General features: G+C 72.1%; 45 protein-coding genes (1 of these 45 cut by a window edge). 20 read left to right on the forward strand and 25 right to left on the reverse strand.

The window, feature by feature from the left end; genetic code table 11:
• The 9 genes from SRB5_RS24220 to SRB5_RS24260 all read right to left on the reverse strand — a co-directional run.
• Positions 1–156: the 5' portion of a hypothetical protein gene (locus SRB5_RS24220; RefSeq protein ID WP_153455506.1), read on the reverse strand. The gene continues 510 nt to the left of window position 1, outside the view; only the first 156 of its 666 coding nucleotides appear in the window; it begins with the start codon at positions 154–156; the stop codon falls past the left edge of the window.
• A gap of 68 nt (positions 157–224) precedes the next feature.
• On the reverse strand, positions 225–1733 hold the full coding sequence (locus SRB5_RS24225) for a hypothetical protein (protein ID WP_153455507.1): 1509 nt from the start codon (positions 1731–1733) through the stop codon (positions 225–227).
• A gap of 91 nt (positions 1734–1824) precedes the next feature.
• Positions 1825–2622, reverse strand: coding sequence for a type III pantothenate kinase (locus tag SRB5_RS24230; RefSeq protein ID WP_153455508.1), 798 nt, complete (start codon positions 2620–2622; stop codon positions 1825–1827).
• A complete protein-coding gene (gene nadC, locus SRB5_RS24235) occupies positions 2622–3662 on the reverse strand; it encodes a carboxylating nicotinate-nucleotide diphosphorylase (protein WP_323378386.1) in 1041 nt (346 codons plus the stop codon). The genes SRB5_RS24230 and nadC overlap by 1 nt, the downstream gene beginning before the upstream one ends.
• Complete coding sequence (locus SRB5_RS24240; protein WP_153455509.1) at positions 3659–5476, reverse strand: L-aspartate oxidase; 1818 nt, start codon at positions 5474–5476, stop codon at positions 3659–3661. The genes nadC and SRB5_RS24240 overlap by 4 nt, the downstream gene beginning before the upstream one ends.
• Entirely contained in the window at positions 5473–6456 is a 984-nt protein-coding gene (gene panC / locus SRB5_RS24245; RefSeq protein ID WP_153455510.1) for a pantoate--beta-alanine ligase, read from the reverse strand. Before panC ends, SRB5_RS24240 begins: the two co-directional genes overlap by 4 nt.
• A gap of 2 nt (positions 6457–6458) precedes the next feature.
• Positions 6459–7355: a Rossmann-like and DUF2520 domain-containing protein gene (locus tag SRB5_RS24250; protein ID WP_323378387.1), complete on the reverse strand. Its 897-nt coding sequence runs from the start codon at positions 7353–7355 to the stop codon at positions 6459–6461.
• Positions 7356–7440: 85 nt separating this feature from the next.
• Positions 7441–7950: a hypothetical protein gene (locus tag SRB5_RS24255; RefSeq protein WP_153455512.1), complete on the reverse strand. Its 510-nt coding sequence runs from the start codon at positions 7948–7950 to the stop codon at positions 7441–7443.
• A complete protein-coding gene (locus SRB5_RS24260; protein WP_153455555.1) occupies positions 7947–8147 on the reverse strand; it encodes a helix-turn-helix transcriptional regulator in 201 nt (66 codons plus the stop codon). Before SRB5_RS24260 ends, SRB5_RS24255 begins: the two co-directional genes overlap by 4 nt.
• Before the next feature lie 185 nt (positions 8148–8332).
• On the opposite strand from SRB5_RS24260, the gene SRB5_RS24265 reads away from it, so the two are divergent.
• Positions 8333–9475 carry a threonine aldolase family protein gene (locus tag SRB5_RS24265; protein WP_153455513.1) on the forward strand — a complete coding sequence of 381 codons (1143 nt, stop codon included), beginning with the start codon at positions 8333–8335 and terminating at the stop codon, positions 9473–9475.
• Here SRB5_RS24265 and SRB5_RS24270 read toward each other — a convergent pair.
• Positions 9464–10132, reverse strand: coding sequence for a response regulator (locus SRB5_RS24270; protein WP_153455514.1), 669 nt, complete (start codon positions 10130–10132; stop codon positions 9464–9466). The two genes, SRB5_RS24265 and SRB5_RS24270, sit on opposite strands and share 12 nt — an antisense overlap.
• A gap of 13 nt (positions 10133–10145) precedes the next feature.
• The gene (locus tag SRB5_RS24275) at positions 10146–11378 is read right to left on the reverse strand and encodes a sensor histidine kinase (protein WP_323378389.1); all 1233 of its coding nucleotides are present in this window, start codon (positions 11376–11378) and stop codon (positions 10146–10148) included.
• 113 nt (positions 11379–11491) lie between these two features.
• On the opposite strand from SRB5_RS24275, the gene SRB5_RS24280 reads away from it, so the two are divergent.
• The 9 genes from SRB5_RS24280 (at position 11492) to SRB5_RS24320 (ending at position 18089) form a co-directional block, all read left to right on the forward strand.
• Entirely contained in the window at positions 11492–12472 is a 981-nt protein-coding gene (locus SRB5_RS24280; protein ID WP_153455515.1) for an SAM-dependent methyltransferase, read from the forward strand.
• A 32-nt stretch (positions 12473–12504) separates the two neighbouring features.
• Complete coding sequence (folP, locus tag SRB5_RS24285; RefSeq protein WP_323378403.1) at positions 12505–13341, forward strand: dihydropteroate synthase; 837 nt, start codon at positions 12505–12507, stop codon at positions 13339–13341.
• Between the two features lie 243 nt (positions 13342–13584).
• Complete coding sequence (gene folB, locus SRB5_RS24290; RefSeq protein WP_153455517.1) at positions 13585–13974, forward strand: dihydroneopterin aldolase; 390 nt, start codon at positions 13585–13587, stop codon at positions 13972–13974.
• A 9-nt stretch (positions 13975–13983) separates the two neighbouring features.
• Positions 13984–14577, forward strand: coding sequence for a 2-amino-4-hydroxy-6-hydroxymethyldihydropteridine diphosphokinase (gene folK, locus SRB5_RS24295; RefSeq protein WP_228390418.1), 594 nt, complete (start codon positions 13984–13986; stop codon positions 14575–14577).
• Between the two features lie 26 nt (positions 14578–14603).
• Positions 14604–15086: a DUF3180 domain-containing protein gene (locus SRB5_RS24300; protein WP_323378390.1), complete on the forward strand. Its 483-nt coding sequence runs from the start codon at positions 14604–14606 to the stop codon at positions 15084–15086.
• A gap of 418 nt (positions 15087–15504) precedes the next feature.
• On the forward strand, positions 15505–16650 hold the full coding sequence (locus tag SRB5_RS24305; protein ID WP_153455520.1) for an NADH-quinone oxidoreductase subunit D: 1146 nt from the start codon (positions 15505–15507) through the stop codon (positions 16648–16650).
• Between the two features lie 150 nt (positions 16651–16800).
• The gene (locus SRB5_RS24310) at positions 16801–17202 is read left to right on the forward strand and encodes a hypothetical protein (protein WP_153455521.1); all 402 of its coding nucleotides are present in this window, start codon (positions 16801–16803) and stop codon (positions 17200–17202) included.
• Between the two features lie 7 nt (positions 17203–17209).
• Positions 17210–17674: a hypothetical protein gene (locus SRB5_RS24315; protein ID WP_323378391.1), complete on the forward strand. Its 465-nt coding sequence runs from the start codon at positions 17210–17212 to the stop codon at positions 17672–17674.
• 43 nt (positions 17675–17717) lie between these two features.
• Positions 17718–18089 (forward strand): peptidase inhibitor family I36 protein, encoded by a 372-nt coding sequence (locus SRB5_RS24320; protein WP_153455522.1) that lies wholly within the window; start codon positions 17718–17720, stop codon positions 18087–18089.
• A gap of 15 nt (positions 18090–18104) precedes the next feature.
• Here the strand turns inward: SRB5_RS24320 and SRB5_RS24325 are convergent, their stop codons facing one another.
• The 4 genes from SRB5_RS24325 to SRB5_RS24340 all read right to left on the reverse strand — a co-directional run bounded on the left by SRB5_RS24325 (position 18105) and on the right by SRB5_RS24340 (position 21693).
• Complete coding sequence (locus SRB5_RS24325; RefSeq protein ID WP_228390419.1) at positions 18105–19112, reverse strand: hypothetical protein; 1008 nt, start codon at positions 19110–19112, stop codon at positions 18105–18107.
• A 143-nt stretch (positions 19113–19255) separates the two neighbouring features.
• On the reverse strand, positions 19256–20179 hold the full coding sequence (locus SRB5_RS24330) for an ABC transporter substrate-binding protein (protein ID WP_407703963.1): 924 nt from the start codon (positions 20177–20179) through the stop codon (positions 19256–19258).
• A gap of 105 nt (positions 20180–20284) precedes the next feature.
• Positions 20285–21001 carry an ABC transporter permease gene (locus tag SRB5_RS24335; protein WP_153455524.1) on the reverse strand — a complete coding sequence of 239 codons (717 nt, stop codon included), beginning with the start codon at positions 20999–21001 and terminating at the stop codon, positions 20285–20287.
• On the reverse strand, positions 20998–21693 hold the full coding sequence (locus tag SRB5_RS24340; protein ID WP_323378392.1) for an ABC transporter permease: 696 nt from the start codon (positions 21691–21693) through the stop codon (positions 20998–21000). The genes SRB5_RS24335 and SRB5_RS24340 overlap by 4 nt, the downstream gene beginning before the upstream one ends.
• 168 nt (positions 21694–21861) lie before the next feature.
• On the opposite strand from SRB5_RS24340, the gene SRB5_RS24345 reads away from it, so the two are divergent.
• Entirely contained in the window at positions 21862–23019 is a 1158-nt protein-coding gene (locus SRB5_RS24345; RefSeq protein ID WP_153455526.1) for an ABC transporter ATP-binding protein, read from the forward strand.
• Between the two features lie 3 nt (positions 23020–23022).
• Here the strand turns inward: SRB5_RS24345 and folE are convergent, their stop codons facing one another.
• The 5 genes from folE to SRB5_RS24370 form a co-directional block, all read right to left on the reverse strand.
• Entirely contained in the window at positions 23023–23625 is a 603-nt protein-coding gene (gene folE / locus SRB5_RS24350) for a GTP cyclohydrolase I FolE (protein WP_153455527.1), read from the reverse strand.
• Between the two features lie 144 nt (positions 23626–23769).
• Positions 23770–25737 carry an ATP-dependent zinc metalloprotease FtsH gene (ftsH, locus tag SRB5_RS24355; protein WP_153455558.1) on the reverse strand — a complete coding sequence of 656 codons (1968 nt, stop codon included), beginning with the start codon at positions 25735–25737 and terminating at the stop codon, positions 23770–23772.
• A gap of 254 nt (positions 25738–25991) precedes the next feature.
• On the reverse strand, positions 25992–26531 hold the full coding sequence (hpt, locus tag SRB5_RS24360) for a hypoxanthine phosphoribosyltransferase (protein WP_153455559.1): 540 nt from the start codon (positions 26529–26531) through the stop codon (positions 25992–25994).
• 59 nt (positions 26532–26590) lie between these two features.
• Complete coding sequence (gene tilS / locus SRB5_RS24365) at positions 26591–27619, reverse strand: tRNA lysidine(34) synthetase TilS (protein WP_153455528.1); 1029 nt, start codon at positions 27617–27619, stop codon at positions 26591–26593.
• A 166-nt stretch (positions 27620–27785) separates the two neighbouring features.
• Positions 27786–28928 (reverse strand): zinc-dependent metalloprotease, encoded by a 1143-nt coding sequence (locus SRB5_RS24370; protein ID WP_153455529.1) that lies wholly within the window; start codon positions 28926–28928, stop codon positions 27786–27788.
• Between the two features lie 259 nt (positions 28929–29187).
• On the opposite strand from SRB5_RS24370, the gene pstS reads away from it, so the two are divergent.
• The 4 genes from pstS (at position 29188) to pstB (ending at position 33174) form a co-directional block, all read left to right on the forward strand.
• Entirely contained in the window at positions 29188–30306 is a 1119-nt protein-coding gene (gene pstS, locus SRB5_RS24375) for a phosphate ABC transporter substrate-binding protein PstS (protein ID WP_323378393.1), read from the forward strand.
• Between the two features lie 6 nt (positions 30307–30312).
• A complete protein-coding gene (pstC, locus tag SRB5_RS24380; RefSeq protein WP_153455531.1) occupies positions 30313–31278 on the forward strand; it encodes a phosphate ABC transporter permease subunit PstC in 966 nt (321 codons plus the stop codon).
• A 71-nt stretch (positions 31279–31349) separates the two neighbouring features.
• Positions 31350–32375: a phosphate ABC transporter permease PstA gene (gene pstA / locus SRB5_RS24385; protein ID WP_153455560.1), complete on the forward strand. Its 1026-nt coding sequence runs from the start codon at positions 31350–31352 to the stop codon at positions 32373–32375.
• Between the two features lie 22 nt (positions 32376–32397).
• Positions 32398–33174 (forward strand): phosphate ABC transporter ATP-binding protein PstB, encoded by a 777-nt coding sequence (pstB, locus tag SRB5_RS24390; RefSeq protein WP_153455532.1) that lies wholly within the window; start codon positions 32398–32400, stop codon positions 33172–33174.
• Between the two features lie 18 nt (positions 33175–33192).
• Here pstB and SRB5_RS24395 read toward each other — a convergent pair whose 3' ends face one another.
• A complete protein-coding gene (locus SRB5_RS24395; protein ID WP_153455533.1) occupies positions 33193–34734 on the reverse strand; it encodes an FAD-binding oxidoreductase in 1542 nt (513 codons plus the stop codon).
• 205 nt (positions 34735–34939) lie between these two features.
• Between SRB5_RS24395 and SRB5_RS24400 the strand changes: the two genes are divergently transcribed.
• Together SRB5_RS24400 and SRB5_RS24405 are read left to right on the forward strand one after the other, a co-directional pair.
• The gene (locus SRB5_RS24400) at positions 34940–35767 is read left to right on the forward strand and encodes a hypothetical protein (RefSeq protein WP_228390420.1); all 828 of its coding nucleotides are present in this window, start codon (positions 34940–34942) and stop codon (positions 35765–35767) included.
• A gap of 139 nt (positions 35768–35906) precedes the next feature.
• Positions 35907–36068: a hypothetical protein gene (locus SRB5_RS24405; RefSeq protein WP_153455534.1), complete on the forward strand. Its 162-nt coding sequence runs from the start codon at positions 35907–35909 to the stop codon at positions 36066–36068.
• Positions 36069–36072: 4 nt separating this feature from the next.
• Here SRB5_RS24405 and SRB5_RS24410 read toward each other — a convergent pair whose 3' ends face one another.
• The gene (locus SRB5_RS24410) at positions 36073–36426 is read right to left on the reverse strand and encodes a metal-sensitive transcriptional regulator (protein ID WP_153455535.1); all 354 of its coding nucleotides are present in this window, start codon (positions 36424–36426) and stop codon (positions 36073–36075) included.
• A gap of 161 nt (positions 36427–36587) precedes the next feature.
• Here SRB5_RS24410 and SRB5_RS24415 point away from each other — a divergent pair, with 161 nt between their 5' ends.
• Together SRB5_RS24415 and SRB5_RS24420 are read left to right on the forward strand one after the other, a co-directional pair.
• Positions 36588–37208, forward strand: a complete 621-nt coding sequence (locus tag SRB5_RS24415) for a DUF47 domain-containing protein (protein WP_323378394.1) — start codon at positions 36588–36590, stop codon at positions 37206–37208.
• 5 nt (positions 37209–37213) lie between these two features.
• Entirely contained in the window at positions 37214–38209 is a 996-nt protein-coding gene (locus SRB5_RS24420; RefSeq protein ID WP_323378395.1) for an inorganic phosphate transporter, read from the forward strand.
• Between the two features lie 25 nt (positions 38210–38234).
• Here SRB5_RS24420 and SRB5_RS24425 read toward each other — a convergent pair whose 3' ends face one another.
• Both SRB5_RS24425 and SRB5_RS24430 read right to left on the reverse strand, forming a co-directional pair.
• Positions 38235–38933, reverse strand: coding sequence for a phosphatase PAP2 family protein (locus SRB5_RS24425; protein WP_153455536.1), 699 nt, complete (start codon positions 38931–38933; stop codon positions 38235–38237).
• 214 nt (positions 38934–39147) lie between these two features.
• On the reverse strand, positions 39148–40140 hold the full coding sequence (locus SRB5_RS24430) for a C40 family peptidase (RefSeq protein ID WP_153455537.1): 993 nt from the start codon (positions 40138–40140) through the stop codon (positions 39148–39150).
• A gap of 333 nt (positions 40141–40473) precedes the next feature.
• Between SRB5_RS24430 and SRB5_RS24435 the strand changes: the two genes are divergently transcribed.
• Positions 40474–40950: a DoxX family protein gene (locus SRB5_RS24435; RefSeq protein ID WP_153455538.1), complete on the forward strand. Its 477-nt coding sequence runs from the start codon at positions 40474–40476 to the stop codon at positions 40948–40950.
• Positions 40951–40972: 22 nt separating this feature from the next.
• On the opposite strand, the gene SRB5_RS24440 is transcribed toward SRB5_RS24435, so the two are convergent.
• Entirely contained in the window at positions 40973–41236 is a 264-nt protein-coding gene (locus SRB5_RS24440; RefSeq protein WP_153455539.1) for a GntR family transcriptional regulator, read from the reverse strand.
• Between the last annotated feature and the right edge of the window lie 245 nt (positions 41237–41481).

Here is a 41481-nt window from a genome sequence, read left to right on the forward strand (position 1 = left end):
CAGGTCGGCGAGCAGCCGCAGACACCGGTCGGCGAAGACCGCGTCCGATGACGCGGGGGGCTGCGGCTGGATGACTTGCGCCAGGGCTCGTCTGAGCGTGTGCAGCTCTTCGGGGCCCAGGAGCATGCCTCCCGTGGGTCCGTATGGCGTCGGCATAATCCGACTTTAGGCGGCCGGGGGGTTTTTGCCCGGGAGGCGCGCCACCGCCCCGGGCGGGGCTCCCGTCAGTGGGGGGAACGGGGGCGCCTCGTCATCGCCACCGTGACCGCGCCGAGGCCCAGGGCCGCCGCTGAGGCCGCTATCAGCCAGGGGAGGAGGCGGGAGGCCCCCGTGGGGGCCATGGAGCCCGAGGGGGGCGTTGTGGGCGGCGGGGAGGACGCCGGGGGCGACGGGGTGGGGGACGGGGACGTCGTCAGGACGCGGAGCGTCAGGGGGGCCGTGTCGTTCGACGGGGAGCCGTCCCGCGGGGGGAAGGACTCCAGGCCCAGGACCGTCACCCCGCCCGGCCCCGATCCTGCGGAGGCGGACGCGGGGGCGCCGGAGCGCGACGTGATCCGGATCCCGAACACCACCGTGTGCGACGCCCCCGCCGGGAACACCTCCGGCAGCGGACACACGTACGACGACCCCGACCGCGCGCACCCCGCCCCCTCCGTGGGCGGGAGCAGCTGCGCCCCGGGAGGAGGCGAGACCCGGAACGACCCCGTGCCCCCCTCCACCGCCATCTCCCCCGGCCCCCCGTTCCGGACCCCCACCGCCAGCGGCACCGTCTCCCCGGGGACCCCCGCGACCTCCCCGCCCAGCGCCTGGTAGTCCGCGCCCGCGGTGGTCCGCACGTCCACCCAGCCACCGTCCGGGGCGAAGCCGGAGTCCGTCACCGGGCGCAGGGTGAGCGCGGGGCCGGTGCCCCGTACGGAGAACGCCGCCGGGTCCTCCTCCGCCCACGGGTCCTCGCCGCCGGTCACCCACGCGTCGTACGACACCTGCCCGTACATCAGGTCCGACGCGGACGTGAAGCGCAGGGGCGCGGAGAACTCGTACGCGGCGGCCGGCGCCACCGGCGAGTCGAACACGCAGTACGCGGCGGCCGACGGCTCCCGCTTGTACACGCAGTTGGAGTACGCGGCCGCCAGCCGCAGCCCCGACGTCCCCGCGATGCGTACCCCGATGCCCTGCCCCGCGACCAGATCCCCGTGATTGGCGACCCCCGGCGTGACCTCGACGTCCGCCCCCGGCGCCAGCGAGCGGACCGTCGCGTGCGTCCGCTCGACCAGCACCGGCCGCCCCACCACCGCGTCCGTCCAGCCGCTGACGTCCGTCGCGTCCGCCGCCCGCGCGGTGAGCGCGATCGGGGCGGCCGCCCCGGGGCGTACGCCCGTGGAGCCGGTGAGCAGGAAGGGACGTACGACGGTGGGGCCGGCGACCGAGGGCCAGGAGCACGTGAAGACGTCCGCCGCCCGCGCGCACTGTCCGGTGTCCTCGGCCCGTACCGTCCCGGGCAGCGCGCTCGCGTCGACGACCAGCTCCACGGCGTGCGCGACGCTCGCGTCGACCCCCAGCCGCACCTCGAACGGCACCGCCGCGCCCCGCCCGTCCTCGGCGACGTACAGCGTCCCGGGCGCCGAGATGCTCAGCACCGGGTCGGCGGCGGCGGCGGGCGCCCAGGCGACGAAGGCGCAGAAGGCCAGCGCGGCGGTCACCGCCGCGAGTAGCCTCCCCGCCCGCTCGCGCATCGCTGTCCCCAAAGCCTGTCATGTACGCACTGCCGTGCTGCTCGACAAGACTCCCACAGGGGGGCCGGGGTTGCCCCGGGGGTGAACGCCACTACGTACGGGAGACGTTCCGTTCGTAGACGAGGCGCAGCCCGATCAGGGTGAGCCAGGGCTCGTGTTCGTCGATCACCGTCGAGTCGGCGAGCATCATCGGGGCGAGGCCGCCGGTGGCGATGACGGTGACGTCGTCGGGGTCGTCGGCGAGTTCGACGGCCATCCGGTTGACGACGCCGTCGACCTGGCCCGCGAAGCCGTAGAGGATGCCGGACTGCATGGCCTCGACGGTGTTCTTGCCGATGACGCTGCGGGGGCGGGCGAGTTCGATCTTACGGAGCTGTGCGCCGCGCACGCCCAGGGCCTCGGTGGAGATCTCGATGCCCGGCGCGATGACACCGCCGACGTACTCGCCGCGCGAGCTCACCGCGTCGAACGTCGTCGCCGTACCGAAGTCGACGACCACGCACGGGCCGCCGTACAGCTCGATCGCGGCGAGGGCGTTGATGATGCGGTCGGCGCCGACCTCCTTGGGGTTGTCCATGAGGACCGGGACGCCCGTCTTCACGCCCGGCTCGACGAGGACGGAGGGCACATCGCCGTAGTAGCGGCGGGTGACCTCGCGCAGCTCGTGCAGGACGGCGGGGACGGTGGAACAGATGGCGATGCCGTGGATGTTGTCGCCGAGCTCCTCGCCGAGGAGGGGGTGCATGCCCATCAGGCCCTGGAGGAGGACGGCGAGTTCGTCGGCGGTACGGCGCGGATCGGTGGACACCCGCCAGTGCTCGACGATCTCGTCGCCGTCGAACAGGCCGAGGACGGTGTGGGTGTTGCCGACGTCGATGGTCAGCAGCATCAGGCGCGCTCCTCGCCCTCGCGGAGGTCCAGGCCGATGTCCAGGATCGGGGAGGAGTGGGTGAGGGCGCCCACCGCAAGGTAGTCCACGCCGGTCTCGGCGTACGCGCGGGCGTTGTCCAGGGTGAGCCGGCCGGAGGACTCCAGGACGGCGCGGCCGGCGACGAGGGCGACGGCCTCCTCGGTCTCGGCGGGGGTGAAGTTGTCCAGGAGGATCAGGTCGGCGCCGGCGTCGAGGGCCTCGCGGACCTGGTGCAGGGTGTCGACCTCGAGCTCGATGGGAAGGTCGGGGAACTCCTCGCGTACGGCCTTGAAGGCCTCCGCGACGCCGCCGGCGGCGATGACGTGGTTGTCCTTCACCAGGGCGGCGTCGGACAGCGACATGCGGTGGTTGACGCCGCCGCCGGCCCGGACCGCGTACTTCTCCAGGGCGCGCAGGCCGGGGGTGGTCTTGCGGGTGTCGCGGACCTTCGCCTTCGTACCCTCCAGGGCGTCCGCCCAGCGGCGGGTGGCGGTGGCGATGCCGGAGAGGCGGCACAGGATGTTGAGGGCGCTGCGCTCGCCGGTGAGGAGGTCGCGGGTGCGGGTGCGGACGGTCAGCAGCTTCTGGCCGGCCGCGATCCGGTCGCCGTCGGCGACATGGCGCTCGACCTCCATCTCGTCCGTGCAGACGACGGACAGCACGGCCTCGGCGATGTGCAGGCCGGCGACGACGCCGTCCTCGCGGGCGGTGAAGTCGCCGGTCGCGAAGGCGTCCTCGGGGATCGTCGCGACGGTGGTGACGTCCACGCCGTTGTCGAGGTCCTCCTCGATGGCGAGGTGGGCGATGTCCTCGACCAGGACGGGGTCCAGGCCCGCGTCGGCGAGGATCTCCGCGAGGTCCTCGTCCAGACCGCAGGTCAGGGGGTCGTGCTCGTACATGTCGTCGCCCGCCGAGCATCCGCAGCCGTCGCCGCAGCCGCCGCCGTCGGCGGGGGCGCCGCCGATGGGGAGGAGGGTCAGCTCTACGGGCTGGGGTCGGCCGGGGGTCGGGCTGGTCACTGCTGCTCCTGGGTGAGGGTCGGGGGGAACGCGGTCGTCTCCGTACGGCGGGTGGCTATGCCGCCGTCGGGGGTGAGGGTGGCGAGGATGTGCCGGCGCCAGGCGGCATCGTCGCGGGTGGGGTGGTCCTCGCGCCAGTGGCAGCCGCGGGTCTCCTCGCGGAGGGCTGCGGTGTGGGTGAGGACTCGTGCCACGAGGAGGAGGTTGGTCGCTTCCCAGGTTTCCACACAGGGCTGCTCGGCGTCGGGTTTCGCCTCCCGCCGGAGGCGGGTGAGGGCGGTCGTGGCCTCCGTCAGGCTTTCGGCGCTGCGGAGGACGCCGGCGCCTCGGGTCATGAGGCGCTGGATTTCCGCCTTGGCCTCCGGCGCGATGAGGTGGTCGCCGGGGGCGGGGTCGGCGCTCGCGGCTTCGCCGCGAGTCTGTGTCCCACCCACACGCCGCCCGTCGCCGTTGTCCGGGGTCACCGTCGCCGACCCCGTGGGCACCGCCGGAGCCTCGGCCGGGGTCACCCCGGGGACCGGTGCCGGGTGGTGTGTGGGTGGGAGATCCGACCGCGGCGCAGCCGCGGCGGCCGAGGCGGCCACGCCGGACGCGATCCGCTCGGCGAACACCAACCCCTCCAGCAGCGAGTTCGACGCCAGCCGATTCGCCCCGTGGACCCCCGTACACGCCGCCTCACCGCAGGCGAAGAGCCCCGGCACCGTCGTACGACCGGACAGATCCGTCCGCACCCCGCCGGAGGCGTAGTGCGCGGCCGGCGCCACCGGAATCAGCTCCCGCACGGGATCGATCCCGTGCGCGAGACACGCCGCCAGGATCGTCGGGAACCGCGCCGCCCACATCGCGGACCCGAAGTGGCGGCCGTCGAGGAACACGTGCTCCGACCCCTCCTCCCCCATCCGCCGCATGATCGCCTTGGCCACGACGTCCCGCGGCGCCAGCTCGGCGAGCTCGTGCTGCCCCACCATGAACCGCGCCCCGGAGCCGTCGACGAGATACGCCCCCTCCCCCCGCACGGCCTCCGAGACGAGCGGCTGCTGCCCCTCCGCGTCCGGCCCCAGCCACATCACCGTCGGGTGGAACTGCACGAACTCCAGGTCGGAGACCTCCGCCCCCGCCCGCAGCGCCAGCGCCACGCCGTCCCCGGTGGACACGGCCGGGTTCGTCGTCGCCGAGAACACCTGCCCCATCCCCCCGGTCGCCAGCACCACCGCCGGCGCCCGCACCGCGCCCACACCGTCGCGCGCGCCCTCCCCCATCACGTGCAGGGTGACACCCGACGCGGCACCGGACGGGGACTTCAGCAGATCCAGCACCAGCGCGTGCTCGACGGTCTCGATCCCCGCCGCCCGCACCGCGGCGACCAGCGCCCGGGAGATCTCCGCCCCCGTCGCGTCGCCGCCCGCGTGGGCGATCCGCCGCCGGTGGTGTCCCCCCTCGCGGGTGAGCGCGATGCCCCCGGCGTCGTCCCGGTCGAACGTCGCGCCGGTGTCGATGAGCCGCCGTACCGCCGCCGGGCCCTCCGTGACGAGCAGCCGTACCGCGTCCTCGTCGCACAGGCCGGCGCCCGCGACGAGGGTGTCGTCGAGGTGCTGGGCGGGGCTGTCGCCCTCCCCGAGGGCCGCCGCGATGCCGCCCTGGGCCCAGCGGGTGGAGCCGTCGTCCAGCTGGGCCTTGGTGACGACGACCGTACGCAGGCCCTGCGCGGCGCACCGCAGGGCCACCGTCAGCCCGGCCACGCCGGAGCCGACGACGGCCACGTCGGCGTCGATGGACCAGCCGGGGGCGGGGGCGGTCAGCCGTATGCCGGTCATGCGGGGGCTCCAAAGGTCAGCCGGACGTTGTCGATCAGCCGGGTGGCGCCGACCTTGGCGGCGACGGCCAGCACGGCCTCGCCGGTGAAGTCGTCGTCGACCTCGGTGAAGTCGGCGGGGTCGACGAGGGCGAGGTAGTCCAGGGCGAGCGGCGGCTCGTGGCGGGCGGCGCCGTCGAGGACGAGCCGGGCGGCGTTCCGTACGGCCGACGGCAGCGCGTGCCCGGCGGACCCGCGCGCCTGGGCGTCGGCCGCCGCGCGGTCCTCGCCGAGGGCGGTCAGTTCGCGCGGCCAGTACGTCGCGGGCGGGCTGGTCTCCGCCCGCCTGGCCAGAGCGGTCTCCGCCACGAGACGGTCGCGGCCCGCGAAGAGCGCGCGGGACAGCGCGAGGGCGGTGCGTCGTTCGTCGTCGGAGAGATAGCGGTTACGGGACGACAGCGCGAGACCGTCGTCCTCGCGGACGGTAGTGACGCCGACGATCTCGACGGGGAAGTTCAGATCGCGCGCCATCCGCGTGATGAGCGCCAGCTGCTGGGCGTCCTTCTGTCCGTAGAAGGCGACGTCCGGCTGCGTGAGGTGGAGGAGCTTGGCGACGACGGTCAGTACGCCGTCGAAGTGGCCGGGGCGGGACGCGCCCTCCAGCCGCTCGCCCATCGGTCCGGCGGCGATACGGATCTGCGGTTCGCCGCCCGGGTAGACCTCGTCGGCGGCGGGCGCGAACACGATGTCGGCGCCCGCCGCCTCGGCGATCTTGACGTCCGCGTCGAGGGTGCGGGGGTAGCGGTCGAAGTCCTCGTTCGGCCCGAACTGCAGCGGGTTGACGAACACCGTGACCACGACCTGCCCGCCACGCGCGGCGGCGGCCCGGATGAGGGAGGCGTGCCCCTCGTGCAGCGCGCCCATCGTCATCGCGACGGCCCGCTCGCCGGTCCGGGGCAGCGCGCGCAGCTCGGCGGCGGTGTGCACCAGTCGTACGCCCATGGTCAGCGTCCTCCGTCCGCGAGCACCCCGAGGAGGTCCTCGGCGAGCTCGGCCTTCAGCAGCCCGTTGGCCAGCGCCCGGTCGGCGGTGGCGCGGGCCATCGCCACGTAGCCGGGGACGGCGGCGGGGGCGTGGATCCGCAGCTGCTCCAGATGCGCCCGTACGGTCCCGGCGTCGCCCCGGGCCACCGGCCCGGTGAGCGCGGCGTCGCCGCTGCGCAGGGCGTTGTCGAGGGCGGCGCCCAGCAGCGGGCCGAGCATCCGCTCGGGGGCCTGCACGCCGGCCTTGTGGAGCAGCTCCTCGGCCTGGGCGACGAGGGTGATCAGGTGGTTCGAGCCGATGGCCAGGGCCGCGTGGTAGAGCGGGCGGGCCTCCTCGGCGACCCACTCGGGCTCGCCGCCCATCTCCACGACCAGGGCCTCCGCCGCGAGCCGCAGCTCGTCGGGGGCGGTCACGCCGAAGGAGCAGCCCGCGAGGCGCTGTACGTCCACGGGGGTGCCGGTGAACGTCATCGCCGGGTGCAGGGCGAGCGGCAGGGCGCCGGCGCGGGTGGCGGGGTCGAGGACCCCGGCGCCGTAGCGGCCGGAGGTGTGCGCGAGGAGCTGGCCGGGGCGGACGGCGCCGGTGGCGGCCAGGCCCTCGACCAGGGCGGGCAGTACGTCGTCGGGCACCGTGAGGAGCACCAGGTCGGCGTGCGCCAGGACCGCGGCGGGGTCCATGACGGGCACGCCGGGGAGAAGTTCCTCCGCGCGGCGCCGGGAGGCGTCGGACACGGCGCTGACGGCGACGGGGCGGTGGCCGGACAGCGCGAGGGCGGCGGCCAGGGCGGGGCCGACGCGGCCGGCGCCGATCACGCCGACGGTCAGCCGCGCGGGCTTGTCCTGCGGGGTGGGGGTCACTCGGTGTGCTCTCCGTTCCAGTCCTCTTCGGGTACCGGACTTCTCGTCAATCGTACGCGAGCCGGGAGAGCCACCCCTCGTGCGGTTACGCCTCCTCGTCGTCGTCCGCGGGAGGGTCCGGAAGCTGCCACGCGGCCACCACGAGGGGCAGCAGGACGTGCGTCGCCAGCATCGCGAAGAGGATGAGGAACAGCGCCGCCCCCGGGATCTGCGACTCCCGTCCGCCCCGGTCGGCGACCATCGTCACCGCCAGGACGAGGATCATCACGAACGTCGTCGCCCCGTGCGCCGTCGAGTACGCGCGGAGCCTCAGCCCGCGCTGCCGCTCGTCGAGCTCCTGCTCGCGCCGGGACGTCGTCCCGCCGGTGATCGCGACGAGCCGGGCGGCGACCGGGAGGCCGGCCGCCAGCAGGACGCCCAGGACCACGAAGTTGACGATCATCGCGGTGTCGCTGGGCGCCAGCACCCAGGACACGGCGGCGTCCACCCACAAAAGCCCCAGGAGGCCGGCGCCCACACCAGCCAGCACCCGGCGGGGGCGGCGGCGGGCGTAGCGGGCGGGAACCAGACGGGCCAGGTCGTCTGCCTTGTTCATGACGTGCTCCCGATCCGGGGGAAGGGCTGGAGAGAGAAGACGACCTCGACGGGGACCTCGAAGTACGCGGCGATGCGCAGCGCCAGATGGAGGCTGGGGCTGTACTCGCCGCGTTCGAGATAGCCGACGGTCTGGTAGTGGACCCCGAGGGCCGCGGCCAGGTCGCGGCGGGAGACGCCGCGCTCGGCGCGCAGCATCGGGATCCGGTTGTGGACGTTTCCGTCGCTCTTGTCCTGGCCGCCGGCCGCCGTCACGGCCCGCCCCTCACGTCATCCATGCACAAGGTCCTCTACCGACTGTCGTACTCATCATTTGCTTGATAGCAGTTGTACTACATCCAATTGCAGTGTCACAACCGACCCGGTCCTGCGATGCTCTTCCCATGACCGACGACAGACTCCGCCGCCTGGCCGCCTACCGAGCCGCCCGCCGCACCCTGTCAGGGGGCCAGAACGCGACCACCGTCGCCGACGGCCTGAGGAAACTGACGGACATCGCGCCCGAGGGCGTCGACCTCGACCAACCCGTGGACTTCTACGGCAACGGCCTCGTCGAGGAGCTGGAGCGCCGCACCGCCGTGGCCCTGGGCACCCAGGACGCCGCGTACTTCCCCACCGGGACCATGGCGCAGCAGATCGCCCTGCGCTGCTGGGCCGGCCGTACGGGCAACACCACCGTCGCCTCCCACCCCCTGCACCACCTCGAGGTCCACGAGGGCGACGCCTACGCCGCCGTCAGCGGCCTGCGCGCCGTCCACCCCACGACCGAGCCCCGGCTGCCGACCGCCGCCGAGGTCACCGCCGTCCGCGACCCCTTCGGCACCCTGATGCTGGAGCTCCCCCTGCGCGAGCCGGGGTTCGTCCTGCCCACCTGGGACGAGCTCACGGCGACCGTCGCCGCCGCCCGGGAGCGCGACGCGGTGGTGCACGTCGACGGCGCCCGGCTGTGGGAGACCACCGAGCACTTCCGCGCCTCCCTGCCGGAGATCGCGGGGCTGGCGGACAGCGTCTACGTGTCGTTCTACAAGTCCCTCGGCGCCGTCTCGGGCGCCGCGCTGGCCGGCCCCACCACGCTCATCGAGGAGGCCAAGGCCTGGCGCCACCGCTACGGCGGCCAGCTCTTCCAGCAGTGGCCGGCGGTCCTGACCGCGCTGCACGGCCTGGAGCACGAGCTGCCCCGCCTCCCGGAGTACACCGCCCACGCCAAGTCCGTCGCGGCGGCCCTGTCGGCGGCGTTCACCGGCGCGGGCGTCCCGTGGCACCGGGTGCATCCGGCGGTGCCGCACACGCACCAGTTCCAGGTGTGGCTGCCGTATCCGGCGGAGGTACTGCTGGAGGCCGGGACGCGGCTCGCGGAGGAACAGCGGATCGCCCTGTTCCGTTTCTGGACCGAACCGGGCACCCCTCCGGGGATCTCGTACACCGAGGTGACTGTGGCGGCGGAGGCCCTGAAGTGGTCGCCGGCGGACGTCACGGAGGCGGTGGAGGAGTTCCTGACGCTCGTGCGGAAGGTCTCAGAGGCCTGAGGCCCGGACCAGCCCCGTCTCGTACGCCAGGACCACCGCCTGCACCCGGTCGCGCAGCTCCAGCTTGGTGAGGATCCGCCCGACGTGCGTCTTGACGGTGGCCTCCGACAGGACGAGCTGACGGGCGATCTCCCCGTTCGACAGCCCCTGCGCCACCAGCAGCAGCACCTCGCGCTCCCGGTCCGTCAGCCGGGTCAGCTCGGGGTGCTGCTTCTCCCCGGAGAGGGACGGCATGACGGCCGTGAAGCGGTCGATGAGCCGCCGGGTGGTGCTGGGGGCGACCACCGCGTCGCCGGCATGGACGGAGCGGATGGCGGCCAGGAGTTCGTCCGGCGGAACGTCCTTCAGCATGAAGCCGGAGGCGCCGACGCGCAGCGCCGAGAAGGCGTACTCGTCGAGGTCGAAGGTGGTGAGGATGAGCACCTTCGGCGCGTTCTCGGCGGCGCAGATACGGGCGGTCGCCCCCACACCGTCCAGTACGGGCATCCGCACGTCCATCAGCACCACGTCGACGGGTGTGTTCCCGGCGAGCTCCACCGCCTGCGCGCCGTCGCTCGCCTCGGCGACGACCTCCATGTCCGGCTGCGCGGACAGCACCATGCGGAAGCCGGTGCGCAGCAGCGCCTGGTCGTCCACGAGCATCACGCGGATGGTCATACGGAAGGGCTCCTCACGCGGGCTTCAGGGGCAGGACGGCGGTGACGCGGAAGCCGCCGCCGGGGCGCGGGCCGGCGTCCAGGGTGCCGCCGACCATACCGACGCGTTCGCGCATGCCGATCAGTCCGTGGCCCTGGCCGTCCGCGCCGCCCTCCTCGTACAGCTCCCGCCCGGCGCCGCGCCCGTCGTCCTCGACGAGCAGCTCGACGCCCTGGTCCCCGTAGGTGAGGCGGACGGTCGCGCCGACGTCGGGACCGCCGTGCTTGCGGGTGTTGGTGAGGGCTTCCTGGACGATGCGGTACGCGGTCAGCTCGACGCTGGAGGGCAGCTCGCCGGGGGTGCCGATGACCTTGAAGTCGACGGCCAGCCCGGCGCCGCGGACCTGGTCGACGAGGTCGGAGAGCTGGTCGACGCCGGGCTGCGGCACGTACTCCCGGCCGGCCGGTCCGCGTTCGTTCGTCCGGAGCACGCCCAGCAGCCGGCGCATCTCGGTGAGCGCCTGCCGCCCGGTGCCGGAGATGGTCGCCAGGGCGGTCTTGGCCTGTTCGGGGGCGGTGTCCAGGACGTACGCGGCGCCGTCGGCCTGGACGACCATCACGGACACGTTGTGCGCGACGACGTCGTGCAGCTCGCGGGCGATCCGGGCGCGTTCGGCGGCCACGGCGATCCGGGCCTGCGCCTCGCGCTCCTTCTCCAGCCGGCGGGCGCGCTCCTCGAGCTGCGCGTAGTACGCGCGGCGGGTGCGCAGGGAGTCGCCGAGGACCCACGCCATCAGGAAGGCGACCGTCATGAAGACGGTCCCGGCTATCGCCCCGGCCAGCGTCTGCCCCTCGGTCGGCCAGCGGAGCCCGGCGAGGGTCGGCGCCAGCGCGCCGCCGACGAGCGCCCAGCGCGAGGCCCACTTCACGTCGCGGGAGGCGACCGTGAAGATCAGGACGAGCATGGCGAAGTTCGCCGGCGACCACCAGGTGTCCAGGATCAGCTGGAGCACGCCCAGCACGGTGACGACGACCAGCATCTGCTCGGGCAGCCGCCGCCGCAGCGCGACGGCGGCGCAGAACGCGACGGCGATCACGGCGACGACCGCGACCTGCGCGCCGGTCTCCGGCACGTGCTCGGCGCCCGACTCCGGCGGCATGCTCCGCAGCGCGACGATCCACCCCGTGGACATCACGAGCAGGACGACGGCCCAGAAGCTGTCGACCAGCGTCGGATGACGTCGGAGGAATTCGTATACACGCTGCACGTCAACCAGCGTAGGAGCGCCGGAGGGGCGCCGGAGTCCACCGGGGGATCGATCCCTGCGCAGGCCACGTACTCCGCAGGGTGGAGCCGTGACGCGTGGTTACCCTGAGCGGCATGACGGACGGACGGTGGCGGAGCTGGCGGACGGCGACCCAGGAGGCGCTGTACGGGCCGGACGGCTTCTACCGCCGCCCGGGACCGGGACCGGCGGGCCACTTCCGCACGTCGGTGCACGCCTCACCGCTGTTCGCCGGGGCGGTGGCGGAGCTCCTGCGGCAGGTCGCCCAGGGGCTGGGGCGGCCGGCGGAGGTCGATCTGGTCGACGTGGGGGCGGGGCGCGGGGAGCTGCTGGCGGGGGTGCTGGCGCGCTACGACGGCCCCGGGACCGTACGGGCGCACGCGGTGGAGGCGGCGGGGCGGCCGGCGTGGCTGGACCGGCGGATCACGTGGCACGCGGAGCTCCCCGGGGAGGTCACGGGGCTGCTGTTCGCCAACGAGTGGCTGGACAACGTCCCCCTCGACCTCGCCGAGCCCGGCCCCGACGGCCGCCTGCGGTACGTGGAGGTCGCCCCCGACGGCGCCGAGCGCCCCGGGGAGCCGCTGACGTCCGCCGACCTGGCGTGGGCGGAGCGCTGGTGGCCCGAGGGGGCGCGGGTGGAGCTGGGGGCGCCGCGGGACGAGGCGTGGGCGCGGGCGCGCGGGACGCTGCGCCGGGGGCTGGCGGTCGCCGTGGACTACGCGCACGTGCGGGCGGCGCGGCCGGCGTTCGGGACGCTGACGGGGTTCCGGGAGGGGCGGGAGGTCACGCCCGTACCGGACGGGACCTGCGACATCACCGCCCACGTGGCCCTGGACTCCTGCGCGGGCCCCGGCGGGCGGCTGCTCCCGCAGCGGGAGGCGCTGGCGGCGCTGGGGGTGAGCGGCGCGCGCCCGCCGCTGGCGCTGGCGGCGTCGGACCCGCAGGGGTACGTACGGGCGCTGGCGTGGGCCTCGCAGGCCGGCGAGCTGCTGGACCCGGCGGGGCTCGGCGGCTTCACCTGGCTGGCGGAGCCGGTCGGGATGCCGCTGCCGCCCGCCCTGGCCCCGGGCGGATGACCAGCCTCTACGCTGGTCGTATGAACGAGCAGGTGCTGGGACTCCCCGCGTGGGACCGGTGTGCGGTCATGGGTGTCGTCAACGTCACACCCGACTCCTTCTCCGACGGCGGCCTGTGGTTCGACACCGGGCTGGCCGTCAAGCACGGCCTCGAGCTGGTCGCGGAGGGCGCCGACCTGGTCGACGTGGGCGGCGAGTCCACCCGGCCGGGCGCCACCCGGGTCGACGAGGCGGAGGAGCTGCGCCGGGTGATCCCCGTGGTCCGGGGGCTGGCCCAGGCGGGTGTCACCGTGTCCGTGGACACCATGCGGGCGGCGGTCGCGGCGGCGGCGGTGGAGGCGGGGGCGGCGCTCGTCAACGACGTCTCCGGGGGACGGGCGGACCCGGACATGATCCGGGTGGTGGCCGGGGCCCGGGTGCCGTTCGTGGTCATGCACTGGCGGGGTCAGTCCGTCGACATGAACGACCGCGCGGTCTACGGCGACACCGTGGCCGAGGTGGTCGCCGAGCTGACGGCGAGCGTCGAGGCGGCCGTCGCGGGCGGGATCGCCCGGGAGCGGATCGTCGTCGACCCGGGGCTGGGGTTCGCCAAGCGGGCGGAGCACGATCTGGCGCTGGTCGCGGGGCTGGGCCGGCTCCGTGCGGCGCTGGACCGTCCGGTGCTGGTCGCCGCCTCGCGCAAGCGGTTCCTGGGCCGCGTCCTGGCGGGCGACGACGCCGCCCCGCCGCCGGCGCGGGAGCGGGACGCGGCGACGGCCGCGGTGACGGCGATCGTGGCCCGGGAGGGGGCGTGGGCGGTGCGGGTGCACGAGGTACGGGCGTCCGCCGACGCCGTTCGGGTCGCACAGGCGCTCGACGGCTGCCAGTGATCCGGTACGCGTCAACCCTGCTCCCGTAAAGCACTCGCGCGGGGCCGGGCGGCCGTACGGCAGCCGCCCGTTCGAGTCATCGCGTGCCTGGGTAGGGGTGCGGCAGGCCCGCCGTGGGTACGCGCCGCCGCGACCGGGGCTCCCCGGAATGTCACAACCCCCAGGTAGCCTCCACTGCAGGGGGACAAATATTCGCTCACTGCTCGGAGCGAATTCACGTTCGAGGAAAGGTCTGACCCGACGATGGACAAGGTCGCCCTGCACGGACTGCGTGCCACGGGGCATCACGGTGTCTTCGCGCACGAGCGCGAGAACGGCCAGACCTTCGTCGTCGACGTCGAGATGTCCGTGGACACCCGCCCCGCGGCCACCACGGACGAGCTGGCCAGGACCGTCCACTACGGCGTCGTCGCCGAGGAGGTCGTGGCCGTGATCCAGGGCGAGCCCGTGGACCTGATCGAAACCCTGGCCGAGCGCGTCGCCGCGCAGGTCCTCGAGCACGAGCCGGTACGGGAGGTGAAGGTCGTCGTGCACAAGCCGGACGCCCCCATCACCGTCCCGTTCGACGACGTGACGATCACGATCGTCCGCTCCCGGCCCCCGCTGACCCCCGATCCCCCCGCAGACAGGTAGAGGATGCGCATGAACCGCAGTGACCCGACCGTGCAGCCCGTGCCCCTCTCCGTCGTCCAGCAGGTCGACGCGGCCGACACGACGCTGCACAACCCGCAGCGGGCGGTGCTGTCCCTGGGCAGCAGCCTGGGCAACAGGCTGGAGACGCTCCAGGGCGCCGTCGACGCCCTCGAGGACACGCCCGGCCTGCGGGTCAAGGCCGTCTCCCCGGTGTACGAGACGGAGCCCTGGGGCGTGGCCCCCGGCAGCCAGCCCTCGTACTTCAACGCGGTCGTCGTGGTGAAGACCACCCTCCCCCCGTCGTCCCTGCTGGAGCGGGCGAACGCCATCGAGGAGGCCTTCCACCGCGTCCGCGACGAGCACTGGGGCCCGCGCACGCTGGACGTCGACATCGTGGCGTACCAGGGCACGGTCTCCGACGACCCGCTGCTGACCCTCCCGCACCCGCGGGCGCACGAGCGGGCGTTCGTGCTCGTACCGTGGTACGACGTGGAGCCGGCCGCCGTGCTCCCGGGCCACGGCGCGATCGCGGAGCTGCTGCGGACCGTGAGCCGCGACGGCGTCCTCCCGCGACAGGACCTGGAGCTCCGGCTGCCGGAGTAGGAATCGACCGAAGGGCGCGTGTCACCGTGCGGCAGATGCGGATCGGGGTGCTGGCCGGCGTCTTCGCCGTGGCCGGAGTACTGGCCTGGGCGGCGGCCCGCCTCTGGACCTCGGTGGGCACCGCCCCCTCGGTCCCCCTGGCCGCCCCCATCGTCCTGGCCCTGATCGCGGCGATCCTCCTGGCCACGGCCCTCTCGATCCGCACCCGCCTGAAGGCCCAGCGCACCCGCGTCCAGGGCGCGAAGGGCGTGGACCCCCTGATGGCGGCCCGCGCGGTGATACTGGGCCAGTCCTGCGCCTACGTCTCCGCCCTGGTCTCCGGCATGTACGGCGGCTTCGGCATCCACCTCCTCCAGGAGGGCCTGGAATACGGCACCCACCAGACCCAGGCGGTCTACGCCCTGTTCGCGGTACTCGCGGGCTGGGCGGTGGTGGTGGCGGCCCTGTGGCTGGAACGGGTATGCAAGCTCCCGGAGGACAAGGGCGATCCGCGGGCGGGGGCGCGCTGAGGCCCGTTGGCGGACGGTCGGCCAAGAGCTCAAAGCAGGCCGTCCCCTCCGGCAGCTGACGGCGCAAAAGCCGCATCCCAGCCCGGCCGGCGTCTGAGGCCGAGGCGCGCAGCGCCGACAGGGGGCCGCCGGCCGAGAGCGAAAAAGCACCCCCTACCAGCCCGGCCGGCGTCTGAGGCCGAGGCGCGCAGCGCCGACTGCAGGCCGCCGGCCGAGAGCGAAAAAGCACCCCCTACCAGCCCGGCCGGCGTCTGAGGCCGAGGCGCGCAGCGCCGACTGCAGGCCGCCGGCCAAGAGCGAAAAGCACCCCATTCCAGCCCGGCCGGCGCTTGAGGCCAAGGCGCGAAGCGCCGACAGGGGGCCCGGGGGCGCAGCCCCCGCAGCGCAACCGCCGCCGGAACGCTGGCACACTGACACGATGACGGAAACGACGACAGTCGGCCTCGGCGGCGCCGGCGAGGCCACGGACATGGTCCTCAACATCGGCCCCCAGCACCCCTCCACCCACGGCGTGCTACGACTGAAACTCGTCCTCGACGGCGAACGCATCCAATCGGCCGACCCGGTGATCGGCTACATGCACCGAGGCGCGGAAAAACTCTTCGAGGCCCGCGACTACCGCCAGATCATCATGCTCGCCAACCGCCACGACTGGCTCTCCGCCTTCTCCAACGAACTCGGCGTCGTCCTGGCGGTAGAACGCATGCTCGGCATGGAGGTCCCGGACCGCGCCGTCTGGCTCCGCACCCTCCTCGCGGAACTCAACCGGGTCCTGAACCACCTCATGTTCCTCGGCTCCTACCCCCTGGAACTCGGCGGCATCACCCCCATCTTCCACGCCTTCCGCGAACGCGAGGACATCCAGGCCGTCCTGGAGGAGATCTCCGGCGGCCGCATGCACTACATGTTCAACCGCGTCGGCGGCCTCAAGGACGACCTCCCCGCGGGCTGGACCACCCGCGCCCGCCACGCGATCGAGGCCTGCGCCTCCCGCATGGACGTCTACGACAACCTCGTCCTCGGCAACGACATCTTCCGCGCCCGCACCCGGGGCGTGGGCGCCCTCACCCCGGAGGCCGTCCACGCCTACGGCGTCAGCGGCCCCATCGCCCGCGCCTCCGGCGTCGACTTCGACCTCCGCCGCGACGAGCCGTACCTGGCCTATGGGGAGCTCCAGGACACCCTGAAGGTCCCCGTCCGCGAAGAGGGCGACTGCCTGGCCCGCTTCGAGATCCTCCTGGCCCAGACCCACAACTCCCTCGACCTCGCCCTGGCCTGCCTCGACCGCCTCGCCGACCTCCCGCCCGGCCCGGTCAACCAGCGCCTGCCGAAGGTCCTCAAGGCCCCCGAGGGCCACACGTACGCCTGGACCGAGAACCCCCTGGGCATCAACGGCTACTACCTGGTCTCGAAAGGCGAGAAGACCCCGTACCGCCTCAAACTCCGCTCGGCGTCGTACAACAACATCCAGGCCCTCATCGAACTCCTGCCCGGAACCCTGGTCGCCGACATGGTCGCGATCCTGGGCTCGATGTTCTTCGTGGTCGGAGACATCGACAAGTAACGCCCGGCCCCGGCGCCCCCGGCGCACGCCGGACGGCGGGGTCGTGCACCGGGTTCACCGGTACGGGTGGCAGGCGCTTACCGGGACAAATCCCTGGGGAGGGTTGGCGTGCACCGCACCGACCGACGCACCGCCCGGAGATGAAGCCCCATGTCACGCCGCCGCATCGCCCTGCTCGCCACCACCTTCACCGCCGCCCTCTTCGCCGCCGCGATCCCCGCCGCGTCCGCCGGTGAGGCCCGTACGCTGCCGGTCGGGGAGACCCCGTCGTACGCCGCCGCGCCCGGGGACGTCTGCTTCTACACCGAGCCGGGCTACCGCGGCGCCTCGTGGTGCTACCGCCCGTTCGGCTATACCGACGTACCGGACTACCTGCACGACAGGGCCCGCTCCTTCGAGTCGAACTCCGACGTGACGGTCTACGCCATCGACCACGCGAACGGCCGCTGCTACTACCGCAAGATCTACACCGGCGACCGCAGCCCCGACTGGGCCTGGGGCAGCCGGATCGACGGGGTGGCCACGGACCCCCAGGGCTGCGAGATCAGCTGACCGCCCGGTGCGTCACCCCCGTGGCCCGGGCCCCACCGTCCTCGCCCTCCTGCTCGCCCTGACCGCCGGCTGCACGGCCGCGAAAGAGCGCCCGCTCACCCCCGACGACACCGTCCGCGCCGCCACCCGGCTGCTCGTCGACCGGTGCCTCACCGAACGGGGGCTCACCCCGCCACGCCCCGGGGAGCACCGGGCCGACTCCCCCGAGGCACGGCGGGTGACGGACGCCTATTTCGGCACCGGGCGGGCCGAACTCTCGCTCACCCTGCCCGGCGGATACACGGTGAGCCAGCACACTGACGGCTGTCTGGCGGCCGCACAGCGGCGGCTGTACGGCGACCAGGGGCGCTGGTTCCGCGCCTCGACATCCGTCAACAACCTCAAGGCCAAGGCATCGCCCGGGGACCGGGCCGCGTACCGGGAGCTGCGGAAACGCGCCCTCGTACGGGCCGCGGAGATCCTCGGCCGCTGACCTCCGTACACCTCGTGCGGAGACCCACACGGAAAGGCACCTGATGAAGCACCGATTCGCCCTGCTCGCCGCCTCCCTGCTGGCCGCGGGCAGCGCGCTGGCCGGAGCCTCCGCCGCCCAGGCGGCGGACTGCCCGAGCGGCAATTTCTGCGCCTGGGAGAACGCCGACTACGGCGGCCAGCGGGCCAACTGGTCCGGGGACGACGGCTGGTGGGAGAGCTACATCGCCGACGCGGACTCGTCGTGGGCGAACCACGGCATCGAGGGCCCGGGCATCAAGGCATACGTGAAGGTCTACGAGGACGCCTGGCAGGGCGGCGCCATGACGATCTGCCTCGCGCCCGGACAGGAGGTGAACTACAACGCCGTCGCGAACGACCGGGGCGACTCGCACACCTGGGCCATGGGGTGCTGAGCCGGTACGTACGGGCTAGGACGCCGCGAGGTCGATCACGCGGCTGATCGCGCCCTTGGGGCGACGGTCCTCCGGGCGGGGCTGCGCGGGCAGCTCCGCCCCGGCGCCGTCCGCGGGGGGCTCGTCGTCACCGCCGGAGGGCGCCTCGGGCTCGGGCTCGACCAGCTCGGCGTCCACAATCTCCTCGGCGTCGGCCTCGGGCTCGGGGGCCTCGGCTTCAGGCGTCTCGGCCTCAGACGTCTCGGCCTCAGGCTTGGAGGCCTCCGCCGTCTTCCCGGCCGGCTCCAGCACCTTGGGCTCCGGCTTCTCCGGGAGCGCCTTCGCCCGCGGCCCCGGAACCCCCGCGTACTCCGACGTCTCCGGCTCCGCCGCCCACGGCTGCGCGGGCCGGGGCGTCACCGTCTGCGTACGGGCCGCCGGCTCCTCCTCGCCCGCCGCGCGGCCGAAGTAGTCGAAGGACTCCCCCGCCCGCTCGTGCTCCCCGCCCCGTCCCTGACGCGCCGCGTTGGCGGCGAGGTGGCGCAGGGCCACGGACGCCCGCAGATACGTCGCCGGAGTGGGCGCCCCGGACGCCAGCCGGTCGCCGGACGCCGCGGGCAGGGCCAGCGGCGCTTCCCGGGCCTCTATGGCCAGCAGCCGCCGGCTCTCCAGCGCCCCCGCCCGCTCGGTCTCCGCCGTCGCGTACCGCCGCAGCAGCGCCGCGTGCTCCGAGCGCATCCGCTGCAGCTCACCGGCGCGCAGACTGAGCCGCTCCTCCAGCGCGCGGCGCAGCTCCCGCGCCTCGTCCAGCTGGGCCTCGAGCTCGGCGACGGCCTCCTCCTGGTGGAGCTCCGCGGTCGTCCGCGCGCCGACGGCCTCCTTGATCCTCAGGCTTGCGGTGCGGTCCTGCTTGCGCAGCAGGACCGCACCGGCCACCGCGGCGGCCGCAGCCGCCACGACGAGCCACCGGAGCACCCGCGAATCGCCGTCCCGGACAAGCCAGGCTGCGACGGCGCAGGCGAGCGCTGAAACTGCGACCGTCATCGGTGGGAGCAGCCTGTGCATCGGCGACGAAAAGCGGTGGCGTCCACGTGACATGGCCGGAAATTTACCGTCCGACCGTGTCCCGTGGGACCTCACGGGCCCGATCGTTTCCCGCTGGTTACCCGTCGGCTGCCCTGCTTGGGTCACTTGGTACCGAGAAGTCCCTTCTCCTCCAGATAGGCCTTGGCCACGTCCGCGGGCTTCTGCCGCTGGGCGTCGACGGCCTGGTTGAGCTCGATGAGGTCGGCCGTGGTGAGGGTCCGCGTCAGCTTGTCGAGCGCTTCGGCCACCTTCGTGTCACCGGCGTCCTTCGCGTTGACGACCGGGAGGATGTTGTCGGCGTTCTGCAGGCCCTTGTCGTCCTCCAGCAGCACCAGCCCGTACTGCTCGAGGGTGGCGTCGGTCGTCGTGGTCAGCACCATCTGGTCGGCGCCGTCCTTGACGGCCTGCTTGGCCTCCGGGGTGCCGACGCCCTTGGGGTCGATGCCGGTGACGTCGATGCCGTACGTCTTCTCCAGACCCGGCTGGCAGAAGGGGCGTTCGGGGCATTCGTCGCCCGCCGCGAGCTTGATCTTCAGCTTGGCCTTGCCGACGTCGGAGAGCGTCTTCAGGTGGTGCTTGTCGGCGAACTCCTTGGTCACCGCGAAGGCGTTCTGGTCGACCGCGTCCCCGGCGGCCAGCACCTTCAGCCCGCGCGGCTCGGCGAGTTCGGTGAGCTTCGCGACGGTGGCGTCCACGTCGTTCGACGCGACGGGGTTCGCGGCGGCCTTGTCCGGGCCGTTGACCTTGGCGTTCAGGAACTCGGCCATCGTGGCGGCGTATTCCGGTACGACGTCGATGCCGCCCTTCTCCAGCTCGGGCTCGTACAGCTCCCGGTTGGTGAGCTTCTTTATCGACGTGCCGAAGCCCGCGTCCTTCAGGACCTGCGCGTACAGCTCGGCCATGACCTGGGCCTCGGTGAACCCCGCGGCCCCGACGGTCAGGGTCTTGGCACTGCCCTCACCGCCGCCGCCACCGCCCTTCTCCTCCAGGCTGTCGCCGCCACAGGCGGAAAGCGCGAGGGGCATGACGAGGGCGGCGGCGAGAACGCCGCCCCTACGGATCCGGTTACCGAACATTCGAGAACTCCTCGGGTGGACAGACTCTTGGGTACTGCAAGTCATTGGGGCGGGCTACACATCCCCGGCGAGCACCGCCTCCGACGGCTGCGCGGTGATCGTGCGGGCCGGCCGCCGGCGCATCGGGTCGAACACGTGCTGAAGTACGACGAACAGGCCCTCCACCAGCAGCGCCAGCCCCGCCACCAGCACCGCGCCGGCGAACACCTGCGCCGTGTCGTACGTCCGGAAGCCCGCCGTGATGATGCGGCCCAGCCCGCCGCCGCCGACCATCGCGGCGAGCGTGGCCGTGGCGATGATCTGCACCGCCGCCGACCGCACGCCGGTGGCGATCAGCGGGAACGCGAGGGGCAGTTCGACGCGGGCGAGGCGCTGGCGCCCGGACATCCCCATGCCCGTGGCGGCCTCCACCACGTCCCGGTCGGCCTCCCGCATCCCGACGTACGTGTTGGTGACCAGCGGCGGCAGCCCGAACAGCACCAGCGCGATGATCACCGGCAGATCGCCGTGCGTCCGCAGCGGGGTGACCATGAGCAGCGCCAGCACCGCGAAGGTGGGCACCGCGCGGCCGATGTTGGAGATGTTGATCGCCAGGGTGCCGCCCCGGCCGACGTGCCCCAGCCAGACGGCCACCGGAAGCGCGACGGCGCAGGCGATCAGCAGGCTGACACCGCTGAGGTACAGATGCTGGGACAGCCGGTGCAGGGCACCGTCGGGGCCGGTCCAGTTGGCGCCGGTGGTCAGCCAGGTCCAGACGTCGGCGAGGTTCATCGGGCTCCCTTCGCCGCGCCGCGCTTCCAGGGCGTCAGCCACCGCTGGACGAGCAGGAGCAGTGCGTCGGCGGCGAAGGCCAGCAGGACGCAGATGACGGAGGCGGTGAGGACCTGGGCCTTGAAGGTCGTCTGCCGGCCCTCGTCGATCAGGTTGCCCAGCCCCCCGTAGCCGATGAGCGCGCCCACCGTGGTCAGCGCGATGGTCGACACCGTCGCGATCCGCAGGCCCGCCATCGACGCGGGGAGCGCGAGGGGCAGCTCCACCCGGAAGAGCAGGCGCGCCGGCCCGTACCCCATGCCGCGCGCGGACTCCCGTACGTCGGCCGGCACCGAGTCCAGACCGGCCAGGATGTTCCGTACGAGGATGGTCAGCGAGTACAGCACCAGACCGGTGACGACGACCGAGGGCGAGATCCCGAAGACCGGGACCAGCAGGGAGAACATCGCCAGCGAGGGGATCGTGTACAGCAGCGTGGTGACGCCGAGGACCGGCCCGCGCAGGACCGCCCAGCGCCGGGCGAGCAGGGCGAGCGGGAACGCGAGGAGCACACCGAGCAGCACCGACAGACCCGTGATCCACAGATGCTGCACGGTGGCGTCGATGAGCTCCTGCTTGCGGGTACGCAGATACTCGCCGCAGATCCATTCGTTCGCCGCCAGGCAGCCCCCGGCGGACGGAAGATTCAGCACCTCACCCCTCCTCCCCACGCACGCTGGTTCGAACCGTCCGGGCGCCTCGCCCATTCCAGGCGACCCTATCCGCAGGGTCCGGCGATCGCGGTTCGCACGTCGCCTGCGGCACCATGAAGTCCATCAGGTCGGGCGAGACCGGGGCCGACTGCGTCAGGATGAGGAGCCATGATCCGATTCGAGCAGGTGACCAAGCGGTATCCCGACGGCACGACGGCCGTGTCCGATCTCACGTTCGAGGTGAACGAGGGCGAGCTGGTCACCCTCGTCGGCCCGTCCGGCTGCGGCAAGACGACCACGATGAAGATGGTCAACCGCCTCATCGACCCCACCGCGGGCCGGATCCTGGTGGACGGCCGGGACATCATGGACGGCGACCCGGTCGAGCTGCGCCGGCACATGGGCTACGTGATCCAGAACACCGGCCTCTTCCCGCACAAGACGGTCCTGGACAACACGGCCACCGTCCCCCACCTCCTCGGCTGGCCGAAGACCAAGCGCCTGGCCCGCGCCCGCGAGCTCCTGGACCTGGTGGGCCTGGACCCCTCCGTCTTCGGCGCCCGCTACCCCGACCAGCTCAGCGGCGGCCAGCGCCAGCGCGTGGGCGTGGCCCGCGCCCTGGCCGCGGACCCCCCGGTGCTCCTGATGGACGAGCCGTTCGGCGCGGTGGACCCGGTGGTGCGCGAACGCCTGCAGACGGAGTTCCTGAAGCTCCAGTCCGACCTGCGCAAGACGGTCCTCTTCGTCACCCACGACATCGAGGAGGCCGTCCGCCTCGGCGACCGCATGGCGGTCTTCGGCCAGGGCGTGATCGAGCAGTACGCCCCGCCCACGGAGGTCCTGGGCGCCCCCGCCAACGACTACGTCGCGGGCTTCGTCGGCGCCGACCGCGGCCTGAAGCGCCTCTCGGTCACCCCCATCCAGGAATCGGACCTGGAACGCCCCCCGGTGGTCCACCTCGACGACTCGGCCCCCACCGCGGCCACCCACCTGCGCACGGAGAAGGCCCGCTGGGCGGTCGTCCTGGACCAGGCGGACATCCTCCACGGCTGGGTCTCCCTGACGGCCCTGGAACGCGGCGGCACGGTCGCCGAACACGCCCGCCGCATGGAGGCCTGGCTCCCGGTGGGCGCCACCCTCAAACAGGCCTTCGCGACAATGCTCCAGTACGACGCGGGCTGGATCGCGGTGGTCGACGAACCCACAGGCCACTACCGCGGCACCCTCACCCCCACAGCCCTCCACGAGGCCCTCCGCCGCTCGATCGAATCGGACGCCAGGGACGTCCCGCGCGAGGACGTGGAGCTGGACTCGGTGCCGGGCTGACCCTCAGCTGAGGATCAGGCTCATGGCCTCGGCGCGCGTGGTGGGGTTGCGCAGCTGCCCGCGCACCGCGGACGTGGTCGTCTTCGCCCCGGGCTTACGGATCCCGCGTACCGACATGCACATGTGCTCCGCCTCGATCACGATGATCGCGCCGCGGGCGTCGAGGATGCGCATCAGGCTGTCGGCGATCTGGGTGGTGAGACGTTCCTGCACCTGGGGACGGCGGGCGAAGACGTCCACGAGCCGGGCGAGCTTGGACAGCCCGGTGATCTTCCCGCTCTCCGCCGGGATGTAGCCGACGTGCGCCACACCGTGAAATGGCAACAAATGATGTTCACACATACTTACGACCTCGATATCGCGCACCACGATCATCTCGTCGTGCCCCAGATCGAACGTCGTCGTCAGCACGTCCTCCGGCGTCTGCCACAGGCCCGCGAATATCTCCTTGTACGCCCGGGCCACCCGCGCCGGGGTGTCCCGCAGCCCCTCCCGGTCCGGGTTCTCACCCACGGCGATCAGCAGCTCACGAACCGCGTCCGCCGCCCGCTTCTCGTCGAACGTCCCGATCGTCTGCTCGCCGTCCAGCGTCACCGGATCCACCATTCGTGTCCTCGTTCCTGTCCCGCACGGTGCACGTATCCACTGCCCTTCGCGGTCGCGTGATCCGCTCACATGCGCGAAGCCGCGCCCTCCAGGCTAGAACCTGGTGAGCGCGGCGCGCATTCCGGGACTGCTGCGACGGGACCCTTACGCCTCCGGCTCCGCGTCCGCCGGCTGGGCGTCGCCCGCGAGGGGGGTCGTCCGGCCGTTCGTCGTCTGGGCGAGCTCCTTGCGGGAGATCACCGGGGGGCGGGTGGACGGGGTGCGGCGGGAGGAGCCGGTCCAGGCCGGGCGGTCCGGGCGCTTGACGATGTCCTTGAAGACCTCGGCGATCTGCTCCTTGTTCAGGGTCTCCTTCTCCAGGAGCTCCAGGACCAGGTTGTCGAGGATGTCGCGGTTCTCGACCAGGATCTCCCAGGCCTCGTTGTGCGCGGCCTCGATCAGCTTCTTGACCTCTTCGTCGACCAGCGCGGCGACCTCCTCGGAGTAGTCGCGCTGGTGCGCCATCTCCTTGCCGAGGAACGGCTCGGAGTTGTCGTGGCCGAACTTGATCGCGCCGAGCCGCTCGGTCATGCCGTACTGCGTGACCATCGCGCGGGCCGTCTTGGTGGCCTTCTCGATGTCGTTCGAGGCGCCCGTGGTCGGGTCGTGGAAGACGAGCTCCTCCGCGGCCCGGCCGCCCATCATGTAGGCGAGCTGGTCGAGCATCTGGTTGCGCGTGGTGGAGTACTTGTCCTCGTCGGGCAGCACCATCGTGTAGCCGAGGGCGCGGCCGCGGGAGAGGATCGTCACCTTGTGCACCGGGTCGGCGTTGGGGGAGGCCGCCGCGACCAGGGCGTGTCCGCCCTCGTGATACGCGGTGATCTTCTTTTCCTTCTCCGACATGATGCGCGAGCGCTTCTGCGGGCCGGCGACGACGCGGTCGATGGCCTCGTCGAGGGCCTTGTTGTCGATCAGCTTCTGGTCGCCGCGGGCGGTGAGCAGCGCCGCCTCGTTCAGCACGTTCGCCAGGTCGGCACCGGTGAAGCCGGGGGTGCGCTTGGCGACGGCCGTGAGGTCGACGTCGTCCGTGATCGGCTTGCCCTTGCTGTGGACGTTCAGGATCGCGAGGCGGCCCAGCATGTCCGGGGACTCCACGGCGATCTGGCGGTCGAAGCGGCCGGGGCGCAGCAGCGCGGGGTCGAGGATGTCGGGGCGGTTCGTCGCGGCGATGAGGATCACGCCGCCCTTGACGTCGAAGCCGTCCATCTCGACGAGCAGCTGGTTCAGCGTCTGCTCGCGCTCGTCGTGCCCGCCGCCCATGCCGGCGCCGCGGTGGCGGCCGACGGCGTCGATCTCGTCGACGAAGACGATCGCCGGGGCGTTGGCCTTGGCCTGCTCGAACAGGTCGCGGACCCGGGAGGCGCCGACACCGACGAACATCTCGACGAAGTCGGAGCCGGAGATCGAGTAGAAGGGGACCCCGGCCTCGCCGGCGACGGCGCGGGCCAGCAGGGTCTTGCCGGTGCCGGGCGGGCCGTAGAGGAGCACGCCCTTGGGGATCTTGGCGCCGACAGCCTGGAACTTCGCCGGCTCCTGGAGGAACTCCTTGATCTCCTGGAGCTCCTCGACGGCCTCGTCGGCGCCGGCCACGTCGGCGAACGTCGTCTTGGGGGTGTCCTTGGTGATCAGCTTGGCCTTGGACTTCCCGAAGTTCATCACCCGGGAGCCGCCGCCCTGCATCTGGTTCATCAGGAACAGGAAGACCAGGACGATGAGCACGAAGGGCAGCAGGGTGAGCAGGATGCTCAGGAAGGGGTTGTCCTTGGTGGGCTTGACCGAGTAGCCGTCCTCGATCTTGCCGGCGTCGAACTTGGTCTGCAGCAGGTCCGCCAGATCGGCACCCTGGGTGTCGATGTAGTTGGCCTTGACCTTGCCGCTGTCGTCGATCTTGTTCGAGCCCTTGAGCTCGATCCTGATCGTCTGGTCGTTGCCGGTGGTCAGCTCGGCCGCCTTGACCTTGTCCTGCTGGATCGCCTGAACGACCTTGGCGGTGTCGACCGACTTGTAGCCCTCGGAGGAGCCCACGAGCTCGATCAGCAGGACCACGGCGAGGACGGCCAGCACGATCCACATCACTGGCCCACGGAAGTATCGCTTCACGTCACTCCATACGGAACGCCGGGCGCCCCGTCCCTCCTGCCCACCTGAGGCGCGGCGCCCCGCTGTCGGGGGGTGCCGCGCGTACGTGTATTACCCGGTCCTGAGCTTTCGACGGTACACCGGAATTGTCACCCGCCGGGTGAGAGGGCGGCGAATGATGCGGCCCTCCCCTGCTCCAACGGTGAGAAGGGGCATTCCGTTCCCGATACGCCTGGGGCGTAACGGCCTCAGCCTCCGTACACGTGCGGGGCGAGGGTGCCCACGAACGGGAGGTTCCGGTACTTCTCCGCGTAGTCCAGCCCGTATCCGACGACGAACTCGTTGGGGATGTCGAAGCCGGCCCACTCGACGTCGATGGCGACCTTCGCGGCTTCGGGCTTGCGCAGCAGCGTACAGACCTTCAGCGACTCGGGCTCGCGCGAGCCGAGGTTGGACAGCAGCCACGACAGCGTGAGGCCCGAGTCGATGATGTCCTCGACGATGAGGACGTGGCGGCCCTTGATGTCGGTGTCGAGGTCCTTGAGGATCCGCACGACGCCGGAGGACTGGGTGCCCGCGCCGTACGACGAGACGGCCATCCAGTCCATCGTGACGGGGGTGGACAGGGCGCGGGCGAGGTCGGCCATGACCATGACGGCGCCCTTGAGCACGCCGACGAGGAGCAGTTCCTTGCCCGCGTACTCAGCGTCGATCTTCGCGGCCAGCTCGGCCAGCTTCGCGTCGATCTCTTCCTTGGTGATGAGCACCGACTTGAGGTCGGTCCCCATGTCCTTCTGGTCCACCCGGGATCCCTGTCTACGTCGTGGGCGCCGTCGTCGCCGGCGTCTCAGCGGCCCAGCGGTTTCGCACGCTGCTGGATCACCAGTCTGCCATCCTGCCGTTTCGCCTCGACGCGCCCCGGCAGGTTGATGGCGCCCTGGCCGCGCCAGCCGGTGATCAGCTTGTCGACCTCCTCGATGTGCCGCGCGAAGAGCGAGCCGGCCGGCGCCCCCGCGGCGAGCAGCGAGGAGCGCAGGACGCGGCGGCGGACGGCGGGGGGCAGCGCGTACAGCTTGGCGACCTCGAGGCGGCCGTCGGCGTCGCGGACGGTCCGCTCGGCGCCGGCGGCCCACGCGTCGAGGGCGTCGGCGTCGTCGCGGGAGAGCTGGGCCGTACGGGCGAGGGCCTCGACGACGCCCTTGCCGAGGGCCTTCTCCAGGATGGGCAGGGCTTCGTGGCGGACCCGGGAGCGGGTGTACGCGGGGTCCACGTTGTGCGGGTCGTCCCAGACCGGGAGGGACTGGACCATGCAGGCCTTGCGGGCGACCTGGCGGTCGATCTCCAGGAACGGCCGCCGGTAGAGCCCGCCGCTGCCGGAGGCGGCCGCCATGCCGGACAGCGACCGGGTGCCGGAGCCGCGGGCGAGGCCGAGCAGCACCGTCTCGGCCTGGTCGTCCCGGGTGTGCCCGAGGAGGACGGCCGCGGCGCCGAGGCGCTGTGCCGCTTCGTCCAGCGCCGCGTACCGGGCGTCGCGGGCGGCGGCCTCGGGGCCGCCCGCCCGCCCGATCGTCACACGGACGGACTCCACCGGGGCCAGGCCCATCGCCGTCAGCCGCTCGACGACGTCGGCGGCGCGGCGGTCGGAGCCCTCCTGCAGACCGTGGTCCACGGTGATGCCGGCGGCGCGGACGCCGCGGCGGGGGGCTTCGAAGGCGAGGGCGGAGGCGAGCGCCATGGAGTCGGCGCCGCCGGAGCAGGCGACCAGGACGAGGGGGGTGGCACCGGGGGAGGGAGTCCTGCCGTGCTCGGTGAGTACGTCGTGGAGTACGCGGCGAACTGCCAGACGTATCGCGGCGACCGCTGGATGGGGACCCATGGCTTTCACTTCTTTCACAAGAGGTCGAGCCGACCGATGAGTCTCAGTCACTGAGCGTGCGTCGATGGTGACAGAGAAGAGCCGACATCCGAGGATGGCACGGGGACGACCCGCCGCACGCTCCCTCGGACGGGTGAACCGCTCGCCCGTCCGGGGGGAGTGACCCTCAGCCGGCCGTCCTGCCGTGCACCCGCGCGATCCAGTCCGCCGGTTTGGCGATCTCCGCCTTGGTGGGAAGCGTGTTCGGAGAGGTCCATACCCGGTTGAAGCCGTCCATACCGACGCTCTCCACCACATGCCGTACGAACTTCTCGCCGTCCTTGTACTGCCGGAGCTTCGCGTCGAGCCCCAGCAGCTTGCGCAGCGCCTGGTCGAGCCGGCCGGCCCCCTTGGCGCGGCGCTGCTGGAACTTCTCGCGGATCTCCGCCACGGACGGTACGACGGAGGGGCCCACGCCGTCCATCACGTAGTCGGCATGGCCCTCGAGCAGCGACATCACGGCCGTGAGCCGGCCGAGGATCTCCCGCTGGGCGGGCGTCTGCACGACCTCGACCAGCGACCGCGGCTCGCCCTCGTCCTGGTCCTCGGGCTGGCGTCCGCCGGCCAGCGACTGGGCGGCCTCACGGAAACGTTCCAGCAGGGTCGAGGGGTCGACCTCGGTCTCCGCGAGGAACGACTGGATCTCGCTCTCCAGCTGGTCGCGCAGCCACGGCACCGCGGTGAACTGGGTGCGGTGGGTCTCCTCGTGCAGACACACCCAGAGCCGGAAGTCGTGCGGCTGTACGTCGAGCTCCCGCTCCACGTGCACGATGTTCGGCGCGACGAGCAGCAGCCGGCCGGCGCCTCCGCCGCCGTTGGTGGGCAGCTCGCGGGCGGGCGGGGCGAACGTCTCGTACTGGCCGAGGACCCGCGAGGCCAGGAACGACAGCAGCATGCCCAGCTCCACGCCGGTGACCTTGCCGCCGACGGCGCCGAGGACCGCGCCGCCGGGCATCGCGGAGCGCCGTTCGCGCATCTTGTCGACCAGGGGCGACAGGACGGCGCGGAACCCCGCGACGTTCGCCCGCACCCAGCCGGGGCGGTCGACGACGAGCACGGGGGTGTCGTGGGGCGCGCCGGCGGGGTCGTCTCCAAACATCCGCGTGTAGCCGCGGACGTGCTCCTCCGCGGCCTTCGCGTGCGTACGGAGCTCGGCGACGATGGCGCGGGCCTCGTCGCGGCTCACCTCCGGGCCCGGGCGTACGAGCCGTGTCGCGGTCGCCACCGCGAGGTTCCAGTCGACCATCTCCGCACCGCCGATGCTCGTCATACCTTTCACCGTACGGGGCGTCCCGGCTTTTCGGGGCCCTTCCCGGCCCCGAGATCTCCCCGATCCCCTTTCCCACCGGCGCACACGCCGAGCGGAGGGAAACGTTCCGGCTCGTTCACCTCCGATTCACGTCCGACGGGACGGCACGTCACCTGAACTGTCTAATTTCGGTCATGTCGAACAGTCCCACCGAGCGAGAGACCGGCAAGAGCGCGTTGCTGGAGGCAGAGATCTCGCGCACCCTCCCGTAAGGAACCACGTGAAGCTCAACCGACTCGCCCCCCTGGCCGCCGCCGTCGCCGCCGGGGCGCTCGCCCTCACCGCCTGCGGCTCCGACAGCAACAACGACAGCGGCACCTCCACGGTCGCCGGGACCACCGACGCCGCCGGCGGCGTGAAGTGCGGCGGCAAGGGCGAACTGCGCGCCTCCGGGTCCTCCGCGCAGAAGAACGCCATGGACCAGTGGGTGAACGACTTCCAGGCCGCCTGCCCCGACGTCACCGTGAACTACCAGGCCACCGGATCCGGCGCCGGCATCCAGACCTTCCTCCAGGGCTCCACGGGCTTCGCCGGCTCCGACTCCGTGCTGAAGCCGGCCGAGGTCGAGCAGTCGAAGAAGGTCTGCGAGGGCGGCCAGGCCATCAACATCCCCATGCTGGGCGGCCCGATCGCCGTCGGTTACCACGTCGAGGGCGTCGACAGCCTGGTCCTGGACGCGGACACCCTCGCCAAGATCTTCGACGGGAAGATCACGAACTGGGACGACGAGGCGATCCAGAAGCTGAACCCGGACGCGAGCCTCCCCGGCACGAAGATCCAGCCGGTCAGCCGCTCCGACGAGTCCGGTACGACCGACAACTTCACCCAGTACCTCGCCGCCGCCGCCCCCGACGCCTGGACGCACGAGCCGGGCAAGAAGTGGCCGGTGGCCGGCGGCCAGTCCGCGGACGGCTCCTCCGGTGTCTCCGCCCAGGTCAAGCAGACCAACGGCGCGATCTCCTACTTCGAGCTGTCGTACGCCACGTCCAACGACATCCCCACGGTCAGGATCGACACCGGCGCCGAGGCCCCCGTCGAGGCCACCTCCGCGAACGCCTCCAACGCCATCGCCGCCGCCAAGGTCACCGGCACCGGCCACGACCTGGCGATGAAGCTCGACTACGCCACGAAGGCCGACAAGGCGTACCCGATCACCCTGATCACGTACCAGATCACCTGCGACAAGGGGAACAAGTCCGACACCCTCCCCGCCGTGAAGTCCTTCCTCGGCTACACGGCGAGCGACAAGGGCCAGTCGGTGCTGCCCGGCCTCGGCTACGCCCCGCTCCCCGCCGAGATCGCCGGCAAGGTCCGCACCACCGTCGCGTCCCTGTCCTGAGGCGCGATGCACACCGAGCTCCACGACATAAGCCCGCCGGCCGGCAGCACCGGCCGGCGCGGTGACCGGGTCTTCCTCGGTCTGTCGCGCGGCGCCGGCCTGACCATCCTCGTGCTCATGGGCGGCATCGCCGCCTTCCTGGCCTGGCGCGCGTCCCTCGCGCTGGCGCAGAACGAGGGCAACTTCCTCACCACCTTCGAGTGGAACGCCAACGCCAGCCCCCCGGTCTTCGGCATCGCCGTACTGGCGTTCGGCACGCTCGTCTCGTCGCTGATCGCGATGATCCTCGCCGTCCCGATCGCCGTCGCGATCGCGCTCTTCACCACCCACTACGTGCCCCGCCGGATCGGCTCCCTCATCGGCTACGTCATCGACCTGCTGGCCGCCGTGCCCTCCATCGTGTACGGCCTGTGGGGCGCCCTCCTCCTCGTGCCGCACCTGGTCGGCGTGTACGAGTGGCTGGACTCCTGGCTCGGCTGGACGGTCGTCCTCTCGTACGACGGCGGCGCCCCGCGCTCGCTGATGACCGTCGGCATCCTCCTCGCGATCATGATCCTGCCGATCGTCACGAACGTCTCCCGCGAGGTCTTCCGCCAGGCCCCGGACACCCACCAGGAGGCCGCGCTGGCCCTGGGCGCCACCCGCTGGGAGGTCGTACGGACGGCCGTGCTGCCCTTCGGCCGCTCCGGCGTGATCTCCGCGTCGATGCTGGGCCTGGGCCGGGCGCTGGGCGAGACGATGGCCGTCGCCACCGTGCTGTCGCCCTCCGCGATCCTGTCCGCGCGGATCCTCGAGCCGGGCGGCGGCACCTTCGCGCAGAACATCGCCTCCGCGTTCAAGGAGGCCGGCGAGTTCGGCCGGGACGCCCTCATCGCCTCCGGCCTGGTGCTCTTCGTCATCACGCTGCTGGTCAACGGCGCCGCCCGGCTGATCATCGCCCGCCGCAAGGAGTACTCGGGGGCCAACGCGTGAGGATCCCCGAGCACGAGTACGACGGCCACGAACCCGAGCACCCCGTCACCGTCGCCGACCGCCGCGACGACCTGTCCATCCACCGCCCCCGCCTCCCCCGCTGGACCCCCGCCGCCGTGGCCGGCGCCGCGATCGGCGTGGCGGTCGTCCTCGGGCTCGCCCTGGGCCTGCACAGCAAGGTGCAGTGGGGCCTGATCGCCGCGGTGCTGTTCGTCCTCGGCCAGTACGCGCTCACCGCCCGCGTCGAGGGCCGCCGCCGGGCCACCGACCGGCTCGCGACGTCCCTGGTCCTGGTCGCGTTCCTGATCGCCGTCGTCCCCCTCGCGTCGCTGGTCTGGTCGACGATCGTCCGCGGCGTGCGGGTCCTGGACGCCTACTTCCTCACCCACTCCATGAAGGGCGTCGCCGCGATCTCCCCCGGCGGCGGCATCTACCACGCGCTGGTCGGCACCCTCGAACAGGTCGCGCTGGCCACGCTGATGGCCGCCCCGCTGGGACTGCTCACGGGCGTCTACCTGGTGGAGTACGGGCGCGGCCGGCTCGCCAAGGTGATCACCTTCTTCGTCGACGTGATGACGGGCATCCCGTCGATCGTCGCCGGTCTCTTCATCCTCAGCCTGTGGATTCTCGCGCTCGGCTTCGGCTACTCCGGCTTCGCCGGCTCGCTGGCCCTGGCCATCCTGATGATCCCGACGGTCGTCCGTTCCACCGAGGAGATGCTGAAGCTCGTACCGAACGAGCTGCGCGAGGCGTCGTACGCCCTCGGCGTCCCGAAGTGGAAGACGATCCTGAAGGTCGTCCTGCCGACCTGCTTCGGCGGCGTCGTCACCGGCGTGATGCTCTCCATCGCCCGGATCACCGGCGAGACGGCCCCCCTGCTGCTGCTGGTGTTCGGCAACCCGGCCATCAACGCCAACCCCTTCGAGGGCGCCCAGGCCTCGCTGCCCCTGTTCATCTACGAGCAGTGGGCGGCCGGCAACGAGGCGAGCTACGACCGCGCGTGGGCCGCGGCGCTCGTCCTCATCGCCTTCGTCATGATCCTCAACCTGCTGGCGCGCGGCATCGCGCTCTGGAAGGCCCCCAAGACCGGCCGCTGACGTACTTCAAGGAACCGCACACATGTCCAAGCGCATCGACATCACCGGCCTCTCCGCCTACTACGGCACCCACAAGGCGATCGAGGACGTCACCCTGTCCGTCGAGCCGAAGGCCGTCACCGCCTTCATCGGCCCCTCCGGCTGCGGCAAGTCCACGCTCCTGCGCACCCTCAACCGCATGCACGAGGTCATCGACGGCGGCCGCGTCGAGGGCGAGGTCCGGCTCGACGGCGAGGACCTGTACGGCCAGGGCGTCGACCCGGTCGCCGTCCGCCGGGTGATCGGGATGGTCTTTCAACGGCCCAACCCCTTCCCCACCATGTCCGTCTACGACAACGTGGCCGCCGGCCTGCGGCTCAACGGCAAGGTGAGGAAGGCCGACCTGGACGACGTCGTCGAACGGTCCCTGCGCGGCGCGAACCTCTGGAACGAGGTCAAGGACCGGCTGAACCGCCCCGGCTCGGGCCTCTCCGGCGGCCAGCAGCAGCGCCTGTGCATCGCCCGCGCCATCGCCGTCCGCCCCCAGGTCCTGCTGATGGACGAGCCCTGCTCGGCCCTCGACCCGATCTCCACGCTCGCCATCGAGGACCTGATGGGCAAGCTCAAGGACCGCTTCACGATCGTCATCGTCACGCACAACATGCAGCAGGCGGCCCGGATCTCCGACCGTACGGCGTTCTTCAACCTGTCGGCCGTCGGAAAGCCCGGCCGGCTCATCGAGATCAACGACACGGAGAAGATCTTCTCCAACCCGAACGAGAAGGCGACCGAGGACTACATCTCCGGCCGCTTCGGCTGAGGGTCCGCCGGCCCGGTTTCACACAGCCTGTGGATAGTCGAAGAGCCGCTGCGGGTCGTACTTCCTCTTGACCTCCCCCAGCCGCCCCGCCGCCACCCCGAAGTACGCCTCGCGCCACCCCGCCCCCAGGTCCGCGTCCGTGTAGTTCTGGTACGCCGCTCCCGACGCCGCCCCCCGCATCGCCCCGTGCACGCCCGCCAGCCACCGCCGCGCCGCCGCCCCGGACCGCCCGGCCTCCCACGAGGCGATGTACTGCGCCAGCACCCCCGACCCCCGGTGCACGAACGCCGTGGCGTCCGCCGCGACCTCGTTGACCGCGCCGCCCAGCGCCGTCAGCTGCACCATCCGGTCCGCGCCCCGGTCCGCCGCCCGGTCGAGCAGCGCGCCCACGGCCCGGTCGTCCAGCGGCCGGTCGAAGAAGTCCGACCGCGCGGCATAGGTGTCCCGCCCCAGCACACCCCTCGCGTTCTGCCCCGGCAGCGACCCGCCGAGGTGACACTGCTCACGCCCCGTCCGAGCGCACCCCGCGGCCTCCCGCATGGCCTGGATGTACGGGATCGACCGGATGTTCACCGACGACGCCGGCCCCGGCCCCCCGGCCTGATCCGCGAGCCGGTCCACCGCCGCGTGCACCCCGGCCTCCGACCCCAGCGAGAACACCAGCACCGACGCCGAGGGCGCCGCGCCCGGCTCACCGCCCAGATGCAGCGCCGACCAGATCTCGTCGGGCTGCCGCGGCCCCCACAGCTGCCAGGTCCGCAGCAGCCGGTCGGCCCGCGACCAGTCCCACGTCATCCAGCAGCTGACGATCGCGCTCGCCGGATGCGTACGGAAGCGCAGCTCGGTGACCACGCCGAAGTTGCCGTTGCCCCCGCCGCGCAGGGCCCAGAAGAGGTCGTCGTGTTCGTCGGCGGAGACGTCGAGCGTCCTGCCGTCGGCGGTGACGATCGTGGCCCCGGTGAGGCTGTCGCAGGTCAGCCCGTACGCGCGGGACACGACCCCGTGCCCTCCGCCGAGGGTGAGCCCGGCGATGCCCACGGTGGGGCAGGAGCCTGCCGGGATCGTACGGCCGCGGGCGGCGAGGGCCTCGTACACGTCGCCGAGCCGCGCGCCCGCCCCGACGGTGGCGGTGTCGCCGCTCGCCTCGATGCGCGCGAGGCCCGACACGTCGACGATCAGGCGTCCGTCGCCGCTGGAGTAACCGGCGTAGGAGTGCCCGCCGGAGCGGATCGCGGGCGTCACGCCCGAAGTCCGGGCGAACGCCAGGGCCTCCGCGACGTCACCGGCGTGCTTCACGTACGCGACGGCGGCGGGCCTCAGCGAATCGAAGCGGGTGTTGTACAGCCGCGCCGCCCGCCCGTAGTCGGCGTCCCCCGGGAGGATCACCCGCCCGTCGAGCCCCCGGGCGAGCGCCTTGAAGTCCGGCGGACCGGACGGCCGGGCGGAGGGCGAACGCGCGGGCGTGCGCGGCGGTTTCGGCGACGCCGGTTCACCGTCGCCGCCCGAGCAGCCGGCCAGGGGTATCGCCGCCGCGGCGGCGAGCAGGGTGCGCCTGTCCATCCGCCCAGTGCACCGCACTCCGCGCGCCCCCCGCTACCCCCGGGGGGTCTCCGGGGCCCTACGTACCTGGGTACCCAAATGCCGCGGATCCCGGCCCGCGCCGTGACCGAGGCCCCTCCCGGTCGTTCTTCGATACGAAACGATTCTGGGGGCTGTCGTTGTGGCGAAGGCGATGCGGGTGACGACCGGAGCGGGCAGGTCCACGATGAATCCCACCGGACGCGCGAGACGGCCGCGGTGCGCCGCGGCCCTGGCCGCCGTGCTCACGACCGGCGCCCTGGCGCTGGGCAGCGCGGGGTGTACGGGCAGCAGCACGGCGGGCGCCGCCGGCCACCCCGGCGGCGATCCGGGGACGGCGGTGCGCGACGCGGCCGACGCGCTGCGGCGCTCGGGGAGTTCGGGGGCGCGCACGGCGATGGAGCTGACCAGCGGCGGCACCCTGGTCACGGTCCGCGGCACGGGCGGCTTCGACTACGCGAAGGGCCGCGGCCGGCTGCGCGTCGTCCTGCCGCACGCGCCGGACGACCCCATCACGGAGCTCCAGACGCGGGGCCGGCTGTACATGAAGAACCGCGGCGCGGGCGTCCCCGCCGACAAGTGGCTGCGGCTGGACACGACCCGGCTGACCGACGGCAATCTGGTGAGCAACGGCGCCACCGACCCGTACACCGCGGCCGAACTGCTGCGGGGCGCGCGGCGGGTGAAGTATCTGGGCGAGCTCGACATGGACGGCGTCCGGGTCCGGCACTACCGCGGGGTCGCCGACCTCGGCCGCGCCGCGCGGGCCGCCTCGCCGTACGCCCGGGGCGCGCTGCGGGCGGCGGCGGAGGGCTTCCGGCAGGACACGGTGGCGTTCGACGCGTACCTCGACGACCAGGGGCGCCCGCGCAAGGTGCGCCACCGGTTCACGCTGGACTCGGGGCGGCAGACGACGGTGGCGTCCACGGCGGAGTACTTCGGCTTCGGCCGGCCCGTGACCGTACGGCTGCCGGACGCCCCGGACATCTACGCCGGCACGGTCGCCGGGTCCTGAGATGCCGTACCGCAGGCGCCGTGGACCCGGAAATGGTCCAGACGTGTCATGCGCGAACGGCGCCGCGCTCCCTACGCTGAGCGGTGCCCCCCGCGGCGTACGGATTGCGACAGACTCGGAAGTGAAGGGGTGATGTCACGTGGCTCGCGGATCGACGGTCCAGGACCATGTGGCTCTCGCCGAGATCGACCTCTGCGGCGAACTCATCATCGCCGCGAGCAACACGACGCACGACAGGCTCACCGCGGACGAGATCGACGAGGTCCTGAAGGTGTCGGGGCCCGAGCCGAAGGACCCCTGACCTCCTACGACCGCAGCAGCCGGGCGATCGCCGCCGTGGCCTCCTCGACCTTCGCGTCGACCTCGTCGGACGCCGAGCCCTCCTTGGCCGCCGCCTCCGCGACGCAGTGCCGCAGATGCTCCTGCAGCAGCTGCAGCGCGAACGACTGCAGCGCCTTCGTCCCGGCCGACACCTGGGTGAGTATGTCGATGCAGTAGACGTCCTCCTCGACCATCCGCTGCAGTCCGCGGATCTGGCCCTCGATCCGGCGCAGCCGCTTGAGGTGGAGGTCCTTCTCGTGGTGATACCCGTGCGGTCCGGCAGGCGCGGCGGGGGCGGCCGGGACTGCCGGGTCCGGTGTGATCGCGGTCTCGGTCATGGATCGCCGTCCTTCCGGATCTATACCCTCTAGGGGTATAGGATACCTGTTTATTCAAGGTTGTGCAGGTTACCGGCCCCGGGGGCCGGTTCGCCGCGCTCGCGTCGAGCGCTTAGCATCGCTGACGACCGCCGTCCGCCCGGAGCCCGAGGACCACCACCGTGCGATTTCGTCTTACCCCCAGGGAGACGAGCTTCTACGACATGTTCGCCGCGTCGGCGGACAACATCGTGACGGGCTCGAAGCTCCTGATGGAACTGCTCGGGGCGGATTCCTCCGCACGGGCGGAGATCGCGGAGCGGATGCGCGCCGCCGAGCACGCCGGCGACGACGCCACCCACGCGATCCTGCACCAGCTGAACGCCTCCTTCATCACACCGTTCGACCGCGAGGACATCTACCGGCTCGCGAGCTCCCTCGACGACATCATGGACTTCATGGAGGAGGCCGTCGACCTGGTCGTCCTCTACCAGGTCGAGCAGCTCCCCAAGGGCGTCGAACAGCAGGTCGAGGTGCTGTCCCGGGCGGCCGAGCTGACCGCCGAGGCCATGCCGAACCTGCGTACCCTCGCGCACCTCCCGGAGTTCTGGATCGAGGTGAACCGGCTGGAGAACCAGGCGGACCAGATCCACCGCAAGCTGCTGGCCCACCTCTTCAACGGCAAGTACGACGCCATCGAGGTGCTGAAGCTCAAGCAGATCGTGGACGTCCTCGAGGAGGCGGCGGACGCCTTCGAGAAGGTGGCCAACACCATCGAGACCATCGCGGTCAAGGAGTCCTGACCCCGGTGGACACGTTCTCCCTGGTCGTCACCGTCGCCGTCGCGCTCGGATTCACGTACACCAACGGCTTCCACGACTCGGCCAACGCGATCGCGACCTCGGTCTCCACCCGCGCCCTGACCCCGCGCGCGGCGCTGCTGATGGCCGCCGTGATGAACCTCATCGGGGCCTTCGCCGGCAGCGGTGTGGCCAAGACCGTCAGCAAGGGGATCATCGAGACGCCGCACGGGGACCACGGGATGTGGATCCTGTTCTCCGCACTGGTCGGCGCCATCGCCTGGAACCTGATCACCTGGTACTTCGGCCTGCCCTCGTCGTCCTCGCACGCCCTCTTCGGCGGCATGGTCGGCGCCGCGCTGGCCGGCGGGATCGGCGTGATCTGGCACGGGGTGATCGAGAAGGTCGTCATCCCGATGGTCGTGTCCCCGGTCGTCGGCCTGATCGTCGGCTATCTGGTGATGACGGCGATCATGTGGCTCTTCCGCCGGGCCAACCCGCACCGGGCGCAGCGCGGCTTCCGTATCGCGCAGACCGTCTCCGCGGCGGCGATGGCGCTGGGGCACGGTCTGCAGGACGCGGCCAAGACCATGGGCGTCGTCGTGATGGCGCTCACCATCGCGGGGCACCAGGACGACGCGTCCATCCCGCTGTGGGTGAAGCTCGCCTGCGCGACGATGCTGTCGCTCGGCACGTACGCCGGCGGCTGGCGCATCATGCGCACCCTGGGCCGGCGCATCATCGAGCTCCAGCCCCCGCAGGGCTTCGCGGCCGAGTCGACGGCGGCGAGCATCATGTACGCGGCGTCGTACGGCTTCAGCGCGCCGATCTCCACCACGCACGTCATCACCTCGGCGATCATGGGCGCGGGGGCGACGAAGCGGGTCAAGGCCGTGCGGTGGGGTGTGGCCAAGAACATCGTGACCGGCTGGTTCATCACCATGCCGGCGGCGGCCGTGGTGGCCGCGGTCGTGTACGCGGTGGTCCACTTCGCCTTCGAGTAAGGCTCCTTTTACCTTTACGGGCATCTCACGCCGCCAGATCGTCGTCGGCCCGGGCGTCCGCCGCCCAGGCGGGCGGACCGGGCTGCGTCCGGTCGGGCTCCGCGTCGGGGACCAGCCCCAGCCGCCGGACCAGCCACGACAGCCGTCCCATGGCCACCGGCCCGAGCAGCAGCGCCGTCGCCGCGCCGAGGGCGAAGCCGCCCACGACGTCCGTCGGATAGTGGACCTCCATCCCGACCCGCAGCACGCCCTCCAGCAGCGCCAGCCCCAGCGCCACCGTGCCGAAGCCCCGGTGCGCGATGAACACGGCGACCGCCAGCGCCGCCGCGACGGCCGCGTGATCGCTGACGAACGACCAGCCCCCGGAGGGCAGCAGCGGATCCACCCCGGCCACGTCCGCGGCCGCGGGACGCTCCCGCCGTACGAAACCCTTGATCGGCGCGTTCACCGCGAACGCGATCCCCGCCGCGACCGGCGCCCACAGCAGGGCGCCCATCGCACCCGCGGCCCGCGCCCCGCGCTCGGTGTGCCGCACCCGCACCCAGCAGCCGGCCGCGAGGGCGACCAGCAGCACGATGATCCCGAACCGGGCGGCGTCGACCAGCAGCCGGTCCAGCCACCCGGGCCCGGCCTGCACGAGCGAGCCCAGCCCCCGCAGCACGGAGGCGTCCAGCTCGGCGCCGCTGGGTGGCCCGTCCGCCAGGTCGGTGTGGGGCGCTTCCATGCCTGGTCCTCGTCTCTGCACGGTGCGGTGTACGTGGTGCCGGCCCCCCGTGGTCAGTGGTGGTCGTACGGCCCTGTGGTCGATCGGGTGATCCCCCGGATGTGCCCAGTGAACGTCACAGCCGGCCCTACCGTTCCGTAAACGACCGGAAGATCGCCGATCGTTTATCGAAGGGTGACTGGGTGTTCGACAGCATGTCGCCGCTCCCGCGCCGTCATCGCTGCGGCAGCGCCGCCGCCCCCTCCGCGGTCACCCGAGTCGCGCCGATGTAGTCGGGCGAGTCGATGGAGTCGAAGCGGATCACGGCGTTGGTGTACGGGGCGTTGATCATATACCCGCCGCCGACGTACAGCCCGACGTGGTGGATGGAGCGCGGATCGCTCAAGTCGTAGGCGAAGAAGACGAGATCACCCGGCAGGAGCTCGTCCCGCTTGGGATGCGGCCCGGCGTTCCACTGATCGTTGGCGACCCGGGGCAGCTCGACGCCGACGGAGTGGTACGCGGCCTTGGTCAGCCCCGAGCAGTCGAAGCGTCCGCCCTGCTCGGGCGTGCCGTTGCCGCCCCAGAGGTACGGGGTGCCGAGCTTCTCCTGCGCGTAGTGGATGGCCCCGGCGGCGATCCGGGAGGGGGCGACGCGCTGGACGGGGCGGGCGAAGCTCTGCTCGAGGGCGCGGATGATCTTTACGTAGTTCCGCGTCTCCCGGTACGGGGGGACGCCGCCGTACTTGATGACGGCGTAGGCCCCGGCGTTGTAGGCGGCGAGCATGTTGTCCGTCGTATCCCCCGGGACGTCCTTCACGTACCGGGCGAGGGAGCAGTCGTACGTCGCGGCGGAGGGGATGGCGTCCTCGGGGTCCCACACGTCGCGCTTCCCGTCCCCGTTCCCGTCGATCCCATGGGCGGCCCAGGTCCCGGGGATGAACTGCGCAATGCCCTGCGCCTCGGCGGGCGACTGCGCCTTGGGGTTCCACCCGGACTCCTGGTACAGCTGCGCGGCGAGGAGGGCGGGGTTGAGGGCGGGACAGAGGTTGCCCCACCTGGACACGAGCGGCTGATAGGCGGCGGGAACGGCCCCCTTGGCGAGATCGACGGCCTTCCCCCCGGAACCCATGTTCCCGGCGGCCACAAAGGTCCCGACAAGCAGCAGCCCAAGAAACCCGAGCAGGGCCCCGGAGGACATCCCCCCGATCACCCAAAGCTTCCGCATCCCACCACGCCCGGCCACGTCCTCATCATCCCCCAAGGGCCTTGGGATCAGGCATCGTTCGGCCCGACAGGCGGGGATCGCCTGTCGCCCCGAACCGGACATCCCAGCCCACGCCGACCTGCGCTTCGCCCTGGCCCGCCTCCGCCAGGCGGCCTCACGAGGCGCCCCCTTCAGCGGCGGCCACAGACGCGTCTACGGGGAGCGCCACATCATGCCCGCACGCAGTTCCCAGGACGACTCGCCCTCGGCCACCGGCCGAAATACCGCTGGCGCCCCCTGCCTCGCGGGACGATAACGAGACCCGAGCGCCTTGGGATGAGAGGGGGCACCCTCATGACTCCGATCACCGGCTGGCAGGCGAAGCTGACCGCCACAAGTGCGCCCGCAGCCACGGCCCTCATCCGCCTCTACGTAGGCGCCGTCTTCCTCTCCGAGGGCATCCTGAAGTTCCTCCGCCCCGACACACAGGGCACCGGCCGGTTCGACAAGGCCGGCATCCCCGCCCCCGACTTCTTCGCACCCCTCGACGGCGCTTTCGAGATCGCCTGCGGCCTGCTGATCCTGGCGGGACTGCTCACCCGCCTCGCCGCCGTCCCCATGATCGTGAACATGCTCGGTGCGCTACTCATCACCAAGCTGCCGATCCTGTGGGGCGACGCCCCGCTGTTCGCGGACGAGTCCGGCTGGTGGGACTTCGCCCACGAATCCCGCACCGACCTCGCCCAGCTGTGCGGCAGCCTCTTCCTCCTGCTCGTCGGCGCAGGCACCCTCTCGGTCGACGCCCGCCTGGCCCGGACCCACCGGGGGTAGGCGCCGCTTCCTTACGGCAGGATCAGGTTCCGCTCGGGGAGCCGGTGTCATCAGCTTTCGGAGGCTCAGAAACGAACGTGCCAAGCCTGGGCACGGTGTAGACGGTGCCCTCGTCCCGAAGATGCGAGATCACCTTGCGGACCGTTCCCCGCGCGATCCCGAACTCCCCGATGAGCTGGTTCTCTGACGGCACAGGCTGTCTCGGCTGGTAGATACCCGCAGCAATACGCTTCCGCAGCTCATCAGCGACCTGCACCCACACGTAGCGGTCTGCGTCGAAGTCCATGCGCCAAGTGTAAACGTCCGTCCACAAGTTCACCCGTTCGAGAAATAGCATGGTTAAGCATGTATAAGCAGCTAGCAGACACAGCTACTGTCGTCAGGCACAGCAAAGCCCCGGCAACGGATTAGGGCCGTCCCGGGGCGCGGTCAGCAACTAGGAGCTGATGACAGTGAGCATTATTCACGCCTGCGTTCAGCGCGTCCTCGATCTCCTCACGCCCACCCCCAGAAGCCACCCCCACCCCGTAC

The organism is Streptomyces smaragdinus, from assembly GCF_009604385.1.
Classification (GTDB): domain Bacteria; phylum Actinomycetota; class Actinomycetes; order Streptomycetales; family Streptomycetaceae; genus Streptomyces; species Streptomyces smaragdinus.

What these genes read in the sequence shown, in the direction of transcription:
- SRB5_RS24225 (WP_153455507.1), bottom strand. Translation starts at nt 1,733, where the DNA reads ATGCGCGAGCGGGCGGGGAGGCTACTCGCGGCGGTGACCGCCGCGCTG.
- SRB5_RS24230 (WP_153455508.1), bottom strand. Translation starts at nt 2,622, where the DNA reads ATGCTGCTGACCATCGACGTCGGCAACACCCACACCGTCCTCGGCCTG.
- SRB5_RS24240 (WP_153455509.1), bottom strand. Translation starts at nt 5,476, where the DNA reads ATGACCGGCATACGGCTGACCGCCCCCGCCCCCGGCTGGTCCATCGAC.
- panC (WP_153455510.1), bottom strand. Translation starts at nt 6,456, where the DNA reads ATGGGCGTACGACTGGTGCACACCGCCGCCGAGCTGCGCGCGCTGCCC.
- SRB5_RS24255 (WP_153455512.1), bottom strand. Translation starts at nt 7,950, where the DNA reads ATGAACAAGGCAGACGACCTGGCCCGTCTGGTTCCCGCCCGCTACGCC.
- SRB5_RS24260 (WP_153455555.1), bottom strand. Translation starts at nt 8,147, where the DNA reads ATGCTGCGCGCCGAGCGCGGCGTCTCCCGCCGCGACCTGGCCGCGGCC.
- SRB5_RS24265 (WP_153455513.1), top strand. Translation starts at nt 8,333, where the DNA reads ATGACCGACGACAGACTCCGCCGCCTGGCCGCCTACCGAGCCGCCCGC.
- SRB5_RS24270 (WP_153455514.1), bottom strand. Translation starts at nt 10,132, where the DNA reads ATGACCATCCGCGTGATGCTCGTGGACGACCAGGCGCTGCTGCGCACC.
- SRB5_RS24280 (WP_153455515.1), top strand. Translation starts at nt 11,492, where the DNA reads ATGACGGACGGACGGTGGCGGAGCTGGCGGACGGCGACCCAGGAGGCG.
- folB (WP_153455517.1), top strand. Translation starts at nt 13,585, where the DNA reads ATGGACAAGGTCGCCCTGCACGGACTGCGTGCCACGGGGCATCACGGT.
- folK (WP_228390418.1), top strand. Translation starts at nt 13,984, where the DNA reads ATGAACCGCAGTGACCCGACCGTGCAGCCCGTGCCCCTCTCCGTCGTC.
- SRB5_RS24305 (WP_153455520.1), top strand. Translation starts at nt 15,505, where the DNA reads ATGACGGAAACGACGACAGTCGGCCTCGGCGGCGCCGGCGAGGCCACG.
- SRB5_RS24310 (WP_153455521.1), top strand. Translation starts at nt 16,801, where the DNA reads ATGTCACGCCGCCGCATCGCCCTGCTCGCCACCACCTTCACCGCCGCC.
- SRB5_RS24320 (WP_153455522.1), top strand. Translation starts at nt 17,718, where the DNA reads ATGAAGCACCGATTCGCCCTGCTCGCCGCCTCCCTGCTGGCCGCGGGC.
- SRB5_RS24325 (WP_228390419.1), bottom strand. Translation starts at nt 19,112, where the DNA reads ATGACGGTCGCAGTTTCAGCGCTCGCCTGCGCCGTCGCAGCCTGGCTT.
- SRB5_RS24330 (WP_407703963.1), bottom strand. Translation starts at nt 20,179, where the DNA reads ATGCCCCTCGCGCTTTCCGCCTGTGGCGGCGACAGCCTGGAGGAGAAG.
- SRB5_RS24335 (WP_153455524.1), bottom strand. Translation starts at nt 21,001, where the DNA reads ATGAACCTCGCCGACGTCTGGACCTGGCTGACCACCGGCGCCAACTGG.
- SRB5_RS24345 (WP_153455526.1), top strand. Translation starts at nt 21,862, where the DNA reads ATGATCCGATTCGAGCAGGTGACCAAGCGGTATCCCGACGGCACGACG.
- folE (WP_153455527.1), bottom strand. Translation starts at nt 23,625, where the DNA reads ATGGTGGATCCGGTGACGCTGGACGGCGAGCAGACGATCGGGACGTTC.
- ftsH (WP_153455558.1), bottom strand. Translation starts at nt 25,737, where the DNA reads ATGTGGATCGTGCTGGCCGTCCTCGCCGTGGTCCTGCTGATCGAGCTC.
- hpt (WP_153455559.1), bottom strand. Translation starts at nt 26,531, where the DNA reads ATGGGGACCGACCTCAAGTCGGTGCTCATCACCAAGGAAGAGATCGAC.
- tilS (WP_153455528.1), bottom strand. Translation starts at nt 27,619, where the DNA reads ATGGGTCCCCATCCAGCGGTCGCCGCGATACGTCTGGCAGTTCGCCGC.
- SRB5_RS24370 (WP_153455529.1), bottom strand. Translation starts at nt 28,928, where the DNA reads ATGACGAGCATCGGCGGTGCGGAGATGGTCGACTGGAACCTCGCGGTG.
- pstC (WP_153455531.1), top strand. Translation starts at nt 30,313, where the DNA reads ATGCACACCGAGCTCCACGACATAAGCCCGCCGGCCGGCAGCACCGGC.
- pstB (WP_153455532.1), top strand. Translation starts at nt 32,398, where the DNA reads ATGTCCAAGCGCATCGACATCACCGGCCTCTCCGCCTACTACGGCACC.
- SRB5_RS24395 (WP_153455533.1), bottom strand. Translation starts at nt 34,734, where the DNA reads ATGGACAGGCGCACCCTGCTCGCCGCCGCGGCGGCGATACCCCTGGCC.
- SRB5_RS24400 (WP_228390420.1), top strand. Translation starts at nt 34,940, where the DNA reads ATGAATCCCACCGGACGCGCGAGACGGCCGCGGTGCGCCGCGGCCCTG.
- SRB5_RS24410 (WP_153455535.1), bottom strand. Translation starts at nt 36,426, where the DNA reads ATGACCGAGACCGCGATCACACCGGACCCGGCAGTCCCGGCCGCCCCC.
- SRB5_RS24425 (WP_153455536.1), bottom strand. Translation starts at nt 38,933, where the DNA reads ATGGAAGCGCCCCACACCGACCTGGCGGACGGGCCACCCAGCGGCGCC.
- SRB5_RS24430 (WP_153455537.1), bottom strand. Translation starts at nt 40,140, where the DNA reads ATGCGGAAGCTTTGGGTGATCGGGGGGATGTCCTCCGGGGCCCTGCTC.
- SRB5_RS24435 (WP_153455538.1), top strand. Translation starts at nt 40,474, where the DNA reads ATGACTCCGATCACCGGCTGGCAGGCGAAGCTGACCGCCACAAGTGCG.
- SRB5_RS24440 (WP_153455539.1), bottom strand. Translation starts at nt 41,236, where the DNA reads ATGGACTTCGACGCAGACCGCTACGTGTGGGTGCAGGTCGCTGATGAG.